The following is a 43835-nucleotide window of genomic DNA, read 5'->3' as shown; positions in this document are numbered from 1 at the left end:
GGAATTTGGTGGAGCTAAGCGGGATCGAACCGCTGACCTCTTGCATGCCATGCAAGCGCTCTCCCAGCTGAGCTATAGCCCCATCGCGTAAAGCGTGTCGTGTTGACGGGCGGCATAATATGAATTCCCTTGCCAGGTGTCAACGGCAAAATCGCGACGCATTATTCAATCGCTGAAAAAGCATGCAAATGAAAGACATTGCGAACGCCCTCGCAGCCAGTAGTTAAACATGTCACATTTTCCCGTAAAATGGTGCTATAACATAAGCCATTAATTACCCTTACAACAATTCGGGAAATTACATGCTCAAGGAACGAATGACGCCAGAAGAGTTGGCCAGCCTTACAGGATATAGCCGACAAACCATCAATAAATGGGTGCGCAAAGAAGGCTGGGTGACCTCACCAAAACCCGGCGTACAGGGAGGTAAAGCCCGTCTGGTCCATATAAATGAACAAGTCCGCGCATTTATTCGCAGCGCACAGCGTACTGAAGACCAACCCAAAGCCACGCTTACCGCCGGCGATACCTCACTTGAGGCGTTATTAATCCGGCTGGCAAAAGAGATGACCGACGCGGAGCAAAAACAACTCTCTTCACTTTTATTACGCGACGGCATTACCGGCTTGTTGCAACGTCTGGGGCTCCGCGATCAAAAATAATATGATGAAATTACCTAACAAAATGACCACCGAAGAATTAGCGGAGTTTCTCGGCGTCGCCAGACAAACGGTAAATCGCTGGATCCGCCAGCAAGGTTGGGAAACAGAACCGTTACCCGGTGTAAAAGGCGGTCGCGCCAGGCTGATTCACCTCACGAAAGAGGTGCGCAGTTTCATTATGAAAACGCCCTCTATGCGCCATCATAATTCTCCCTATTCTATTGCCGAACCCGCACCGGTTTACGCCAGTGGAAATAGCGCGCTGCATGAAATTATCAAAGTGCTGCAAAACATGACCGCTGAGGAACAAAAGCAGCTTTCAACGCTGCTGGCGCGCGAAGGTATTAGCGGGCTCTTAAGCCGTTTAGGCATTGAGAAAACGCTGGCAGAATAAAAAACGGCCTTATGCAGGCCGATTTTGTTATCTGTTTTCCATCAATGGGTATGCTGATGATTCTCCCGCCGGTACGCACCCGGCGGCAGATTAAAGGTGCGGGTAAAGATGCGCGTAAATGTCTGCTGCGAATCAAAACCGTACTTCAGGCAGATGTCGTAAACCTTCTGATCGGTATTACGTAAATCCCTCGCAGCGAGAGATAATTTTCGCGTGCGAATATAGCGCCCCAGACTCTCCCCTTTATAGTGCAAGAAAAGCCGTTGCAGATGCCATTTGGAATAGCCCGCATGCGCTGCAATATCATCAATACGTAATGGTTGATGGAGATTGTCGTCGATCCACTCGACGATGGTGTCGATAACCTGAGCGGAAATAGTCATACTGCGATCCCCCTCTGCTCTTCGATTAATAAACGGGTTTATTCCCACCAGGCGTGGAAAACTTGCGCAGTGTCAGCCGCAAGCACCGGTTCGCCCAGCCTCGGTGTCAATAAGCGATAGCTTTTGTCCCGGCTTGCTGCCGCCAGCCGTTTGTACGGATCGTCCCAGGTGTGTTTTGCCAACACAAAACGCCCCGCATGGCCCGGCAGAACCGCGCGAGCATTAAGTTCCTGCGCTGCCAGCGAAGTCTCTTCCGGCATCATATGAATGTACTTCCAGTCCTCGTCGTACTGGCCATTTTCCATAATCGCCAGATCAACCACGCCAAACTGTTCGCCAATCGCTTTGAAATGCGGGCCATAGCCGCTATCGCCGCTGTAATAAACGTTCTGCGTGGCGGTAGTGAACATAAAGCTGGCCCACAATGTCTGATTGCGTTTCAGACCGCGCCCGGAAAAGTGGCGCGCGGGTAAAACGTGCACGGCCAAATCGTCGCTCACTACCACTTTCTGCTGCCAGTCAGCTTCCTGAATGATTGCTGGATCCATTCCCCAGTAACGCAGATGCGAGCCCACACCGAGCGGCGTCACCACTTTTTTGATTTTCGGCATCAGCGCCTTGATGGTGGCGTAATCCAGGTGGTCATAGTGATCGTGCGAAATAATCAGCAGATCGATCTCCGGCATGTTTTGCGCCGTCCAGAGATCGTTACCGGCAAACGCCTTATTGAGAAATGAAAACGGCGCCGCGTAATTACTCAGAATCGGATCGATCAGAATCCGCTTGCCCGCCAGTTGCAAATACCAGGACGAATGCCCCATCCACACCAGCGTATCCTGCTCAAGCGGCAAGCTGGCGAGATCGGTGTGCACCGCCGGTAACGGCTGCTGCGGGCGCGCGTTCTCGCGTTTAGTGACCAGAAAATCCCACCATGCTGCCAGCATATTTTTCTTTCCGGTGAAACCCGGAGTCGGCAACTGGTTTTGAAACTTCCCGTCACGATAATGCGGTGATTTTTCGACTTCAGTAAGCTGTTCGCCCTGCGGGAGTTGGCCAAATCCGGCATTCAGAACAAAAGGTAAACTTGCGGCAGAGGCAACGAGCATAACAAGAACCACGCTGAAAATGAGACGTTTCATATCCTGACCCGACAAAATCGATCCATTCCGTAGATACGACGCTGGTTAAACTTGATTATGAGTGAGTAAGCACTCATTATAGAAAGCAACGCTCAACCGTCAAGATCATTTTTTTCTTTGACATTCGACGTTGCAGCGTTACAGAGGGCATGTTTCAATCGTGGTTTTTACAATGTGAGAGGAAAAGTGCAGTGGCTCGTCCAAAGAGTGAAGATAAAAAACTGGCGTTACTGGAAGCGGCTACCGAAGCCATTGCACAGTCGGGGATCGCTGCCTCCACCGCGTTAATCGCTCGCAATGCGGGTGTCGCGGAAGGAACACTGTTTCGCTACTTCGCCACCAAAGACGACCTGCTCAACGCGCTTTACCTGCATCTGAAAAGCGATCTGTGCGGCACGATGCTGGCGAATATCGATCTCTCGATCAACGATTCCAGGCACCACACGCAATGCATCTGGAACAGCTATATCGACTGGGGGATCCGCCACCCGAATGGTCACTGTGCCGTGCGCCAGATTGCCGTCAGCGACAAACTCACCGACGCCACCCGCCAGCAAGTCGCGGAAATTTTTCCGGAGCTACATGAGTTGTGCCATCGTTCGGTGCGGCCGGTGTTTCTGAGCGATGAATACTCCCCTTTTGGCGATGCGATTTTCCTCTCGATGGCGGACACCACGATCACCTTCGCCAGCCGGGATGCTTCTCGCATCACCGAGTTTAAGCGCCTTGGCTTCGAAGCCATGTGGCGTGCGCTGGCCGTTGAGGAACATCATGGACAGTAAAACCCTGCAAGCCAGCGCTCACCGTATTGCGCTCGAACTGCCCTTCACCGAACATTGCTGGCCGTTTGGTCCGGAACATGACGTGTTCAAAGTGTGCGGGAAGATTTTTATGATGACCATTACCGCGCACGGCAGGCCGATGGTGACGATGAAAGCCGAGCCGCAAAAATCACTGCTCAACCAGCAGATCTACCCCAGCATTGAGCCGGGGTATCATATGAACAAAAAACACTGGATTTCCGTATTCGCAGGCGACGACATCGATGAATCGCTGCTCGCGTTCCTGATTCAGGAATCATGGGATCGCGTGGTAGACGGCTTGCCACGCAAAGATCAAAAACGTCTGCGCCCTTAAGCGTTTTCCGCCAGCCAGCTCAACGCCTTTTCACTGGTTTCATCCACCGGCAGATACACCAGCAACCGCGAGCCGTTACGTGGTGCTGAGTACCAGTACATTTGCTGAAGTGAAAACTCGCCAATCTGCGGGTGATTAAAGATTTTTATCTTATTTTCCACGCCACGCACATCCAGATGCTTGCGCCACAACGTTTCAAATTCCGCCGATGCCGCACAAAACCGCGCCAGCTTCGCTTCCCACACCGCATCGCCCCGGTGCTCTGCCATGGCTGCGCGGAAATAGGCAACAAAGGTCTGTAATACGCTCTCATCATAGCCAAGCCGGGTACGCCATTGCGGATGGGTGAGATAGAGATAAATGCAGTTGCGATCGTCGTCGGGGATTTCGCTGAAATTAACCCCCATCAGGCGCTCAAAACCGACGTTCCACGCCACAATGTCAAAGTTGGTTTTCTGAATACTGGCCGGTTGCGGCAGCAGGCTGTCCAGCAAGCGGCGGGTGCCTTCACTGATGCCTTCACACTGCGGCGTATTCAGCGCTTCCGTTGGCGTTAGCCCGGCCAGTAGAAAGAGATGACGGGTTTCCGTTGGCGAACATTGCAAAGCAGCGGCAATCGCCTGCAACACGGTAGCGGAAGGATTGACGTCCCTGCCCTGTTCGAGCCAGGTGTACCAGGTGACGCCAACATCTGCCAGCAGTGCCACCTCTTCACGCCGCAGCCCCGGCGTGCGCCGACGCGTACTGCGCGGCAGCCCCAGCCGTTGCGGATCGAGGCTTTCCCGCCGCGCACGCAAAAATGCACCAAGCTGTTTACGGTTCTCATCCAGCACCGTCAGTTCCGGAAGTTTTTCGACCATCAGCGTCATAACAATCTCCAGCATGGTAGTGCCAGTACCAGTATAGGCAAGAACTGGTACCCGTTTTTCTGTTAAGCGATGCTACGTCCATCCGATGAATGACGCAATGGAGTTACCATGAAAACGTCTGCTGTTTCTCCGGGCCGGGCAGGCCTGATCCTTCTGCTGACCGGGCAGATGCTGCCATTGATTGACACCTCGATTACCAATGTCGCGCTCGATTCCATCACCCTCTCGCTGCATACCTCTGCCACGCAACTGGCGCTGATTGTTGCGCTGTACGGCGTGGCTTTCGCCGTCTGTCTGGCGATGGGCAGTAAACTGGGGGACAACTTCGGTCGCCGGCGGGTGTTCTTATGGGGCGTTGCCCTGTTTGGTATCGCTTCGCTGTTGTGCGGGCTGGCAAATTCGGTCTCCGCACTGCTTGGTGCGCGAACCCTGCAAGGCATGGGCGCGGCGCTGATTGTGCCGCAGATCCTCGCGACGTTGCATGTCACGCTAAAAGGCACTGCCCACGCGCGCGCCATCAGTCTCTACGGCGGTATTGGCGGCGTGGCGTTTATCATTGGGCAGATGGGCGGCGGCTGGCTGGTCTCGGCGGATATCGCTGGTCTTGGCTGGCGTAACGCCTTTTTTATCAATGTGCCCATTTGCCTGTTAGTGCTGGCACTCAGCCGCCGCTATGTGCCGGAAACCCGGAGCGAAACGCGCACGCGCATTGACTGGCAAGGCACTGTTGCGCTGGCGATGATCCTCTGCTGCCTGCTGTTCCCGCTGGCGCTTGGCCCGGAACTGCACTGGCCGTGGGAAACGAAAGCTGCGCTACTGGCGCTGATTCCGCTGGCATGGTGGATGCGGACAAGCGCATTAAAACAGCAGCAAGTGGGTTTGATGCCACTGCTACCGCCGCGCTTAATTAAACTGCACAGCATCCGTTTCGGGCTGCTGATTGCCCTGCTGTTCTTTAGCGCGTGGTCGGGTTTTATGTTCTGTATGGCGCTCACGTTGCAAGCCGGAATGGGCATGACGCCGTATCAGTCGGGCAACAGTTTTGTCGCGCTGGGTGTCGCCTATTTTGTCTCGGCCTGGTATGCACCAAAACTGATTGGTCGCTATAGCATGCGCACCATTTTGCTCACCGGGCTGATAATCCAGGTCAGTGGCCTGCTGGCATTGATTGCCACCTTGCAACTCTCCGGGCGGACGGTGGGTGCGCTGGCACTTGCGCCGTCTACCGCGCTGATTGGCTATGGCCAGGCGTTGATTGTGAATAGCTTTTACCGCATCGGCATGTGTGATATCACCACTCAGGATGCAGGCGCAGGTAGCGCACTGCTCAGCACGTTGCAACAAGCGACGCTCGGCCTCGGTCCGGCAGTACTCGGCGGGTTGTTTTTGCATCTTGTCGGCCAGTCGCAGGGCAACTACAGCACCGCGCTGAGTGGTTTTCTGGCAACAGAAGTGGTGATGACGCTGGTGCTGGCGGCAGCAGCGGTGAGCGCACGCCATCAACTGGCACCGCGCTCCCGGCAAACTCCTGATTAGCGCTACCTGCAGGCGTAAAAAGGCGATAATGTCATCTCCTTGTTAACAAAGGGAGCGCCGTAGTGGAACTTGATATTTACCAGGTGGACGCGTTCAGCACGCGTCCTTTTTCCGGTAACCCGGCAGCAGTATGCATTACACCGCAAGGGCTGGAAGCCGCGCTAATGCAGCAGATAGCTGAAGAGATGGCGGTATCCGAAACCGCGTTTTAACCCTTGCGGATAACAACCTGCGCTGGTTTACGCCACAGGCCGAAGTTGATTTATGCGGCCACGGCACGCTGGCGACCGCGCATATTCTGCGCCAGAACGGGCGGCTCGCTAAGGGTGATACCATCACCTTTCACACCCTTTCCGGCCCGCTGACGGCAACCGCCGGAGCGCAGTGCATTGAGCTTGATTTCCCGCTACTGACACCACACACGCAGCCCGAAGCGCCAGCGGAATTACTGGAGGCACTTGGGCTGGCGCATGAACAGGTGAGTGGTTACGGTGTATTCGGCGCGAAGCAACTGGTGGTGGTCGAGGATGCGCAGTTAGTTTACGCGCTCAAGCCTGATTTTGCGGCGCTTCGCGCCTTACCAGGCCGCGGCGTGGCAGTCACCGCGCCCGGTCAGGATGAGTATGATTGCGTGTCGCGCTACTTCGCCCCGTGGGTAGGAGTGAATGAAGATCCGGTGACCGGTTCCGCGCATTGTGCGCTGGCGGCCTACTGGTCGGCACGGCTGGGTAAGCACTCGCTTACCGCCTACCAGGCCTCACCGCGCGGCGGCGTTTTAGCGCTGGCGATCAGGGGAAATGGTCGCGTGCTGATCGGCGGCGGTGCGCATACGGTGCTGGCTGGCACGTTAAGGCTTTGACGGTAAACGCGCAATCATCCGCCAGCGGAACCAAATCTGCGCCAGCAGGATCAGTACACCGCCAAGGATTTTTTGTAGCGGTAAGCGCTCACCGTACCAAATCGAGGCGGCAATCACCGTCAGTAACGGTTCCAGTACCATAATGATGGCGGCGCTGGCGACGGCGGCATATTTTTGCCCTTGCAGCTGCAGGCCAAACCTGAGGCTTGTGGCAATTAAAATGCTCGCCGCCAGCCACATCGCTGTGGTGCTGGTAAAGGGTTGGGTCCAGGACTCAAACAGCGCAGAAATCACCAGCCCGGCAACGCCGGTGATCGCAAGCTGTACCGCCGTGAGCGGCAGCAGCGGTACTTCTCTGGCACAACGGCTGGTGTAGCAAAAATAGATCGACTGCACGAACGCCGTCAGCAAAAACCAGCCCTGGCTGGCATGAAACGTGATGGGTATGTGCAGGCTCAGCAGCGCTAATCCAACAATGGCGACCGGCAAACACTCCCAGTAGGCGCGCGCCGGGCGGGTTTTTAGCATCACCCAGGCCACCAGCGGCACGAACAGCATCGACAGGCTCATGATAAACGCCCCCTCGCCCAGCGATGGCGTGGTCGACACTGACCAGATCCACAGGCAGAGGTTGAGCGCCATCCATAATCCGCTTATCACTACCTGGCGCACTTTTTCCCGCGCAATGCGTTGCCCACGGCAAAACGGCAGCAGCACCAGCGCCGCACCAAAAAAGCGCAGCCCAAGAAAGGCGAAAACCGGCATCCCGCTAATGGCTTCGCGTGAGAAAATCCACCCGCAGGCGGCAATCAGCGTGGTCAGAACCAGAAATAAATCAGCTTGTCGTTGCCGGGTCATGGCAAGGCTCCCTGAGCAATAAAAAAGCCAGCGCGACGGCTGGCGAAATCTTGACACACATCATGCCTGAAATGTCAGGCGCTGGCGCGGGAAATATAACGCCAGTCCATGATTACGCTTTCTGGCGGGCTGTCCGGGTTATCAATGCGGTTCAGCAACAGCCGGACGGCTTCGCTCCCCATCGCCTGCGAAGGTTGCTCAATGGTGCTGAGCGGCGGAGTAACCATTTCGGCCAGTTCAGTGCCATCGAAACCGACCACTGCGATATCCTGCGGCATTGACAGCCCGGCTTCATGGATCGCCAGCAGCGCCCCGGCGGCCAGCGTATCGGAAACGGCAAACACCGCGTCCGGGCGTTCCGGCGTATTTAGCAGCTGCCGCATCGCGATTTTCCCGGCGCTGAAACTCAAATCGCGGGCGTACGCCACGTTTTCATAGCGCAGGTGTTTTGCCTGTAAACCGCTCCGGTAGCCACGTTCACGCAGCCGGGCATATTTATAACTCAGATCGTGGTTAATCATGGCAATGCGCTGGCAGCCGCGCTCTACTAAGCGGTCAATCACGCAGCGGGCAGCGTCGGCATCGTTAATGCCCACGCAGGAGACATCGCCGTTATCGGCGTACTCGGCACACTGCACCCAGGGCGCAGCGCCAATCATGGTGGCCAGTTCCGGCAATTTCGCACACGCATCCATGGTGATGATGCCGTCAACAATCTTGCCCGACAGTAATTTGAGCGCTGAACGCGAGCGCGCTATATCTGCACCGGAGTTACACAGCAGGATGCGGTAACCGTTTTTTTCCGCCTCTTCTTCAATGCCCTTCACCACTTCGGCGCAAAACGGGTTACCGATGTTAGAGACCAATACCAGAATCATTGAGCTGCGCGCGGTGCGCAACTGGCGGGCTAATAAGTTGGGTTGGTACTGGCATTCCTTGATGGCCTGCAATACGCGTTCGCGATTTTTCGGCTTCACTGATTCGCTGTTATTCAGCACCCGTGAGACCGTTGCAACGGAAACGCCTGCCATCCTGGCAATTTTCTGAATGGACATAACAACAATATATCCTGCGATTGGCCATAAGACCCGAGGCTATCACAGTTTAGACATAGACATCATCACCAGTCCGGCAAGCCGCAGCCCACCGGATCTGGTAGGGAATCGCGCGAGTTACCCGCGCTTCGGCGTACGGCGCAGCAGTTTGAAAGCGACAAACAGGAACACAATCCATACCGGCAGCAGCACCGCCGACAGGCGCATATCGTCCATGGTGCACATCAAAACCAGGATCATCAGCATGAAGCCAATGCACAGATAGTTGCCCGCCGGGAAGAGCAGCGCTTTAAACTGCGGATCGCGCCCTTTGCGGCGCATCGCTGCGCGGAATTTGAGGTGCGCCAGCGAAATCATGATCCAGTTAAGTAGCAGAGTCGCCACCACCAGCGCCATCAGCATGGAGAAGGCTTTTTGCGGCAGCAGATAGTTAACCAACACCACCAGCGAGGTGATAGCCCCTGAGAGGAACAGGGAATTCACCGGCACGCCACGACGGCTGACGCGCGTCAAAAAGGCCGGCGCGTTGCCCTGCACTGACAAACCAAACAGCATACGGCTATTGGAATAGACACCGCTGTTATACACCGACAGGGACGCCACCAGAATGACGAAATTGAGCGCTGATGCCACCAGGTTGCTGTCCAGTTCGTGGAAAATCATCACAAACGGGCTGCTGTTGGCTTTGACGTCAATCCACGGATAGAGCGCCAGCAGCACGACCAGTGAGCCGATATAGAAGAGTAAAATGCGGTACACCACCTGGTTCACCGCTTTCGGAATGGTGGTGTGCGGCTCGCTGGCTTCGGCGGCGGTAATACCGATCAGCTCCAGGCCGCCAAAAGAGAACATAATCACCGCCAGCGCGAGGATAAGCCCATGCCAGCCGGTGGCGAAAAAGCCGTTATAGCGCCAGAGGTTATCGAAGCTGGCGCGCTCACCGCCATGGCCGGTAAACAGCATCCACAAGCCAAAACCAATCATGCCGATAATTGCCAGCACTTTAATCAGCGCAAACCAGAACTCGGTTTCGCCATACAGGCGCACATTGACGAGGTTGACGGCGTTGATGATGACAAAGAAAGCGGCGGCCCAAATCCAGGTCGGCACGTCCGGGAACCAGTACTGCATATAAATACCGGCGGCGGTCAGTTCCGCCATTCCCACCAGCACAAACATCGCCCAGTAGTTCCAGCCAGAAAGAAAGCCCGCAAACGGCCCCCAGTATTTGTAGGCAAAATGGGAAAATGAACCAGAAACCGGCTCTTCAACCACCATTTCACCGAGCTGGCGCATAATCAGAAAAGCGATAACGCCAGCAATGCCGTAGCCCAGCAAAACGGCTGGCCCGGCCATCTGAATCGCGGGGCCAATGCCCAGAAAAAGCCCGGTGCCAATCGCGCCACCCAGCGCAATCAGCTGAATATGGCGGTTTTTTAAACCTCGTTGTAGTGTCGGCCCTGCTTCCGACGCGGCATCGGTGCTGCTTCCCGCTGCCTGTGACGCGTTTTTCACGTCCTTCCCCTTTGTGGTTTCATTTAAAGGGGCACCTTTTAACATCTCCGCTGTGGGCTGGCAAGAAATGAACCCTGAGCGGCAAAGCGCGAAACGCCCGGTTGCGTTTAAACCGTCAGGATCTCAATATTCTCTGCGCGAAAGGCCTGATGAAACGCTTTGTTGAGATCGATTTCGACCACCAGCACATCAATCTGCTGGCTGGCGGCAACGATGTAGCGGGCCACAGCGGGGATCTTATTCGCCGTTAATGCCACCACCACCTGGTTGCTTTGGGCGATCACCGCCTTTTTAAATTCGCAATCGGCGTAATCAAAGCCGGTCAGCCCCATTTCCGGCGACATCGCGCAGCCACCGATAAACGCCTGATCGAAAATGATCCCGTTAAGCTGGTTGATAGCCGGTGCGCCGACGCAACCGCCGGTGCTGCTCTGCACCAACCCACCCAGCATGATCACTTCGCAGCGCGGATGTTTACACGCAACAGCGGCGATTTCCGGTGAATTTGTCACTACCGTCAGGTTTAACTCTGGTGGCAGCACTTTTGCCAGTTCAAGGTTGGTGGTGCCGGTATCAATAAATACACAGGTGCCGGGCTTGAGCAGTGGCACGCAGCGCTGCGCGAGAAGGCTTTTTGTTGCTCGATCCTGCTCTTTTCTTTGCGTAAAGCTCCCGCCGGTCGCCAGTTGCAATACCGCACCGCCGTAGACCTTTTTGCAGATGCCCGCTTTACTCAGCTCCTGCAAATCCCGGCGGATAGTGTGCTCTGAAACCTGCAATTCAACGGCAAGATCCGCGCAGACTACCCGTCCCTGCGCCTGAAGACGCTGGCGGATCAGATCTTGTCGTTGATCCGGAAAAGCGGCATAATCGAGCATAAATCCTCTTTGTTAAATTCAAATCGAGCAATAATGAGCATGATCATGCAAATGTATCACGCTGTCAATTAACACCCCCTACGCCCTGGAGGTCACCTTGAACATTGCCCATGTCGCACTCTGGACACGCCATCTCGACGCGCAGCGCGCATTCTGGCGCGACTTTTTTTCCGCCACCAGCAATGAGAAATATGTCAGTCAAAACCGCGCCGGTTTTGCATCCTATTTTATGGCGCTGCACAACGGGCCAACCATTGAACTCATGACCGTGCCGGAGCTGGCCGATGCGCCGAACGCCGCAGAATTTGTTGGCTGGGCGCATATCGCTATCAATGTCGGCGATGTCGGAGCGGTGGATGAGATGGCTGAAAAAGCCCGTCAGCAGGGCCGGTTAGCCAGCGCCGCGCGATGGACGGGGGATGGTTTTTATGAAGCCGTGATTCTGGACCCGGATAATAACCGTATCGAACTGGTTGCCGGATAAGATAGGCAGAGAGCCTGTTGCCAGGCTCTCTGTTGAGGTTACGCTTCGAGGCGGAACTGATGCACCGTCTGCGCCAGTTGCTGCGCCTGATCTTCGAGTGAGGTTGCTGCCGCAGCCATTTGCTGCACCAGCGAGGCGTTTTGTTGCGTGACCCCGTCCATTTCATTGACGGCAATCGTCACCTGGCTAATACCTTTGGCCTGCTCATCCGAGGCGCTGACAATCTCATTGATGATGGTCTGCACGGAATTCACCGCCTGCGTCATCTCCTGCATGGTGTGACCGGCATCGTTCACCAGTTGCACCCCGGCTTCGACGCGTTTGCTGGACTCTTCAATCAACGCGCCGATATCTTTCACCGCGTCGGCGCTGCGCTGCGCCAGGTTGCGCACTTCAGACGCCACCACCGCAAAGCCACGCCCTTGTTCACCAGCACGCGCCGCCTCTACCGCGGCGTTCAACGCCAGGATATTGGTCTGGAAAGCGATGCTGTTGATGATCGCCGTGATATCGCCGATTTTCTTCGCGCTGTCGTCAATTTTCGCCATCGTTTCCACCACCTGACCGACCAGCGTTTCACCCCGGCTGGCAATCTGCGTGGCATTGGCGGTCAGCGCCGTCGCCTGGTGGGCGTTGGCGGCGTTATGTTTCACCGTGGCGCTAAACTGCTCCATACTGGCGGCGGTCTGTTCCAGCGCTGCGGCCTGCTGTTCAGTACGCGAAGAGAGGTTAATGTTGCCGCTGACAATCTCGCCGGCGCCCTGGCGCACCGAGTCACTGGCTTCTTTGATCTGCCCGACAATCTGCCGTAACTGCGCCTGCATGGTATGCAGGGCATAGAACAGGCTGCTACGATCGTTACCTTTCACCGGGATTGTGTTATCGAGTTTGCCATCCGCGACCGCCAGTGCGATATTCGCCCCTTCCAGCGGCTCGCCACCAATCGGTTTCAACACTTTACGACTAAAGATCAGGCCGAGCAGCGTACACACCAACAGGATGCTGATAACCCCCAGAACAATGGCGTACATCAGTTGACGGTTGGCCGCCGCCATCACCGAACTCACCGGCGCAACGACGCCGAGATACCAGTTATCGGTACTGTTGCCGATAGACACAGGTTGCCAGGTAATCAGCGCTTTTTCGCCGAGGATCGGATCATCTTGTTCCACCACATTACTGGTGAAACCATCCGTTTTACCAGGGTAAGGCTTGCTGGTCAGGTTTTTATCCGGGTAGGAAATCACCTTTCCCGCGGTCGAAAGTAGCACCGCATAGCCGCCCCCTTCCCACGGTTTGATCTGATTCACTTTCTGCTGCAATGAGGCCAGCGAGATATCCGATGTCACAACGGCATGCAGTTTGCCACCGCTGACAATCGGTGCCGCCACTGAGGTCAGCAGCGTCGGCACACCGTTATAGGCATAGCTGTAGGGCTCAATTAACGTATCTTTCTGGCTTTTTTGCGGCAGCAAATAGTAGTCGCCCTGGCCCGGCGTAAAGATCGACGTTAACGGGTGGAGCTTAAAATTACCGGATTGATCGTGATCGACAAAGAAGGCGTAGCGGCCTTTGGGTGCCTGATCGGGCTTATCCGCGAACTCTGCATCGCGACTGTCATAGGCGTTGTCTTCAAAAATAACCGAGATAGAGAGATAGTCAGGATTATCGCGCAGGGCGGAAATAAGCAGTTTATCTGCCACCTGGCGGTCGGTGATCCCGGCTTCTGGCAACGCAATCATGCTGTGACCGAGGTTATGCGCCACATCGCGCGCATAGTTCAGTTGCTGCTGGATAGTTAACGCCTGGCTCTGGGCAATTTTTTGCAGGTATTGTTCGGCGCGGTGTTTTTGTTCACTGCTGGACTGCCAGCTCAGTACCCCGATAGTTACCACAAAACCGAGGGTGATGGTGATGGCCCCCGTCAGCAACATTTGCGCGCGGGTGCTCATTTTTTTGGTCACAAATTCTCTGGCCATTACGGCTCTCCTGGAGTCAGCCTTTTACGTCATCTTCCTTTCAGCACGAACTCCCTGTGAGATCTCTATCGGCGATTATTTTTTGATCTTTAATTGTTGGTGAAAGTGTTATTGCGAGGTAAAAACGCTTTTTAAAGCGAGAAACAGCAGCCTGCATGGGCCAGGAAATGTAGTGACAGTTAACTTGTCGGTCATCGTGGCTTACCGCAGAGCTTTACGCTGAGGACGCGAGAGATCACGATTTCGATTAAGGCTCATCAGAGTAAGAGGCAGCCCCGGCAGCGCGCCAGGGCGGGAGGGATTAGCCGCGATCGTCTTTCGGGCCAAGGAAATAGAACCCAAAAGGCAGCGAACCAATGATGGTGAACATCAGACTGTAGATAGCAACCCATGCGCCCTGCATGATAAACATCGTTACCGTCCAGGATTCCATCGGCAAATTGTACTGATCTTCGACGCCCTCGAAGGTCACTTTCGAAATGACGCTCACGGCAACCAGGAATACAATCACCACCGCAATGATAAATTTTTTCCCCTCGCGGGTACGCAATTTTTCCAGCATATAAACCTCCTGTCATGTGGCTTTTCTGTGCCGCGAGTGTAACCGATCTGCTGCCTGGTTGTTGTGAAAAATCAGGAAAAAGGCCATTTGCGCGAAACCATGACAAGCCCTGGCGACACCCTGATATTGCTGCTTTAGCCATAAACACGGAGAAAACAATGAGTAAGGAAATCCCGATACGCTGCTTTTCGATAGCCCTGTTTGTGCTGTGCCACTCCGCAGCGGGCTGGCGCGTTCTGCTGCTTAAACGCAGCGGTAAAATGCTTAACGGCCAGTGGTGCCAGATTGCAGGCGGCATTGAACACGGTGAAACAGCCTGGCAAACTGCACTGCGCGAAGCGCGGGAAGAGACGGGCTTGCAGCTTAGCGAACTCTATTCCGCTGACTGCTGCGAGCAGTTTTACGAAGCGCACCGCGACGCCATCACCGTCGTGCCGGTGTTTGTTGCGTACGTCGATGAAGCCTGCGAGATAACGCTCAACCACGAGCACAGCGAATACCGCTGGGTCAGCTTTGCCGACGCCCACGAATTGCTTACTTTTCCTGGCCAGCGCAAAACACTCGACTGGGTAAAAATGCATTTCGCGGATAGCGCGCCCTCGCCGCTGCTAAAAATGCCTTCCACGCTTTAAGCGCGCCATTTTTATACTATTTTTATCGCCGCGTATTTCCTTTTTACGCGGCGTTTATATCAAAATAAAAAGCGCTCTTTTATGCTGAGTTCACCGCCAACAGGCCTCACAGAAAGAAAAATATGAACTCGCTGATGACTATTCCGCTACTGAAAAATATCCGTACCTTTTTTACCACCACACCATTTCCAACACCGTTACATTCGCGATCGGCATTGATGGTTGATCAGGAAATCAGGCTACTTCAGCAGAATTTTTCTCATGAAATCAAAGCGTATCTGAACGAACACCCGCAAACAAAACACGTTGATATTTATCTTAACGATACTCATGGCATATTCCGGGGGAAAAGAGTGGCCGTCGAAAACGTATTTTCCCTAAGCACGGGTTGTTATTTTCCGCAATCTGTTTACGCCATGGATCGCGAAGGGAAAATAATCACCTCTTCACCCGGCAGACTTATTAACGAAGAGCCCGATAATTTATGTTTACCCGTTTCCGGCACGTTACGCCCAAGCGCGCACGATCCGCGCCATAACGCGCAATTATTATTAACCATGCTCGACAGCGATAATATTCCCTGGCCGCTGGAGCCCAGAGTCATATTGCAAAATGTGCTGCGTCAGTTTCATCAACATGGCCTTTACCCGGTGGTGGCTGCGGAAATGGAGTTCTACCTTGTAGACCCCGCCGCACAACAGAACCGCCCGCAGGGCTGTTTTCATCTGGCCGTGCCGTCGGCCTACTCTGCGTTTATTGAGGAACTGGAAAACATGGCGGCAGCACAGCGTCTCCCCTTATCCGGCATCGTTAGCGAAGCCGAAGCCGGGCAGTTTGAACTGAATATGTGCCATTCATCCAATGTCGTGGAGAGTTGCGAGCAGGTGCTGGCACTACGCAAACTCACCGGTACCGTAGCTGAGAAATTTGGCTATCAGGCCAATTTTATGGCGAAGCCATTCTCAGAGCTGGCCGGTAATGGCCTGCATTTTCACGTCAGTCTTAATGACACGAATGGCGAAAATGTGTTTGCCAGCCCGGCGGAGGCACCCAATGAAATGGTGCGACTCTCCCTTGCCGGCATGCTGGAATTGATGCCCGCGTCGCTGGCGATCATGGCGCCGGGTGTTAATGGGTTCAGGCGGTTGCGTAAGAATCTGGATGAACCGCTTTTTCACTCCTGGGGTTACAACAAACGCAACGCCGCTCTGCGCATTCCCTGCTCTGATGCGCGCAACCGGCGGATCGAATATCGCCTGGCGGGCGCGGACGCCAACCCTTATCTGGTAATGGCGACGTTACTGACCGGCATTTTATATGGCCTGGAGCGTATTGATGATAACGCGCTGGCAAACTTTACCCACACCTCACCCGATCTGCCGTTATTCCAGCAACCCGCGCTGGAGGCGTTTCGCCAGTGCGATTACCTGGCAGACCATTTAGGCAGTGCGTTTTGCGAACAGTGGTATCACGGCAAGCTGGCAGAACTGAACGCGTTTGAGCGTATTGTGACGGCAGAAGAATAGTCTTTCAGCCACTCATTACCGTTGACTTACAGGAGGTTGTTGCGCGGAAGCGTCACATCCCCCTCCCCCAGCGGGCGCTGCATCAGAACGGTATCCAGCCAGCGCCCGTGCTTCATGCCGACACTTTTCAGCGTGCCGATAACCACAAAACCGGCGCGGCTGTGCAGGCGTAATGAACCTTCATTTTCGCTGTTGCCAACGTTGGCGATAAGCTGGCGGTAACCGTTTTGCTCCGCCCAGGCTACCGTGCGGGCGAGTAGCGCTTTGCCTGCGCCCTGCTGGCGGAAACTGTCATCAACATAGATAGAATCTTCCAGCGTGTACTGGTACGCCCGCCGCTCGCGATAGCGCGATAAATAGCAGTAACCCCGGACTTGCCCTTCATGCACGGCGACATACCAGGGCAAGCCGTTGCGGAGGGTTTTCGCCAGCCGCGTACGCATTTCCTCCACGTCCGGCGCTTCGGTTTCGAAGGTGGCATTACCGTGCGTCACGTGATAAGCATAAATCTGCACAATCGCGCTAAGATGATGTTCTTGCGCGTCAATAATTTCCATAAACTGTTCCCCGTTTGATGATATCTACAGGCTACCTGTAACGCCGCCCGCGCGGCACCAGGCTGCGCTTATCACCGCTATAAGGAAAACTTTGCCATGCCCCATTTCAGCTTTGACCAGTTAGCGACGTTTAAGCTGGTGCTTGCCCGGGGAAGTTTTACCGCCGCCGCAGAGGTGTTAGGCATTTCGCAACCCGCCGTCAGCCTGCAAATCCGCCAGCTAGAACAGTCACTGCACGTTCGCCTGATTGAACGTTCCGGGCGCGGTCTGCGCGCCACCGCCGCCGGAGAAACCTTTCTGGCGCATTGTGCGGAGATTGAAAATGCCGTCAGCGCCGCGGTGCAGTCGGTGGCGCAGCATCAGCACGCTATTAGCGGCAGCGTGACAATTGGCACCGGCGCGACGACCTGTATTCACCTGTTGCCGCCGCTGCTGCAAAAGTTGCATCGCGATTTCCCGCTACTGTCTGTCGGGGTGCGTACCGGCAACACCAGTGATATCGTGCGCGCGGTGGAAGAGAATCGTATCGATATCGGCCTTGTAACGCTGCCCGCCAACGGGCGCAATCTGGCGATTTCACCGTTATTTACCGAAGAATTTGTGGTGATCACTGCACAAGACGCTGATGGCGTTTCATTGCCGACGCCGGCAATGCTTGCGCCTCTGCCGCTGATTGTTTTCGAATCCGGCAGCAGCACGCGCCTGCTCATAGAACAGTGGTTTAGCGCAGGAGGTGTCGCCCTCGCGCCGGTAATGGAACTGGGCAGTATTGAAGCGATAAAACGCATGGTGCGCGCCGGGTTGGGTTACAGCATTGTGCCCGGCGTGGCGGTTCAGGCTGAAGAAGACCGCCAGGGTCTGCGCGTACAATCGGTGCGGCCGCCGCTCCAGCGCCAGTTAGCGCTGGTGATGCGTCAGGATAAAGTGGTGAGCCGGGGAATGCGGGAAGTGTTGAATGGCCTGCAACAGGCGGGCATCACGCCCGCCGGATAAAACAACGATCAGAAGTCGTAACTCATTGAGACTTTCACGGTGCGCGGATCGCCCTGGTAAATATAGGTGCCGTTGTCTTCAACGCTGGCCCAGTATTTCTCATTGGTGACGTTATCCACGCCCACGCGCCAGACCATCTCGTTTTTCTCCGCATTCAGTTGCATACGGTAGCGCAGGCCAAGATCGAGGGTGGTATAACTGTCGAGTTTGCGGGTATTGGCGGTGTTTACATATTGCGAGCCGGTATAGTTCACGCGTGCCGTGGCGGTCAGGCCATCGACCGGTTTGATGTCATACTCGGCCCCCATCACCCCGTAGAATTTCGCCACACCAATCGGTCGGTTACCCTGATTAATGCCATCTTTGGTTTTCGTTAGCTCCGCATCCAGCCAGGTCGCGCTGCCATTCAGGCGCAGACCGAGCACCGGCTCCCCAAACAGATTCAACTCCACGCCACGGTTACGCTGCTCACCGTCCAGCCCGTAAACATTCGTCGTACTGTTAAGAATGCCGGTCGGCTTTTTGATTTCAAACAACGCCAGCGTACCGCCAATGCGGCCAAAGTCCGTTTTCACGCCAATTTCGTTCTGTTTAGAATGTGCAATCCCCACGCTTTGATAGCGGTTTTCTGCCGTCTTCGGCGCCACGCCGCCCGGTTGCAACGCTTCGGTATGGTTGGCGTAGAAAGAGACGACATCCCACGGCTTATAGACCACACCGTACGTCGGCATCCAGCGATCCTGGGTATAACGCGCGGTGGTGGTTTCCGCACCGGTGGCATTGCTGTAGTTGCGCACCCACAATTTCTGGTGACGCGCGCCCACGGTAAACAGCAGGCGGTCGTCGAATACGCCGAGCGTGTCGCTCAGGGTATAACCCTGCGAGCGGTAGCGCGCGGTCGTCAGCGGGTCACTGTAGTTGCCGCTATGGGTTAAATTGTCCGGCAGCGGGATCGCCGAGGGATCATAAATATTCACCACCGGCAGATTTTTTTGATCGGATTGGGTCCAGGCCACGCGGTCACGCTTGATGTTCGCCGAATAACCCACGTTCACTTTATGGGAAACAAAACCGGTATCGAAGTTACCGCGCAACCCGGCCATGCCACTCCAGGAGTCAGAAATCCGCACCGTATCCATGCGGCTGAAGGTCGCGTCACCGTTTTTATTGAACAGTTTAGGCGCGCCGTACGTGCCGTCTTCATGAGCATGTTGGCCGCCAAACGCGCCGTAAGCTGTCCAGTCATCGGTTAGATCATATTCGGCGCGCGCCAGGCCAAATTCGTTCTCAATATCGCTGTGCGCCCAGCGCTGGCTGTAATTTTTACGGGTATCCGGCAGCGTTGGGATAAAGTCGACGGCGCTGATATTGACGCCCATTTCGCCGCCGTGAACCGTTTTGTTCTGGTAACCGAGATCCAGCGACGTGCGCAGGCGCTCGCCACGATAATCGAGACCAATTGACGCCGCCGTCGTGCGGCGACGATCGTCTTCTACTGCTGCATCCCCTTCGCGATGGAGCAAATTCATACGCACGCCGAACTGGTTGTTATCACCGTAGCGACGTCCCACATCCAGCGAACCACCGACTTGTGAGCGAGTGGTGTAATCGACGCCTACGCGGGTAAGCGGCGTGTCCTCGGCGTGTTTCGGTTCGAGGTTAATCATCCCGCCAACACCCGAACCCGCAGAACCGTTCATCAGCGCATTTGAACCTTTAAAAATCTCCACGCGCTCCAGCATCTGGGTATCGACAATCTGGCGCGGCACAATGCCCGCCAGACCGCCCATCAGCATGTCGTCGCCATCAAGCTGGAAGCCGCGAATACGGTACGTTTCGGCAAAGTTGCCGTAACCCTGGCCGACCTGCACACCCGCATCATTACTGACCACATCAGCGATGGTTTTCGCCTGTTGATCCTGCACCAGCTTCGAGGTGTAACCGATGACGTTAAACGGCACATCCATCGCTTTTTGCTCGCCCAGCACGCCAAGGCGGCCGCCGTGCGCCACTTGTCCGTCCAGAAACGCGGGAACCAGCTCACTGCCGCCGGGCCTGAAATCACTGCTGGCGGCGGACTGCACGACAATGGTTTCCTCATGCGTGGGTTTTACGCTGGCGTCAGCCGTCGCTGCCTGTGCGTTATGCGCGACCGCGCCAATGGCCAGCGCAAGCACGGTCTTGCGCAAAGGTATCGAATGTTTTTTGCGGTTATTCATCATTATTAACTATTGAAATAAAAAGAAATGGCCCGTTTCCAGGCCAGCGTCATTACTTGTTCAGATCGATCCTGACGACACTATCCGGGCCGTTGGTGGAGTGATCTTTGTTAAACGCCTGTTTGACCGTGACAAACAGCGTCTGGCCATCAGCAGAAAGCAGCAGGCTGTTCGGATGTGGCGGCAGCTCCCAGCGCTGTTTTACGGCATAGCTGGTTGCATCAAGGCTCAGCACTTTGCCGGACTCGCGCTGGGTAATATAGATTTCATGGCGTTTAGCGTTGAATTTCACCGCCAGCGCATCGCCCTCAAGCTGTTTCACGATTTTGCCGCTGTGAATATCCAGTACCAGCGTGGTTTTGGCTTTTGAATTATCGGTAACGAACAAGCGGCCGGTGGCCTCATCTTCAGCGATATTTAACAGCAGCGCCGGTTTGTCGCCCAACGGTTTCCAGCGTTGCTCGATACGGTTATTGCGCGGGTTGATCACCAGAATTTCGCCGCCGCCATTAGCCACGTACAAACGTTGCGTCTGCGCAGAGAAGTGCAGGCCGGTCACCCATTTGCCCGCGTTTTTGATACGCGCTTTGACCTTCAGGGTTTTCGCGTCAACCACCCACACCAGTGCCGGATCGGCAACGGCGCCGATATATAAATTGCCGTTATGCAGCACAATTTCACGCGCGCCGTAGGGCAGGCCTTTTTCGTTGCGTTCCGGGAACAGCGTGCGGGAAAGCACTTTGCCGTTGCTGGTGTCGATGGCGCTCACGCCGCCGTCCAGCGAATTGGTGACATACACGGTTTTGCCATCCGGAGAGAGAGCCATGCCAAAGTTTTTCAGGTCAGTGTGGGTCGCGCCGAGGGTTTGTAGCGTTTTCGGATCCAGTTTGTAAACCACCCCGCCCTGCACATCTTTAAAGCCTTCCGCGCTGGCAACATACAGCGCATCGCCCTGCGGGCTGAGTGCCATTTCATACAGGCCGCTGGCAAGAGAGCGTTTCACCACATTTTCAGGTAGCTGCGCCGCCGGAGGTGTTGCTGCTGATGCCGCAGGCTGCGCACTGGTGATGTTATGTGCGCTGCAACCAGCGAGCGCCATCGCCGCCAGCAGAGCCAGCACGGAGGTGTTCATCTTCATGGGAGATCCTTTACCGTTAATGTCATCAAGGCAGACGAGCTCCCACGCCGCACATTATGTGCGCGATCGTTTGATGAGGGCAGATTCGGCCCGGCGCAGCTCGTCACGGCTTTTCAGTGTTCCCTGTCAGCCTTTACGCTCACTGTTATTGCGGGGAAGATCCTTGCTGTACCCACAAACACTAAAGATAATGAGAACTATACGCATTCTTTACTTTCGAGCAAGAACTATCGTTTTACTTCGCTGTCGTGGGGATAAATTAAGCGGTAAAAAAGTGAAAAGCGCCGGATATGAAGACATCCGGCGTGAACAGCGGGAAAATTACAGACCGAGCGCTTTCTCGACGGCCGGTTGTGCAGGTTGCCCCTCGCGCGTGGTAACACCCTCGAGCCACGCTTTTAACAGTTCCGGGCGTTGTGCCAGCTCGGCTTTCGCCGCCGCGTGGACATCTTCTTGTTTATCCAGCACGCGGGTGATTACTGCGTTTTCAAGCGCGACATCAAACTTCAGCTGGCTATAAAAACGATTAAGGTTCGGGCAATCAGTGGCGAAATCTTTGCGTGTCACCGTGTTTACCGTCGCGCTACCGTAATTCGCACCAAAGTAGCTGTCGCCGCCGCTCAGGTAGGCCAGCTTAAAGCGCGTGTTCATGGCGTGCGGCTCCCAGCCTAAAAAAACGATCCACTCTTTGCGCTCCACCGCGCGGGTCACTTGCGCCAGCATGCCGCTCTCACTCGATTCCACCAGTTGCCAGTTTTTCAGGCCGAAATCATGTTTATCGAGCATCTTTTTCAGGTTTTGGTTGGCCGGCGCGCCCGGCGCAATACCATAAATCTTATGGTGAAATTTATCGGCGTACTTTTGCAGGTCGGCGAAATCTTTCACTCCGGCTGCGGCAACATAATCCGGCACCGCCAGCGTAAAACGCGCTGCAGGCAGGTTTGCGCCAATCACCTTAATTGCGCCGTCGGCGGTAAATTTACCGATCACCGGCTCCTGCGCAGGCATCCAGTTACCCAGAAAAACATCCACCTGGCCGGTTTTCAGCCCCTGAAAAGCCAGCGCCACAGAGAGGTTCTGCACTTTTTGCTGGTAACCCAGCGCGTTCAGCACCACGCCAGAAAGCGCATTGGTTGAGGCAATATCCGTCCAGCCCGGATCGGACTGGGTCACCGTCGCGCAGCGCTCAGCGTCGGCGGCGAAAGCGTTCAGTGAAACACTGCCAGCCAGCGCCAGCAGTAAAAGTTTGCTCACAGTGTGGTTCATTGTTATTTCCCGGCCGGTTGTTTTAAAGGATGTGGATAACGGGCAAAAGCTTCCTGTTCATCCAGCGTTTGGTGGTTACGAATGTAGCGCTGCGACGCATCCTGCTGCGGTTGGAAATCCCATTTTGGGATAGCATCGCGTCCGGCGATGCGGGTTAAAAAGAGCCGCCTCTTCTGGCTTGCCAGCACCTGCTCACGCAGTGCCGCCACATCCCAGTGCGCGTCCACTTCAGCGGCAAACGCATCTGCCACCGTCTGGTATTCGCTGTGTGTCGCCAGGTTTTCGCGCTCATGGGGATCGCGTTGCAAGTGGAATAACTGCGGCGCTTCGCTAAAAGAGTGAATGTATTTCCACGGGCCACGGCGGATCATCAGCATCGGTCCCAGCGCGCCTTCGGCAAGGTATTCGCTGTACGCCCCATCCGGGCCATTTTCGCCGCGCAAATGCGCCACCAGGCTGTTGCCATCGAGCGGGGCAATCGCCTGCGCTTTGCGGTCTTCTCCGCTTGCCAGTTCAACCAGCGTCGGTAGCAGATCCACCAGCGACACGCTTTGTGCGATACGCTTCGGCGTAAACCGCGCCGGGTTATGCACAATAAATGGAATGCGCACCGCATTCTCGAAGAAAGTCATTTTGTACCACAGGCCGCGTTCACCCAGCATTTCACCGTGATCGGCGATCACCAGCACCACGGTATTTTCCGCAAGCCCGGTGTCCTGCAAGGTTTTCACTACCTCGCCGAAACAATCATCCACATACGCCAGCGCACCATAATAGGCGTGACGCGCGCGGCGAATGTGGTCGTCGGTAAGCAGCCCTTCCTCCAGTTGATACATCGCTCGCAAGCGTGCCGAATGCGCGTCGTCTTCCACTTCTTCACGGCGTGTTTGCGGCAGATCGATATCCTCTTCGCGAAAACGATCGAGATAGCGACGCGGAATGGCGAACGGATCGTGCGGATGAGTCAGCGACAGCAGCAACATAAAAGGCTGTTCCGACGGGCGACGGGCGGCGTCATATAAACGCTGGCGTGCGAGAAATAGCGCTTCGTCATCAAAATCAAGCTGATTGGTGCGCACGCACTCCCCCGCTTCCAGCACCGAACTCATGTTGTGATACCAGTCAAGACGGCGCTCCGGGCGCTCCCAGTCCGGCGTCCAGCCGAAGTCTGCCGGGTAGATATCGGTGGTCAGGCGTTCGTCAAACCCGTGGAGCTGATCCGGACCGCAGAAATGCATTTTGCCGGAAAGCCAGGTACGGTAACCCTGCTCGCGCAGGTAGTGACAAAAGGTTGGTGAATCGGCATGAAACTCGGCGGCATTATCATAAACAGCGTTGCGTGAAATAAATTGCCCGGTCATTAATGCGGCGCGCGACGGCGCGCACAGCGGACTATTACAGTAGGCGGATTCAAATACCACCCCTTCGTTGGCTAATTTATCAATATTCGGTGTCAGACTAACCTTATTCCCATACGTTTTTAATGCGCTGGCCGTTAATTGGTCGGCCATAAGAATAACGATATTCGGTTTCTTTATAAGCATGCGACATCCAAAAATAAAATAGACGTAAAAAACGTGATACGTTTATCTCACGCGTATATTTCCCTGTGAAGGGGTTATTTCTTTATCATGAAATAAGGTGGAATTATGGCAGACAAATTACAACTTCCGCCTTTACAGGCGCTGGTGGTATTTGAGGCGGCGGCAAGATTAGGTAATTTCACCGCCGCCGGAAATGAGCTGGGGCTTTCCCAGCCAGCGGTGAGCCAGCGCATTCAAATGCTGGAAAACCGGCTTGATGCCCCGTTATTTGAGCGGCGGCATCGCGGCGTACAGTTAACCGAGTCCGGCCATAGTCTGTACCTGATTGTACGCAGCAGCCTGAGCGACATCAGCGAGCAACTGGAGCGCACCCGGCGCAAGCGCAACGTGCTGCGCATCGACACCGATATGGGTTTTGCCAGCTACTGGCTGCTGCCGCGAATGGAGCGTTTGCAGGCGCTGATCCCCGGCGTGGAAGTGCAGGTTACCACCTCGCCTAATGACTACAATTTTCGCGACAGCAATGCCGATCTGGCTACCTATTTTGGTCAGGGAAACTGGCCGGGAACGCAGACCCAGCGCCTGTTTCCGGAAATTGTGTTCCCGGTCTGCGCACCGGAAATAAAGAAAAAAATAGGGGAAAACATGCAGACGGAAGCGCTGCTAAGTTATCCGCTGTTAAAGCTGCCGGAAACCCGCCCGCAGCGCTGGATGACCTGGGAGGACTGGTTCCGCTACCATCAGATTTTCGGCCAGAGCCATAGCGCCTCGCGTACGTTTAATGCTTACTCGCTGGTTATCCAGGCGGCGCTGGAAGGCCAGGGTATTGCCCTTGGCTGGCAACCGTTAATTGCGCCATTTATTACTCATCAGCAGTTAGCGCAGTGCGGCCCGGCGGTGCGAACCGAGCGCGGTTATTATCTTATTTCTGCCAGCCATAAACCGATTTCCGCCCAGCAGGAAAAAGTCAAATCATGGTTATTAGATGAAGCCTGGGGCTTTCATGAAAACACAACGTCAATTGCCGGTTTTTAAATAAGCTCATGCAGAAAAAGCATATCAGTAAAGTTAAAATAAATACTCCAGCCAATTCTTTTACGTTAGTGTGAACGCAAAACCCAAAAATAAAGCAAACATTATGTCGCAACCTTTATTTGAGTTACGCGCAGTGGATAAAGACTATTATTCCACACGTCGAAAAAGTATTTTCTCACGTCGGGAAAAAAGCGTACCGGTAAAAGCCCTGCAAGATATTCATTTGCAGATTTTTGCCGGTGAGATTTTTGTCATTGTGGGCTTATCCGGCTCGGGCAAATCGACCCTGCTGCGCACCTTAAATCATCTGATCCCGGCCACTTCTGGCGACGTCACTTTTCAGGGGCGCGCGCTGGCAACGTTGTCTGAGCATGAGTTGATTGCGCTGCGCCGCCAGCATATGAGTATGGTGTTTCAGTCTTTTGCGCTATTTGATGAGCGCACGGTGCTGGAAAACGTCGCCTTCGGTCTTGAAGTTGCCGGTATTCCGCGTGAAGCGCGGGAAGCCAGGGCGCTGACCATGCTGGAGAAAGTGGGCCTTGCACAGGTTGCTGAGCAGTATCCGCACCAGCTTTCTGGCGGCATGCAGCAGCGCGTTGGGCTGGCTCGGGCGCTGGTGGTGGAGCCGACGGTGCTATTAATGGATGAAGCGTTTTCCGCACTGGATCCGATTATCCGCCGCGAAATGCAAAGCCTGCTGCTGATGCTACAGACGGGCTCGCAACGCACCATCGTCTTTGTCACTCACGACATGGAAGAGGCGCTACGGCTGGGTTCGCGCATCGCGATAATGGAAAAAGGCAAACTGGTGCAGGTAGGTAAACCGGAAGTGCTGATAAACACCCCTGCTACACCTTATGTGCGCCACTTCTTCTCCGGGGTGGACGTTTCCCGCTGGCAACTGGCGGAAAACTACGCCGATATCTGGGGCACTCGTTAAGGAATACCATGGCTTACCCATTAGATTTTAGTCGGCAGATTGATGATGCTGTCCACGCGTTGCTGGCAAATGCGGGCGGGCTTTTCGACGGCATCGCGAGCGTTATTGATCTGTTTGCCGGTGGACTTGAACAGTTGATTAGCGCGTTCTCGCCGTGGGGGTTGGTGGTGCTGGCGGTCGGGCTTGGCGCATGGCGCATCGGCAAGGGCTTTGCGCTGTTTGCGCTACTGGCAACTCTGTACATCATCTATAGCGGCTACAGTGAACATGCTGCAATTACGCTGGCGCTGACACTCTCCTCCACCTTTTTTAGCCTGCTGCTCGGTATTCCGCTTGGGATCTGGAGCGCGCGGCGGGCAACGGTGGGCAGCATCGTGCGTACCCTGCTTGATTTTATGCAGACCATGCCTGCGTTTGTTTACCTGATCCCGGCCACCATTTTGTTTGGCCTTGGTCGCCCGCCGGGTATTTTCGCCACGATCCTGTTTTCGATGCCGCCGGTAGTGCGCTTAACCGACTTAGGGATCCGCCAGGTTAACACTGCACGGCTGGAAGCGGGGATCGCCTTTGGTTGTACGCCGTGGCAACTGTTATGGAAGGTGCAACTTCCGGCCGCGCAGCCGTCAATTATGGCGGGTATCAATCAGACCATCATGATGGCAATGTCGATGGTCATTATCGCCTCAATGGTCGGCGCTGGCGGGCTGGGCAACGATATTCTCAGCAGCATTCAACAACTGGAAATCGGGCTTGGGTTGCAAAGCGGTATTGTGGTGATACTGATGGCGATTTTGCTGGACCGGTTATCCGCCAGCTTTGCCCGCCGCCCTGCCCATCAATAACCGCGTAGTTTTGAACGTTGCCAGGCACCGTCGACCAGCTCGGCGGCGGCCTGCACCTGATCGCGAAATGGCGCGCCAAAGGTTTCCATCAGTGCGGCGTGTCGGGTGAGAAAATGCATCCCTTCGTCGTTGCCGGCAATGCTTTCCAGAAACCAGTCTGGCACCTCTTTTTTCATGCACAGCTCGCACAACGAGGCGGTGAATTGCGCACGCTGCGCGACATTATTTATCCAGGAAGGTTGCTGGTTATCCATCTCGCTGGCCACGGTCGCTTCCAGAGCGCGCTGCGAGCGGCGGTAATATTCGCGGATCTTCGCCGAACTCCACGCTTTGCCAAAGAACAACAGCAATATTGGTACTACACACCAGAAGAGGATCATCACTTGCTCGTTATCTGTTTTTTCGCGCAGAGATAGTACTGACAAAACCTGACAAATGCAGTAACAGGGATCACTGTTTAACCAGCAGCATTGGCAAAGAAGAGGAGACACAAGGCTTTTATACCGGGCTTATCCATGCCGCCAGCAGGCAGGTATTTATATTGATGATGTGAGCTGGCGCGAATTTCTTGAACTCGAGGCATTAAATCAGTGAAGTCGCACAAAAGTTGGGGTTGACCGCAAAGATGATAAAGATTATCTTTCGCATTACCGAATAGTTGAGCAAATCACTCAAGTATTCGGTACGACATTGCTCACATTGCTTCCAGTATTATTTGCCCGCCTGACAAGTGCGGGCTTTTTTTTTACCCCCTCTCCTCTCGCCGCCGCAGATATGACTGTGGTTTTGCTTAGGGAGCAATAATCTCCCGTTATTCATTGACTTACTTAATTGAAATCAAACCGTCACAAACCCGCCTTAACCTAAGATTATTCTTATATCGGGATGCTGTTTGAACCATGGATATACCGCTCTCTTCGCGACAGCTTAATGCTGGTATCTTGCGCCTTGCCGTCCCGCACGTGACACCGGATGCCAATAATGTGCAGGTCATGTCGCTGTTCAATGAACACAAATCATTGATTGGCCTGCCGGTGCTGGAAAATAACCGTCCTATTGGCATGATTAACCGGCATATTTTTCTGTCGCAGATGAGCCGTCCGTTTTTTCATGAACTGTATGATCAGAAAAGCTGCATCGCGTTTATGGATAAAAACCCGCTGATTGTCGATGCCGATTCCGGTCTCGAATACCTGTCCGAGCGGGTGATCGAAACCGGCGACAAAGCTGTCACCGAAGGGTTTATCCTCACCCAGCAGGGGCAATACATCGGTATTGGCCTGGGCATTGACCTTATCCGCACGGTCTCAGATTTACAGGCCAAACAGCATCTGCAAATTATGCAAAGTCTTGAATACGCGCGCATTATTCAGGAATCGATGCTCAGCCGCTCGCGCAATACCATTGAAAAAACGCTGGATGACTGGTGCCTGCACTGGCACCCGCGCGACTGCGTTGGCGGCGATATCTATGCTTTTCAGCGCGTGGAAAATGGCTGGTTGATGGTGCTGGCGGATTGCACCGGGCACGGCGTTCCCGGCGCGTTTATGACCTTTATTTTCTCCTCGGCGCTGGAAAAAGCGCTCAGCCTCGCCCCTGCGAACGCGCCGGAACAACTGCTCAGCCTGATTAACCAACATATCAAACAGACGCTCAGCCAGGTGCATCCGTCAGCCGATCGCAGCCAGTCCAACGATGGTTGTGACGCCATTGTTCTGTTTGTTGATACGCAAAACGAGCAAGTCAGTTGGGCGAGCGCCCGGATGCACGCTTTTGTACTCAGCCAGGACGCTGAGAGCACAGCAGCGCTTGAAAGCTGCCGCAAAGGTGTCGGCTACACCGACACACCGGTGGATTACCAGTGGCAGCGCTACCAGGCTCCATTGCGCCGTGGCGACACATTCTTAATTGTTTCTGATGGCGCGACCGACCAGCCAGGCGGCCCGCGCAAGGTAATGTTTGGCAAAAAACGTATTCAGTCACTGTTAGCGCAAAACCGCACGCTGCCGATGCCTGCACTTTCCGACGCCCTGCTCGCGGCGCTGAAAGCCTGGCAGGGGCAGCAGGCGTCGCGCGATGACATGACGTGGTTTGGTTTTCGCTGGTGAATAACATGCAAATAAACGACCTGCAGGTCAAAGAAGCCGTTCTGTTACCCCTTTTTACGCTGCAACGGCAAAACGCCGTTGAGCTTTTTTATACGGGCTATTTTTCCCAGCAACATATTGTTTCGCTGGGCGAAGTCATTCGCACATGGCTGGATAAACATGAATCCTCAGCGATAACACGCAGAAAGTTGTTCTCAGCTTTTATCGAGATGGGGCAAAACATTGTGCGCTACTCCTCAGACGACAGGTATTTATCGACTGAACAGCAAGAGCTGCGCTTCGGTTCGGTCTGTTTTCATATGGATCAAACCCACTATTACCTCGAAACCGCAAACCTGGTGGGGCCGGAAGCGTCCTCGTTATTGCAGACAAATCTCGATGTGTTGCGCGGTATGTCGCAGGCGGAGATCCGCGATGCCTGGAAACAGGGGCTACGCAGTGAAGCCCCGGCGACCAGTAAAGGCGCGAACATCGGTTTGTTGACCATGGCGCGGGATACCAGCCTGCCGCTGGAATATCGCATTCACCCTCTGGCGGCGAGTTCTCTGTCCGCCTTTCACTTAAAGGCAACGTTCTGCCATGACTGATATGACACTGACGCCGGCTATTGAATTGCCCGCCACCGCCGCGACGCCGGAGGTGAAATTTGATTTTGCCGCCCAACGCCTGATGCTGAAAGGCGAAGCCTACCCGGAAAATGCCGCCGCGTTTTTCCGCCCGTTGATGGATACGCTGGAAGGCTGGCTGCAGAGTGGCCAGCAGACGGACGCGCCGCTCCAGTTGCATGTGGCACTGAGCTACTTCAACAGCTCCAGTACCAAACTGCTATTTACGCTGTTCGAAAGCTTGAATGATTACGCCAGAGGCGGCGCGGCGTGTGAGCTGTACTGGTACTATGACGCCGAAGACGATATCTCCGAGGAGTTTGGCCAGGAGCTGCGCATCGATTTCCCGTCGCTGGCCGTTTTTCTTATCCCGGACATTAACGCATGTTAGATATCAATGAGCTATTCAAGGAGGATTATTCCGTTCTCGAAGATGCCCGCCTGGCCGCTGCTGACGACAGGCTGACGGCCGATGTCTGCCGCGAAAAATTGTGGGCGGTGGCAAAAAACTACCAGCGGCTGATCCGCGAATCGTATCGCCTGATTTCACGCAGTGATCGCGCCGAGCGCGAGCTGAATCGCATGAATGAGCAGTTGCAACAGCTGGCGGCGCGCCTTGAATATGAGGCGACGCACGACCCGCTGACCGCCGTGTTTAACCGCAGCGCGATCATTAATCACATTAACCAGGGGCTGACGACCGGCCATGTGGCGCTGATCCTGCTCGATATTGATCATTTCAAACGCATTAATGATGAATATGGCCATCCGATGGGCGACCGCGTGATTTGTGCGCTGGTGGCGCGTATTCGCCGCGCCGTGCCGCAAAGCGCGGCGATTGGTCGCGTCGGCGGCGAGGAATTCACCATTGTGCTGCCAAACGTACGTGTCGAAGAGGCGATGATCACTGCCAGTTATATTCACTCATCGCTGAACGCTTCACCGCTCGAGGTTCTCCCCCAGCAACTGGTGACCGCTAGTTTTGGTGTCAGTTTGGGGTATAAAGACAGCGATTTTGAGACGCTGTATAGCACGGCCGATACCGCGCTGTATCACGCCAAAAAGCGCGGGCGTAACCAGGTGGCGCTGCATGAGGATTTTTTTCGCCCGCAGGTGAAAATGGGGCTGTCGTCGGAAAGTGTTCAGCATTGAGGGAGTGGGCGTTTCGGCGGTGTCTGGTGGAATGGTTTGGCATTGTGGAATAGTTCCGTTCACCAAACGTTTGGCAGACACCTGAGCATCACCGCACGTGAACGGGAAAAGGGGAGCTTGCCGCGCCCCCCTTTTCAATCCCCGCGACCCCGCGGGAAATCGGTGCTTCGCACTACGCTCACCTCCCGCATCTCCGACTTCGGCCGGCTCGACTCAAGATTACTCGTCCCATCCCTGGGACTCGCCCCTTCGGGGCCAGCGCTAGCGCTGTTCAAAATTGCTCCCGGCAATTTTGTCCTGTCTCGTTTCGCCTCTGGTCGCCATCCCTGGCGCCCAGACCTTGTCGTCGGTGCTCCGGCTCGCCGATTTCAGCGGGGACACAACCCCGCCGCTGAGAGAGCGTGGTTTATAAAAATCCAGAATTGCTGTAAGAACTAAGCCAGGAGAGATAGTACGCAAGTACTCTTCGCTTTCTCACTAAAATACAAAAGTTTTGCGAAGCTGCTTCCAGGAATGGTAATCCCTTCATCAGGTTAGCTATAATCCCTTGCCGCTTGTACGTGTTAGTCATATGTTCTCTCCGCGCCTGCAAAATCAGGCGTCGGGTTTAGCATCCTGATTAACCTTATCGGCGACATTTTCTGTCGTGTGCTCTGCCACATCTCAATGGTGGGCTGAGCGGGGGCACCGCAAGGTGCGCCGGTTTCCGATAAGGCCGGTAATGCTAACTCCGTTCAGCCCGCCACCCACGAAATTAGCATTTCCGGTGGCGGTGTTTTTATCACTTATCGGAGGCTGCCTTATGGCTACTACCCCAACCCTGACTCAGGCGTTATTGACTTCGCCGTTCACTCACTCAACCGATTTCACCGAGCTTGCTGATAACTGCGAGCGTTTTGCGGAAGTGCTGGCGGAGTGCGATGATCCGCGATTAAAAATGGCGCTTTGCGGCAGACTTTCCGCCTGTCTTGCGCTGTTGCAACCGACGCTTCTCGAACCTGTTCCGCAAGCGTTGAAAGCCTGCCTGACCGTGGAAAGTATTCCCGCGCATGTTCCCTCATTTGAACCCGAATCCGACCAGTTGTGTCGATATTGCCAGGCGCTAACGCAATTACTGATGAGCAACACGCTTGCGCCTGCATCCGAAAGCGTACTGCGGGATTTGCTCTATATGCTGGTGGCGTTTTTCGCCGATACGCTAAAAGCACCGCGCTGGTTCAAACAAGGGGATGACGTTATCGCGCTTTAATACCAGGCCCGGTGGGGTGATGCTTACCGGGCCATCTTCATGTTAAATCGGATAGTAAGAACAGCGGTACAAATGCCGTCAAAAACAAGAAGATTGCTGGTGACTTGCCACGCGGTCGGACTGATTTCCATTGACAACGCCATGTCGTGCGGTAAAAAAGCGGAGCCTGAGCGCCGCCTGTCAAAAAGTTGTCTGTCAGAAACCGTCGAACTCATCGATTTTTTTCATAGAAAACTCCCTGAACGCGTTACCCTGACAATGAGTGAAATTTCACTTAGGTGGTAATTTTATAACCGCTACAGCCGCTTCGTAATGGCAAGTCCAATGCAATCCTGCCAGATATTTCAACGTGCGGCACTGCTCGAAAAATACCGATTAGCGGTCTGTTTTTTCGGTTCTGAACCCCTGCCCTCAGCGACTGGATTGCAAAAACTTCCTCACCCTGTCCGAATCCGGATTGGTGAAAAATTTCTCCGGTGTTGCTTTCTCAATCAGTAGCCCTTTTTCCAGAAACACCACTTCATCCGACACCTGGCGGGCGAAATCCATCTCGTGCGTCACCACCACCATGGTGTAACCCTCTGCGGCGAGATCTTTCATCACGCCCAGCACTTCGTTAACCAGTTCCGGATCCAGCGCTGAGGTCGGTTCATCAAATAAAATCACCTCCGGCGACATCGCCAGCGAACGGGCAATCGCCACGCGCTGCTTCTGACCGCCGGAAAGCGTTATCGGGTAGACATCGGCTTTATGGTTCATGCCGACCTTTTCCAGTTGCCGGTGAGCAATCTCATTCGCCTGTTCACGCTTCATCCCCTTCACATGCACCAGCGCTTCGCTGACGTTGTGCAACACAGATAAATGCGGCCACAGGTTAAAACTCTGGAACACCATGCCGACACGTTCGCGAATATGTGAGAGATCTTTATGCGACATCGCTTTGCCGGTTTTCTCATCCACACCGATGCGCTGCCCACTGATGCGCACTTCACCGCGATCCGGCTGTTCCAGCCAGTTCATACAGCGCAGCAGCGTCGATTTCCCCGAACCGGACGAACCCAGAATACTGACCACCGTGCCCTTCTTTACTGTCAGATTGATATCGCGCAATACCTCAACGTTATCAAACTGTTTGGACAGATTTTTGATGCTTACCGCGCTTGCTTCAGGCATGGGTCATTCCTCTTTTCGCTCCATAATGGCTCAACCGTTTAATCAGCAACTCCAGCAGAATGCTGATGCCCCAGTACAGCGCAATGGCGACAATAAAGGCGTTAAACGGAATAAAGTACGTGGACTGCACACTGTTCGCGGCGGCGGTGATCTCCTGCACGGTAATAATGCACAAAAACGCGGTGTCCTTCAGACAAATAATCAGCTGGTTGCCCATTAAGGGCAGCGCGGAAGAGACAATATTCGGCAAAATAATACGCGCGAAGAACTTATAACGGGAAAAGCCTTGCGATACGGCAGCTTCAATATAGCCGGAAGAGAATATTCTTCGCTGGCTACGCAATATTTCGAAAAAATAGGCCCCGTGATAAATCACCAGCGCTAACAACCCTGCAGTCCAGGCATCCATGCTAATACCTAACTGCGGCAAACCGTAATAAAGCAAATACGCCAGAATCAAAAATGGTATCGCTCGCATCAGGCTCACGAAAGCAATTATCAGGCGATGAACAACACGGTTTTGATATTCCATCAGGTAGCAAAACAGCACGCCAATCAATAACCCGACCACGGCGGCAATAATAAATAGCTCTAACGTTGCCAGCAGCCCGTTGAAAAAACTCTCACGCGCGGCCCAAATAATTCCCCACTGATTCATACATCCTCCGCCTTTTATCGCGCCAGGCGCTTCGCTTTGCGTTCAGCTACGCCCTGCAACTTCAGCAGCAGGCCGATAATAATTACGTATAACAGCGCCGCGGCGAGGATCGGCGACAGCGGTTCATAGGTCACCGATGAGATCCGGTTAGTGACGCGCGTTAAATCCACCACGCCAATCACCGCAATCGCCGGGCTGCCTTTGATCAAAAACGACATCTCGTTGACCAGCGCCGGCAGGCTTTCGATCCACATTTGCGGCAACATAATGTGGCGAAAATAGGTCCAACGCCGCATCCCTACCGATTCCGCCGCTTCCCGCTGTTCACGGGGAAAATTACGAAACGCGTTGCGCCAGATTTCCGCGTTAAACGCCGAGGTGTTCAGCGTCAGCGCGACAATCGCCGCCAGCGTTTTATCCAGGTTAATACCGAGCGTCGGCAGGGATAAAAACAGAAACAGCACCAGCGTTACCAGTGGCGTGGCACGCGCCAGGCTGATGTAAACCACCAGAAACTGGTCAATAAACGGGATCTTCATCATGCGGATAAAGGCGATAACCAGGCCGATGACCACCCCGAACGCAATCGCCACGCCTGAGATCCAGAGGGTCGTCCATGCGCCTTCAATCAATAACTGCCATGAGATTAAGTCCATGTTCCCTCCTGTTAAAACGTGCGGCGGTTGCCCGCCGCAGATGACTTACAAACCGGCTAACTTGTGGAACTGATCGGCGCTGGTGATCGGCTCTTTCGGCAGTTCATAGGTTTCACCAAACCACTTCTTCTGCAGCTCAGTGAGCTTGCCGGTTTCAGTCATATGATTCATAAAACCGGTCATAAATTTCAGTAGTTCCGGTGAGTTTTTCGGGATCGGCCACGCCATATAACCCGGACCGGAAACGGCCAGGCCTTTAGCAAAGACCTTCGGTTTGGCTTTCACCAGATCGTTGACGGAAATCACCACGTTAATCACGTAATCAACGCGCTTGTTCGCCAGATCGGCATAGGCTTCCGGGTAGGATTGGTACTCCACTACCGGCCCGAGTTTTCCGCCCACTTTCTCCAGCATCGCTTTCAGCTCCGGCAAACGCGCCAGCAGTGCGCTGCCCGCCTGTACGCCCACTTTTTTACCGCTGAGATCGGCGATGGTATTTAAGGTTTTATCGTCGGCGCGTTTGACAAAATAGTGCTGCGCAGAGGCCCACGGCGGGGTGAAATTAAAGACATTGAGGCGTTCATCGGTAATTACCGCACCAGTGAGTGCCATATCGTATTGGCCGGTGGAAACCGCAGCGAGTAATCCCGTCCACGGTAAGATACTTTGGTTAATATTGAATTTTGCGTACTTGCGTAATTCCTCAAGCATATCCTTGTTAAAACCATCCGTCTGGCCATTATTCATAAAGTTGAATGGCGCGTAATCGTCCTCGGTCGCCACTTTCATGGTGCCAGATTTTTCTATTTCGGGTAAATCCGCTGCGACTGCGTGTAAGGAAAACGCCAAAGAGATCATGGCTGCAAGACAATATTTGCCGAATACGTTTTTCATCTCTCCACCCTTATTTAATGTGCCAGACCGGTATATCCCAGGTGTGCCGGAAGCGTTGCAAGATATATGCCGAAACACGACATCGTGTGTTTTTCATGACTGCGTTTTTACAATAGGGAGGCTTGCGCTTTTGTGAATAGAGCCAGTTCTGGCGAATGAGTGTGTCAGTTAACAGGAAGCTGGTATGGAATTTGCTCCATTGCATAACGTGATATATCCGAAGGAGCGCAGCATGATTCGTCACCTGTTGAATGTGAATTTTGACGGCCAACGCGGGTTGCAAGAGCAAGTCCGCGAATGTTTGATCAACGCCATTCTGAGCGGGATTTTTCCGGCGGATACCGCGCTGCCCTCCTGCCGTCAGCTTGCCAGCCAGCTTAACGTTTCGCGCAATACCACCGCGCTGGTGTTTGAAGGCCTGGTCAACGAAGGTTATCTGGTGAGTCGCCCGCGCAGCGGTTATTACCTGCACCCGGATTACTACCACTGCGGGCAAAACCCGACGCCACCTGCACCTGAATGCGAAAGCGCTGCACCACGCTGGGGCAACCGCCTGAAAATCACCCCCAGCCAGCAGGAATCCATCCTTAAACCAGCAGGCTGGATGCACTACCGCTACCCGTTTATCTACGGGCAGCCCTACACGCAGCAGTTCCCGCTTGCCAGCTGGCGCGCGGCGGCAAACTGGCTGCACGGCGGCGTGCGCGATCCGGCGTGGGTTATCGATCATATTGACCAGGATGTGCCGATGCTGATTGAGCAGATCCGCACCCGCGTGTTGCCAAAACGCGGCATCGTTGCCGCGCCGGATGAGATCCTGATTACGCTCGGCTCGCAAAACGCGCTCTATCTGCTGACGCGCCTGTTAATGTCACCCGCAACCCGCGTGGCAGTGGAGAACCCAGGGTTTCGCGAAGCCATTAACACCTTCTTATTAAGCGAGCCGCAAATCGTGCCGCACGACGTGGACAGCGAAGGGCTGGTGCTCAACGAAACCCCTTGCGACTACTACTATGTGACACCGGGCCACCAGGTACCGACTGGCGTGACGATGAGCAAAGCGCGGCGCACACAATTACTTGATTACGCGGCCCGCCATGATGCAGTGGTGATTGAGGACGATTACGACTCGGAAAGTAATTTTATGCAAAATCCGCTGCCCGCGCTGAAAGCCAGCGATCGCAGCGGGCGCGTGATTTATGTCAGCAGTTTGTCCAAAGCACTGTCGCCGGGCTTACGGCTGGGGTATATGGTCGCCGCGCCGGAAATCATTGATGAAGCACGGGCGCTGCGCCGCCTGGTGTACCGCCATCCACCCACCAATATCCAATACCAGATGGCGCATTTTCTGGCGCAGGGGCATTACGAAACCCATTTGCGCCGCTACCATGAAGACTCCGCCCGCCGCTGGGATTGCCTGCACAACGCGCTGCACACCTTTTTGCCGGAGTGCCAGTTGATGCAGGGTAGCGAACATGCCAACGCCTTCTGGCTGCGCACACCAGAACAGATCAACACCCAGCAACTGACCTGGCGCGCCGCCCACGCTGGCGTGTTGATTGAGCCTGGCGCGCGGCATTTTCTTGATGCTGCGCCGCCGGATAACTTCTTTCGGATGGGATTTCACGCGATCAATCCGGATGCAATTGCACCTGGCGTGGAGGTGTTGCGCGGCCAACTGGCGCAGTTGTGTTGATATTTTGAGCGGTTGCCGCCGCCTCGCAGGAAGGAATGCGTAATCGCTTCCATAATGAAGCAAACCCTTTTATCGCGAGAACGCTATGCCACTGCCGGATTTTCATGTTTCTGAACCGTTTACGCTCGGCATTGAACTGGAGTTACAGGTCGTTAACCCGCCGGGTTACGATTTGAGCCAGGACTCTTCACGCCTGATTGAAGCGGTAAAACACCAGATAAGTGCCGGTGAGGTCAAACATGACATCACCGAAAGCATGCTGGAGATTGCCACCGGCGTGTGCCGGGATATCAACCAGGCGGCGCACCAATTTTCCGCCATGCAGCATGTGATTTTACAGGCCGCATCCGAGCACCATGTGCAGATATGCGGCGGCGGTACTCACCCTTTTCAGAAGTGGCAACGCCAGGAGATCTGCAATGATGAGCGTTATAGCCGTACGCTGGAGACGTTTGGTTATCTGATGCAACAAGCGACGGTGTTTGGCCAGCATGTGCATGTTGGCTGCACCAACGGTGACGACGCGATCTATTTACTGCATGGTCTTTCCCGTTTTGTGCCGCACTTTATTGCGCTCAGCGCCGCCTCGCCCTATATCCAGGGCACCGACACCCGCTATGCGTCGTCGCGCCTGAACATTTTCTCTTCCTTTCCGGATAATGGCCCGATGCCGTGGGTGGCGAACTGGCAGGAGTTTGAAGGGCTGTTTCGCCGCCTGAGCTACACCTCGATGATTGAAAGCATTAAAGATTTGCACTGGGACATTCGTCCCAGCCCGCATTTCGGCACCGTTGAAGTGCGGGTTATGGACACGCCGCTAACGCTTTCGCACGCCATTAATGTTGCCGGGTTTATCCAGGCGTTGTCGCACTGGCTGCTGGCCGAGCGGCCGTTTAAACATCAGCCGCAGGATTATTTACTGTATAAATTCAACCGCTTCCAGGCCTGCCGTTACGGGCTGGAGGGCTTGATTACCGATGTACACACCGGTGAGCGGTACACCATCGCTGACGATCTCACTCGCCTGCTGGATAAGCTTGCACCGTCGGCAGATAAACTCAATGCGGGTAGCGCACTGGATGAACTGGCAAACGTGGTGAAACGCGGGAAAAGTGAGGCACAGATGATGCGTGAGTTTATCGCCGATGGTGGCTCACTAATTGGATTAATGCAAAAACATGCTGAGATTTGGGCGGCAGGCTAAAGAGTTAATTTTTTAGGTATTATTCTTAACCACAACTTAAATAACCTGCGAATCAGCAGGTTATTTTTTTCTTATTACTCAAGATAATAACCACTAAGTGGTAGATGAATTCAACAGAATTGATAAATATCAACAAGATCTGCGTTAGAAATAAAGCCCCCGCGCCCTACTCCGATAACGAATTAAAGCAAACGAGAAATGAGGCATTTGTATGAGATGGATTTACCGTTTATCAATGAAATTTAAATTATTACTAGCTTTACTGCCTTTATTGTTTGCCCTCATATGGTTAGCAACCAGCGGCATCCTGGCGCGCGTGGAAACAGGCCAGCAGATGCGCACCATCATGTCATTAACGGATCTGGCGAAAAATGCCGGCGGCGTTATTCATGAATTACAAAAAGAACGTGGCATGAGTGCAGGATATATCGGCAGTAAAGGTCAGCAATTTAACGCTGAGTTAACTGCACAATATATTCTCTCTGATAAAGCACTGAGCCAATTAGCTGAAGCGTTAAAAGAATTTCCGCTTCAGCGGGCGAATAATGATATTCGTCATGCACTCGATCAATTCCGCCAGCATCAACAAGGCATAACAGATTTTCGCCAACAAATTCATACCCTCAGCGTAAGCGGTACGGAATCGCTGACCTGGTACAGCACCATTATTAGCGATTTACTTAATGTGGTAGGCGGTATTAGTCAGTTGACGGATAACGGCGAAATTGTCAATCAACTGGCGGCATATTACAGCGTGCTGAATGCCAAAGAGCAAACCGGCGTTGAACGTGCGCTGATGTCCAACGTGTTTTCCGCTGACCGGTTTACCGACGGGCAGTTCCGTCAGTTAAACGAAGTGGTTGGCAAGCAACTTTCCTGGCTGGCGGCGACGCGCGCGTTCAGCACTGCGTCAGTCAATGAACGACTGACGGCGCAACTGCAAACTCCGGAAGTGACGCGTGCGCTTGAGATGCGCCAGCAGGCAATTGATCATGTGGCGACCGGCGGTTTTGGCATCGCGCCGACAGACTGGTTTAACGCCCAGACTGCGCGCATCAATACGCTGAAATCTGTGGAAGATGCCGCGGCAAATACCCTGCTGCTGACGGCCAAAGGTCTGGCGGATAACGCCTGGCGCGATGTGATCGTTTTTGCGGTGATAAGCGTTGCAGCCCTGGCGATCGCGCTGTTCTTCGCCCTGCTGGTGGCCAGCAGTATCCATCGCCAGTTGCACCATTCACTGGCAACGATTGAAGGGATGGATGGCGATCTCACCCAGCGGCTGGATGTGCCGGGAAGCGATGAGTTGTCGTTGCTGAACCGCGCTTACAACCAGGCCATCGAGAATATTCAGCATATTGTGAGCGAGATAAAACACGGCGCGGGCGTGCTGCGCGGCGCCAGTTCCGAGATCGCCAGCGGGAACCAGGATCTGGCCTCACGAACGGATGAACAAGCTGCCTCGCTGGTGGAAACCGCAGCCAGCATGGAGCAGATCGCCACGGCGGTAAACCAGACGGCGGATAACGCCAACGAAGCCAAACGGCTGACGCAAGAGATGGAGCAACAGGTGCAGGAAGCAAGCCGGGTGGCGGGTGAAGCCAGCCAGAGCATGATTGCCATTCGCGGCTCCAGCGAGCAGATCTCAAATATTGTTAGTTCAATTGACGAAATCTCCTTCCAGACCAACCTGCTGGCACTGAATGCGGCAGTGGAAGCCGCACGCGCCGGTGAGCTGGGTAAAGGTTTCGCCGTGGTGGCGAGCGAAGTGCGTAACCTTTCACAACGGTGCGCCAATGACGCGCACCAGATCCGCGAACTGGTGAGCAAAAACATGGAGCAGATCCAGCAAGGCGTCACGCTGGTGCAGGCTTCTGACCGCGCGCTGCAATCGGCAAAAGCCCATACCGGGCAGATGCTGGCGTTTGTCAGCGATATTGCGCGTGCAGCGAGTGAGCAGTCGCTGGGTGTGTCGCAGGTACATCAAGCCCTGAACCAGCTCGAGCAGGTCACCCAGCAAAATGCCGGGCTGGTCGCCAGCGCGGCGACCGCCAGTCAGATGCTGGATCAACAATCGGAAACCATGGCGACGTTGGTTGACCGCTTCGTCGTAGCGTAAAAGCCTGTCGGGGAACGTTGCGCAGCGCGCCGCTTTCCCCGACAATGCGGCTTTTCACCATTGATTAACGCTTATGAAACACTCGCTCGAACCGCTGCTTACGCTGGCAGGTATTCTGCTGATGGCCTTTCTCTCCGTGCTGCTGCTTCCCGCGCCTGCGCTTGGGTTGCAACTGGCGCAAAGCCTGGTGCAGCGCTTTCATCTGCTCGATCTAACCCAGCTTTACATCATTCTTTACTGCCTGTGGTTTTTGTTGCTCGGTACGGTGGAGTTTTTTGTGATGCGCTTTATCTGGAAACGCTGGCTCGCCGTCTGAAAACGCACTATTTCCCCTCCCTGCGCGTGTACGGTGGGGAATCTCCCCGCCTTTTACCCTCGATAACTATTCAAAAGTCATTCTAATTTTTTGAATACTACGCGCAAATAGTTCAGCTTTTTCTTTCCACGTCATCGGCCTATCATTCGTTTCATCAGGGCAAAACAGCCCATTACAAACGGAACTGGCCCGCAGGTTGGCCGTAAAATTAATCAAAACTTTCGTTGCAGGCCAGATTAACCATGAACCCATTACAGAAACTTTTTAGCGCTTTGTTTCCACAATCCGCAGGTAACAACGTCGCGGACGTGCAGCCAACTTCAGGAGTGACTATGTCAGACAATTTTCTCGCTTTAGCAAAACAACGCCGCACCATTTACGCCCTGGGTAAAGATCTGCCGGTGGCAGAAGATGTCATCATTGAAACCATCAAAGAAGCGATTCGTCAGGCGCCTTCGGCGTTTAACTCACAGAGTTCCCGCGCGCTGATCCTGTTAGGTAAAGAACATGTGCAGTTCTGGGAGCTGACTCGCGAGCAACTGAGAAAAATCGTGCCGGAAGAGAGCTTTAAAGCCACTTCCGACAAGCTGGACGGCTTTGCCGCAGCGGCGGGTTCCGTGCTGTTCTTTGAAGATCAGGATGTGGTGAAAGGCTTGCAGGAGCAGTTCGCCGCTTACGCCGATAACTTCCCGGTATGGTCTGAACACAGCACCGGTATCGCACAGTACGCCGTCTGGCTGGCGCTGGCCGAGAAAGGCATCGGCGCGAATCTGCAACACTATAACCCGCTGGTTGACGCCGATGTGCAGCGCACCTGGGGTATTCCGGCGAACTGGAAATTGCGCGGTCATATGAACTTCGGTTCGATCGTGGCACCCGCTGGCGATAAAGCCTTTATGGATGACGCTAAGCGCTTTGTGGTTGCTCGTTAATCGACTAGATTATCGCTGCGCGCAGTTAGCTGACAGCCATAAAAAAGCCGCCTTCAGTGAAGGCGGCTTTTTATTATATAGAGCAGGCAAAAATTATTGCTGGCTTTCGCGCTCAGCAATAAAACCCAGCGCTTTATTGATCCGCGCGATGCTGCGCGCTTGGCCAATGGCGTGAACGGTGACATCCAGCGCCGGAGACTGACCCGCGCCGGTCACGGCAACGCGCAGCGGCATACCGACTTTGCCCATACCTACTTCCAGCTCATCGGCAGTCGCCTGAATAGCGTGGTGGACGTTTTCTGCCGTCCAGTCGGTGATGGCTGCCAGTTTGTCACGCACCACTTCCAGCGGCTGACGCGCAACCGGACGCAGGTGTTTTTTCGCTGCATCTGCGTCGAATTCGTCAAATTCTTCATAGAAATAACGGCAGCTTGCCGCCATCTCTTTCAGCGTTTTGCAACGCTCGCCGAGCAGCTTCACTAACTCAAACAGCTGCGGGCCGGTATGGGTGTCGATGTTTTCCTGCTCAATGTGCCACTGCAGGTGCGTCGCCACATACTCGGGATCCAGCGTATTGATGTAGTGATGGTTCAGCCACAGCAGCTTGTCAGTGTTGAACGCGCTCGCCGATTTGCTCACCGCGCCGAGAGAGAACAACTTGATCATCTCTTCGCGGGTGAAGATCTCCTGATCGCCGCTCGACCAGCCCAGACGCACCAGGTAGTTAAGCAGCGCTTCCGGCAGGTAACCGTCGTCGCGATACTGCATTACGCTGACCGCGCCATGGCGTTTGGAGAGTTTTTTACCGTCGTCGCCGTTAATCATCGACACGTGCGCGTAAACCGGAACCGGCGCGTTCAGCGCTTTCAGGATGTTGATCTGACGCGGCGTATTGTTGATATGGTCTTCACCACGGATAACGTGGGTGATTTCCATATCCCAGTCATCAACCACAACGCAGAAGTTATAGGTCGGTGAACCATCAGTACGGCGAATGATCAGGTCGTCGAGTTCGAGGTTGCTGAACTCAATCGGGCCGCGAATCTGGTCGTCAAAAATAACTGAACCATCCTGCGGGTTGGCAAAACGCACGACACACGGCTCGTCATCAGCATGGTGCGAATGATCGTGACGGCAGCGGCCGTCATAACGCGGTTTTTCATTGTTTGCCATCTGCGTTTCGCGCAGTTGCTCAAGGCGTTCTTTGGAGCAGTAACATTTATAGGCGGTACCGGCTTTGAGCATTTCATCGATGACCGCGTTGTAGCGATCAAAGCGTTTGGTCTGGAAGTACGGGCCTTCGTCCCACTCCAGGTTCAGCCAGTTCATGCCATCCATGATGGCTTCAATTGCTTCCGGAGTGGAGCGCTCGAGATCGGTGTCTTCAATACGCAGCACAAACTCACCGCCGTGATTACGTGCAAATAGCCAGGAGTAAAGAGCAGTGCGCGCGCCGCCAACGTGCAGATAGCCGGTGGGGCTTGGCGCGAAGCGAGTTTTGATTTTCATGAAATGGCCTTACGTTTATAAAGATGCCGACCGTCGGCAATAGCGAAAATGAAAGTGGGCGATATTCTATCACTGTGGGCTGATTCCTCAATGTTGTTGCCGCAATGAGGGGGTTATCTGGCTATTTTGTTTAGAAATCATGCTCTCGCGACGCTTTACGCAGCGGTTTGTCTAATTTTACGACGAACGAACAATTTCTTTTGAAAATGCGTTGACTCATTTTCAACTCTCCCTATAATGCGACTCCACACAGCGGGGGTGATTAGCTCAGCTGGGAGAGCACCTCCCTTACAAGGAGGGGGTCGGCGGTTCGATCCCGTCATCACCCACCACGATTTTTGTGGCTTCCGCAGTGTAGATAAGAATGAGAAGTGGGTGATTAGCTCAGCTGGGAGAGCACCTCCCTTACAAGGAGGGGGTCGGCGGTTCGATCCCGTCATCACCCACCACTTTCTCGCCAGCGAATTCTTATCAGTTGAAGTACCGAAGTGGGTGATTAGCTCAGCTGGGAGAGCACCTCCCTTACAAGGAGGGGGTCGGCGGTTCGATCCCGTCATCACCC

At 54.4% G+C, this 43835-nt stretch carries 44 protein-coding genes, 4 tRNA genes and 1 pseudogene; 28 read left to right on the top strand and 21 right to left on the bottom strand.

Annotated features, from left to right (window positions below; all coding sequences use genetic code 11):
* Positions 1-6: 6 nt before the first annotated feature.
* Positions 7-82: transfer RNA gene (locus ACFX4U_RS12220), tRNA-Ala, on the bottom strand.
* Positions 83-302: 220 nt separating this feature from the next.
* Between ACFX4U_RS12220 and ACFX4U_RS12215 the strand changes: the two genes are divergently transcribed.
* A complete protein-coding gene (locus ACFX4U_RS12215; protein WP_200550272.1) occupies positions 303-662 on the top strand; it encodes a YfeC-like transcriptional regulator in 360 nt (119 codons plus the stop codon).
* A gap of 1 nt (position 663) precedes the next feature.
* On the top strand, positions 664-1056 hold the full coding sequence (locus ACFX4U_RS12210; RefSeq protein ID WP_200550271.1) for a YfeC-like transcriptional regulator: 393 nt from the start codon (positions 664-666) through the stop codon (positions 1054-1056).
* Between the two features lie 41 nt (positions 1057-1097).
* Here the strand turns inward: ACFX4U_RS12210 and ACFX4U_RS12205 are convergent, their stop codons facing one another.
* The gene (locus tag ACFX4U_RS12205) at positions 1098-1439 is read right to left on the bottom strand and encodes a RamA family antibiotic efflux transcriptional regulator (protein WP_045513916.1); all 342 of its coding nucleotides are present in this window, start codon (positions 1437-1439) and stop codon (positions 1098-1100) included.
* 38 nt (positions 1440-1477) lie between these two features.
* Positions 1478-2593: an MBL fold metallo-hydrolase gene (locus tag ACFX4U_RS12200; RefSeq protein WP_313509399.1), complete on the bottom strand. Its 1116-nt coding sequence runs from the start codon at positions 2591-2593 to the stop codon at positions 1478-1480.
* 176 nt (positions 2594-2769) lie between these two features.
* Between ACFX4U_RS12200 and ACFX4U_RS12195 the strand changes: the two genes are divergently transcribed.
* A complete protein-coding gene (locus tag ACFX4U_RS12195; protein WP_313509397.1) occupies positions 2770-3360 on the top strand; it encodes a TetR/AcrR family transcriptional regulator in 591 nt (196 codons plus the stop codon).
* Complete coding sequence (locus ACFX4U_RS12190; RefSeq protein ID WP_380218711.1) at positions 3350-3715, top strand: MmcQ/YjbR family DNA-binding protein; 366 nt, start codon at positions 3350-3352, stop codon at positions 3713-3715. Before ACFX4U_RS12195 ends, ACFX4U_RS12190 begins: the two co-directional genes overlap by 11 nt.
* Here ACFX4U_RS12190 and ACFX4U_RS12185 read toward each other — a convergent pair.
* On the bottom strand, positions 3712-4584 hold the full coding sequence (locus ACFX4U_RS12185) for a helix-turn-helix transcriptional regulator (protein ID WP_313509405.1): 873 nt from the start codon (positions 4582-4584) through the stop codon (positions 3712-3714). The genes ACFX4U_RS12190 and ACFX4U_RS12185 overlap by 4 nt on opposite strands.
* Positions 4585-4692: 108 nt before the next feature.
* Between ACFX4U_RS12185 and ACFX4U_RS12180 the strand changes: the two genes are divergently transcribed.
* The 3 genes from ACFX4U_RS12180 to ACFX4U_RS12170 all read left to right on the top strand — a co-directional run bounded on the left by ACFX4U_RS12180 (position 4693) and on the right by ACFX4U_RS12170 (position 6979).
* Positions 4693-6120, top strand: coding sequence for an MFS transporter (locus ACFX4U_RS12180; protein ID WP_313509395.1), 1428 nt, complete (start codon positions 4693-4695; stop codon positions 6118-6120).
* A 62-nt stretch (positions 6121-6182) separates the two neighbouring features.
* Entirely contained in the window at positions 6183-6332 is a 150-nt protein-coding gene (locus ACFX4U_RS12175; RefSeq protein ID WP_313509393.1) for a PhzF family phenazine biosynthesis protein, read from the top strand.
* Complete coding sequence (locus ACFX4U_RS12170) at positions 6314-6979, top strand: PhzF family phenazine biosynthesis protein (RefSeq protein WP_313509403.1); 666 nt, start codon at positions 6314-6316, stop codon at positions 6977-6979. Before ACFX4U_RS12175 ends, ACFX4U_RS12170 begins: the two co-directional genes overlap by 19 nt.
* Here ACFX4U_RS12170 and ACFX4U_RS12165 read toward each other — a convergent pair.
* From ACFX4U_RS12165 to ACFX4U_RS12150, 4 genes are all read right to left on the bottom strand, one after another.
* On the bottom strand, positions 6968-7837 hold the full coding sequence (locus tag ACFX4U_RS12165; protein ID WP_200550265.1) for a DMT family transporter: 870 nt from the start codon (positions 7835-7837) through the stop codon (positions 6968-6970). The genes ACFX4U_RS12170 and ACFX4U_RS12165 overlap by 12 nt on opposite strands.
* A 74-nt stretch (positions 7838-7911) precedes the next feature.
* On the bottom strand, positions 7912-8892 hold the full coding sequence (locus ACFX4U_RS12160; RefSeq protein ID WP_313509389.1) for a LacI family DNA-binding transcriptional regulator: 981 nt from the start codon (positions 8890-8892) through the stop codon (positions 7912-7914).
* A 117-nt stretch (positions 8893-9009) separates the two neighbouring features.
* The gene (gene pheP, locus ACFX4U_RS12155) at positions 9010-10407 is read right to left on the bottom strand and encodes a phenylalanine transporter (protein ID WP_313509387.1); all 1398 of its coding nucleotides are present in this window, start codon (positions 10405-10407) and stop codon (positions 9010-9012) included.
* Positions 10408-10514: 107 nt separating this feature from the next.
* On the bottom strand, positions 10515-11285 hold the full coding sequence (locus ACFX4U_RS12150; RefSeq protein ID WP_313509385.1) for a DeoR/GlpR family DNA-binding transcription regulator: 771 nt from the start codon (positions 11283-11285) through the stop codon (positions 10515-10517).
* Between the two features lie 97 nt (positions 11286-11382).
* Between ACFX4U_RS12150 and ACFX4U_RS12145 the strand changes: the two genes are divergently transcribed.
* Entirely contained in the window at positions 11383-11769 is a 387-nt protein-coding gene (locus ACFX4U_RS12145) for a VOC family protein (protein ID WP_313509383.1), read from the top strand.
* A 38-nt stretch (positions 11770-11807) separates the two neighbouring features.
* On the opposite strand, the gene ACFX4U_RS12140 is transcribed toward ACFX4U_RS12145, so the two are convergent.
* Together ACFX4U_RS12140 and ACFX4U_RS12135 are read right to left on the bottom strand one after the other, a co-directional pair.
* Positions 11808-13748, bottom strand: a complete 1941-nt coding sequence (locus ACFX4U_RS12140; RefSeq protein WP_313509380.1) for a methyl-accepting chemotaxis protein — start codon at positions 13746-13748, stop codon at positions 11808-11810.
* Between the two features lie 301 nt (positions 13749-14049).
* Complete coding sequence (locus tag ACFX4U_RS12135) at positions 14050-14310, bottom strand: DUF2534 family protein (RefSeq protein WP_017458690.1); 261 nt, start codon at positions 14308-14310, stop codon at positions 14050-14052.
* A 158-nt stretch (positions 14311-14468) separates the two neighbouring features.
* Here ACFX4U_RS12135 and ACFX4U_RS12130 point away from each other — a divergent pair, with 158 nt between their 5' ends.
* Positions 14469-14942 carry an NUDIX domain-containing protein gene (locus ACFX4U_RS12130; RefSeq protein WP_313509376.1) on the top strand — a complete coding sequence of 158 codons (474 nt, stop codon included), beginning with the start codon at positions 14469-14471 and terminating at the stop codon, positions 14940-14942.
* A gap of 122 nt (positions 14943-15064) precedes the next feature.
* A complete protein-coding gene (locus tag ACFX4U_RS12125) occupies positions 15065-16468 on the top strand; it encodes a glutamine synthetase family protein (RefSeq protein WP_313509375.1) in 1404 nt (467 codons plus the stop codon).
* Between the two features lie 26 nt (positions 16469-16494).
* Here ACFX4U_RS12125 and ACFX4U_RS12120 read toward each other — a convergent pair whose 3' ends face one another.
* On the bottom strand, positions 16495-17025 hold the full coding sequence (locus ACFX4U_RS12120; protein ID WP_313509372.1) for an N-acetyltransferase family protein: 531 nt from the start codon (positions 17023-17025) through the stop codon (positions 16495-16497).
* Positions 17026-17121: 96 nt separating this feature from the next.
* On the opposite strand from ACFX4U_RS12120, the gene ACFX4U_RS12115 reads away from it, so the two are divergent.
* Positions 17122-18018 carry a LysR family transcriptional regulator gene (locus ACFX4U_RS12115; RefSeq protein ID WP_313509370.1) on the top strand — a complete coding sequence of 299 codons (897 nt, stop codon included), beginning with the start codon at positions 17122-17124 and terminating at the stop codon, positions 18016-18018.
* Positions 18019-18026: 8 nt separating this feature from the next.
* Here the strand turns inward: ACFX4U_RS12115 and ACFX4U_RS12110 are convergent, their stop codons facing one another.
* From ACFX4U_RS12110 to betC, 4 genes are all read right to left on the bottom strand, one after another.
* Positions 18027-20240 (bottom strand): TonB-dependent siderophore receptor, encoded by a 2214-nt coding sequence (locus ACFX4U_RS12110; protein WP_313509369.1) that lies wholly within the window; start codon positions 20238-20240, stop codon positions 18027-18029.
* Positions 20241-20289: 49 nt separating this feature from the next.
* Positions 20290-21375, bottom strand: a complete 1086-nt coding sequence (locus ACFX4U_RS12105) for a YncE family protein (protein WP_305735396.1) — start codon at positions 21373-21375, stop codon at positions 20290-20292.
* 321 nt (positions 21376-21696) lie between these two features.
* Positions 21697-22641: a choline ABC transporter substrate-binding protein gene (gene choX / locus ACFX4U_RS12100; RefSeq protein WP_313509368.1), complete on the bottom strand. Its 945-nt coding sequence runs from the start codon at positions 22639-22641 to the stop codon at positions 21697-21699.
* Positions 22642-22643: 2 nt separating this feature from the next.
* The gene (betC, locus tag ACFX4U_RS12095) at positions 22644-24185 is read right to left on the bottom strand and encodes a choline-sulfatase (RefSeq protein WP_313509367.1); all 1542 of its coding nucleotides are present in this window, start codon (positions 24183-24185) and stop codon (positions 22644-22646) included.
* Between the two features lie 105 nt (positions 24186-24290).
* Here betC and ACFX4U_RS12090 point away from each other — a divergent pair, with 105 nt between their 5' ends.
* The 3 genes from ACFX4U_RS12090 (at position 24291) to ACFX4U_RS12080 (ending at position 27002) form a co-directional block, all read left to right on the top strand.
* Positions 24291-25220, top strand: coding sequence for a LysR substrate-binding domain-containing protein (locus tag ACFX4U_RS12090; RefSeq protein WP_313509365.1), 930 nt, complete (start codon positions 24291-24293; stop codon positions 25218-25220).
* A 103-nt stretch (positions 25221-25323) separates the two neighbouring features.
* Entirely contained in the window at positions 25324-26160 is an 837-nt protein-coding gene (locus ACFX4U_RS12085) for an ATP-binding cassette domain-containing protein (RefSeq protein ID WP_313509362.1), read from the top strand.
* Positions 26161-26168: 8 nt separating this feature from the next.
* Positions 26169-27002 carry an ABC transporter permease subunit gene (locus tag ACFX4U_RS12080; protein ID WP_313509360.1) on the top strand — a complete coding sequence of 278 codons (834 nt, stop codon included), beginning with the start codon at positions 26169-26171 and terminating at the stop codon, positions 27000-27002.
* Here ACFX4U_RS12080 and ACFX4U_RS12075 read toward each other — a convergent pair.
* The gene (locus ACFX4U_RS12075) at positions 26996-27427 is read right to left on the bottom strand and encodes a hypothetical protein (RefSeq protein WP_313509358.1); all 432 of its coding nucleotides are present in this window, start codon (positions 27425-27427) and stop codon (positions 26996-26998) included. The genes ACFX4U_RS12080 and ACFX4U_RS12075 overlap by 7 nt on opposite strands.
* A 474-nt stretch (positions 27428-27901) precedes the next feature.
* Here ACFX4U_RS12075 and ACFX4U_RS12070 point away from each other — a divergent pair, with 474 nt between their 5' ends.
* From ACFX4U_RS12070 to ACFX4U_RS12045, 6 genes and pseudogenes are all read left to right on the top strand, one after another.
* The gene (locus ACFX4U_RS12070; protein WP_313509356.1) at positions 27902-29110 is read left to right on the top strand and encodes a SpoIIE family protein phosphatase; all 1209 of its coding nucleotides are present in this window, start codon (positions 27902-27904) and stop codon (positions 29108-29110) included.
* 5 nt (positions 29111-29115) lie between these two features.
* Positions 29116-29697 carry a SiaB family protein kinase gene (locus ACFX4U_RS12065; protein WP_313509355.1) on the top strand — a complete coding sequence of 194 codons (582 nt, stop codon included), beginning with the start codon at positions 29116-29118 and terminating at the stop codon, positions 29695-29697.
* Complete coding sequence (locus ACFX4U_RS12060; RefSeq protein WP_313509352.1) at positions 29690-30106, top strand: DUF1987 domain-containing protein; 417 nt, start codon at positions 29690-29692, stop codon at positions 30104-30106. Before ACFX4U_RS12065 ends, ACFX4U_RS12060 begins: the two co-directional genes overlap by 8 nt.
* Entirely contained in the window at positions 30100-30867 is a 768-nt protein-coding gene (locus tag ACFX4U_RS12055; RefSeq protein ID WP_313509350.1) for a GGDEF domain-containing protein, read from the top strand. The genes ACFX4U_RS12060 and ACFX4U_RS12055 overlap by 7 nt, the downstream gene beginning before the upstream one ends.
* A 729-nt stretch (positions 30868-31596) precedes the next feature.
* Positions 31597-31749 (top strand): annotated as a pseudogene (locus ACFX4U_RS12050) (hypothetical protein); the annotation flags it as partial.
* A complete protein-coding gene (locus tag ACFX4U_RS12045; RefSeq protein WP_380218713.1) occupies positions 31703-32116 on the top strand; it encodes a hypothetical protein in 414 nt (137 codons plus the stop codon). The pseudogene ACFX4U_RS12050 and the gene ACFX4U_RS12045, both read left to right, overlap by 47 nt.
* Before the next feature lie 411 nt (positions 32117-32527).
* Here the strand turns inward: ACFX4U_RS12045 and ACFX4U_RS12040 are convergent, their stop codons facing one another.
* Genes ACFX4U_RS12040 through ACFX4U_RS12025 form a run of 4 tightly spaced genes read right to left on the bottom strand, consistent with a single transcriptional unit; the run spans position 32528 to position 35497 of the window.
* A complete protein-coding gene (locus tag ACFX4U_RS12040; RefSeq protein WP_313509344.1) occupies positions 32528-33289 on the bottom strand; it encodes an amino acid ABC transporter ATP-binding protein in 762 nt (253 codons plus the stop codon).
* Positions 33282-33947 (bottom strand): amino acid ABC transporter permease, encoded by a 666-nt coding sequence (locus ACFX4U_RS12035; protein ID WP_380218709.1) that lies wholly within the window; start codon positions 33945-33947, stop codon positions 33282-33284. Before ACFX4U_RS12035 ends, ACFX4U_RS12040 begins: the two co-directional genes overlap by 8 nt.
* Positions 33948-33961: 14 nt before the next feature.
* Positions 33962-34603, bottom strand: coding sequence for an amino acid ABC transporter permease (locus ACFX4U_RS12030; RefSeq protein ID WP_045513856.1), 642 nt, complete (start codon positions 34601-34603; stop codon positions 33962-33964).
* Positions 34604-34648: 45 nt separating this feature from the next.
* Positions 34649-35497: a transporter substrate-binding domain-containing protein gene (locus ACFX4U_RS12025; protein WP_020454636.1), complete on the bottom strand. Its 849-nt coding sequence runs from the start codon at positions 35495-35497 to the stop codon at positions 34649-34651.
* Positions 35498-35729: 232 nt separating this feature from the next.
* On the opposite strand from ACFX4U_RS12025, the gene ACFX4U_RS12020 reads away from it, so the two are divergent.
* The 5 genes from ACFX4U_RS12020 (at position 35730) to ACFX4U_RS12000 (ending at position 41764) form a co-directional block, all read left to right on the top strand.
* On the top strand, positions 35730-37193 hold the full coding sequence (locus ACFX4U_RS12020; RefSeq protein WP_313509334.1) for a PLP-dependent aminotransferase family protein: 1464 nt from the start codon (positions 35730-35732) through the stop codon (positions 37191-37193).
* A gap of 85 nt (positions 37194-37278) precedes the next feature.
* Positions 37279-38397 carry a YbdK family carboxylate-amine ligase gene (locus ACFX4U_RS12015; protein ID WP_313509332.1) on the top strand — a complete coding sequence of 373 codons (1119 nt, stop codon included), beginning with the start codon at positions 37279-37281 and terminating at the stop codon, positions 38395-38397.
* A gap of 211 nt (positions 38398-38608) precedes the next feature.
* Positions 38609-40516 (top strand): methyl-accepting chemotaxis protein, encoded by a 1908-nt coding sequence (locus ACFX4U_RS12010; RefSeq protein WP_305735381.1) that lies wholly within the window; start codon positions 38609-38611, stop codon positions 40514-40516.
* A gap of 73 nt (positions 40517-40589) precedes the next feature.
* Positions 40590-40832, top strand: a complete 243-nt coding sequence (locus ACFX4U_RS12005; protein ID WP_305735380.1) for a DUF1158 family protein — start codon at positions 40590-40592, stop codon at positions 40830-40832.
* Between the two features lie 332 nt (positions 40833-41164).
* Positions 41165-41764: a nitroreductase family protein gene (locus ACFX4U_RS12000; RefSeq protein ID WP_313509327.1), complete on the top strand. Its 600-nt coding sequence runs from the start codon at positions 41165-41167 to the stop codon at positions 41762-41764.
* A gap of 93 nt (positions 41765-41857) precedes the next feature.
* On the opposite strand, the gene gltX is transcribed toward ACFX4U_RS12000, so the two are convergent.
* The gene (gltX, locus tag ACFX4U_RS11995; protein ID WP_200550231.1) at positions 41858-43273 is read right to left on the bottom strand and encodes a glutamate--tRNA ligase; all 1416 of its coding nucleotides are present in this window, start codon (positions 43271-43273) and stop codon (positions 41858-41860) included.
* Between the two features lie 256 nt (positions 43274-43529).
* On the opposite strand from gltX, the gene ACFX4U_RS11990 reads away from it, so the two are divergent.
* The 3 genes from ACFX4U_RS11990 to ACFX4U_RS11980 all read left to right on the top strand — a co-directional run bounded on the left by ACFX4U_RS11990 (position 43530) and on the right by ACFX4U_RS11980 (position 43835).
* Positions 43530-43605: transfer RNA gene (locus ACFX4U_RS11990), tRNA-Val, on the top strand.
* Positions 43606-43646: 41 nt separating this feature from the next.
* Positions 43647-43722: transfer RNA gene (locus ACFX4U_RS11985), tRNA-Val, on the top strand.
* Between the two features lie 41 nt (positions 43723-43763).
* Positions 43764-43835, top strand: a tRNA-Val gene (locus ACFX4U_RS11980).

This window comes from Kosakonia sp. YIM B13588 (genome assembly GCF_042788165.1).
GTDB lineage: Bacteria > Pseudomonadota > Gammaproteobacteria > Enterobacterales > Enterobacteriaceae > Kosakonia > Kosakonia sacchari.
Note: the sequence above shows the minus strand (reverse complement) of the source record. Positions and strands in the feature narration are given on the sequence as shown.

Excerpts from the sequence above, each read along its gene's own strand:
- ACFX4U_RS12010 (WP_305735381.1), top strand. The coding sequence starts at position 38,609 with ATGAGATGGATTTACCGTTTATCAATGAAATTTAAATTATTACTAGCT.
- ACFX4U_RS12115 (WP_313509370.1), top strand. The coding sequence starts at position 17,122 with ATGCCCCATTTCAGCTTTGACCAGTTAGCGACGTTTAAGCTGGTGCTT.
- ACFX4U_RS12215 (WP_200550272.1), top strand. The coding sequence starts at position 303 with ATGCTCAAGGAACGAATGACGCCAGAAGAGTTGGCCAGCCTTACAGGA.
- ACFX4U_RS12015 (WP_313509332.1), top strand. The coding sequence starts at position 37,279 with ATGCCACTGCCGGATTTTCATGTTTCTGAACCGTTTACGCTCGGCATT.
- ACFX4U_RS12080 (WP_313509360.1), top strand. The coding sequence starts at position 26,169 with ATGGCTTACCCATTAGATTTTAGTCGGCAGATTGATGATGCTGTCCAC.
- ACFX4U_RS12160 (WP_313509389.1), bottom strand. The coding sequence starts at position 8,892 with ATGTCCATTCAGAAAATTGCCAGGATGGCAGGCGTTTCCGTTGCAACG.
- ACFX4U_RS12120 (WP_313509372.1), bottom strand. The coding sequence starts at position 17,025 with ATGGAAATTATTGACGCGCAAGAACATCATCTTAGCGCGATTGTGCAG.
- ACFX4U_RS12165 (WP_200550265.1), bottom strand. The coding sequence starts at position 7,837 with ATGACCCGGCAACGACAAGCTGATTTATTTCTGGTTCTGACCACGCTG.
- ACFX4U_RS12205 (WP_045513916.1), bottom strand. The coding sequence starts at position 1,439 with ATGACTATTTCCGCTCAGGTTATCGACACCATCGTCGAGTGGATCGAC.
- ACFX4U_RS12025 (WP_020454636.1), bottom strand. The coding sequence starts at position 35,497 with ATGAAAAACGTATTCGGCAAATATTGTCTTGCAGCCATGATCTCTTTG.
- ACFX4U_RS12085 (WP_313509362.1), top strand. The coding sequence starts at position 25,324 with ATGTCGCAACCTTTATTTGAGTTACGCGCAGTGGATAAAGACTATTAT.
- ACFX4U_RS12035 (WP_380218709.1), bottom strand. The coding sequence starts at position 33,947 with ATGAATCAGTGGGGAATTATTTGGGCCGCGCGTGAGAGTTTTTTCAAC.
- ACFX4U_RS12055 (WP_313509350.1), top strand. The coding sequence starts at position 30,100 with ATGTTAGATATCAATGAGCTATTCAAGGAGGATTATTCCGTTCTCGAA.
- ACFX4U_RS12070 (WP_313509356.1), top strand. The coding sequence starts at position 27,902 with ATGGATATACCGCTCTCTTCGCGACAGCTTAATGCTGGTATCTTGCGC.
- ACFX4U_RS12180 (WP_313509395.1), top strand. The coding sequence starts at position 4,693 with ATGAAAACGTCTGCTGTTTCTCCGGGCCGGGCAGGCCTGATCCTTCTG.
- ACFX4U_RS12020 (WP_313509334.1), top strand. The coding sequence starts at position 35,730 with ATGATTCGTCACCTGTTGAATGTGAATTTTGACGGCCAACGCGGGTTG.
- ACFX4U_RS12140 (WP_313509380.1), bottom strand. The coding sequence starts at position 13,748 with ATGGCCAGAGAATTTGTGACCAAAAAAATGAGCACCCGCGCGCAAATG.
- ACFX4U_RS12060 (WP_313509352.1), top strand. The coding sequence starts at position 29,690 with ATGACTGATATGACACTGACGCCGGCTATTGAATTGCCCGCCACCGCC.
- ACFX4U_RS12210 (WP_200550271.1), top strand. The coding sequence starts at position 664 with ATGATGAAATTACCTAACAAAATGACCACCGAAGAATTAGCGGAGTTT.
- ACFX4U_RS12030 (WP_045513856.1), bottom strand. The coding sequence starts at position 34,603 with ATGGACTTAATCTCATGGCAGTTATTGATTGAAGGCGCATGGACGACC.
- betC (WP_313509367.1), bottom strand. The coding sequence starts at position 24,185 with ATGCTTATAAAGAAACCGAATATCGTTATTCTTATGGCCGACCAATTA.
- ACFX4U_RS12130 (WP_313509376.1), top strand. The coding sequence starts at position 14,469 with ATGAGTAAGGAAATCCCGATACGCTGCTTTTCGATAGCCCTGTTTGTG.
- ACFX4U_RS12150 (WP_313509385.1), bottom strand. The coding sequence starts at position 11,285 with ATGCTCGATTATGCCGCTTTTCCGGATCAACGACAAGATCTGATCCGC.
- ACFX4U_RS12040 (WP_313509344.1), bottom strand. The coding sequence starts at position 33,289 with ATGCCTGAAGCAAGCGCGGTAAGCATCAAAAATCTGTCCAAACAGTTT.
- ACFX4U_RS12190 (WP_380218711.1), top strand. The coding sequence starts at position 3,350 with ATGGACAGTAAAACCCTGCAAGCCAGCGCTCACCGTATTGCGCTCGAA.
- gltX (WP_200550231.1), bottom strand. The coding sequence starts at position 43,273 with ATGAAAATCAAAACTCGCTTCGCGCCAAGCCCCACCGGCTATCTGCAC.
- ACFX4U_RS12185 (WP_313509405.1), bottom strand. The coding sequence starts at position 4,584 with ATGACGCTGATGGTCGAAAAACTTCCGGAACTGACGGTGCTGGATGAG.
- choX (WP_313509368.1), bottom strand. The coding sequence starts at position 22,641 with ATGAACCACACTGTGAGCAAACTTTTACTGCTGGCGCTGGCTGGCAGT.
- ACFX4U_RS12125 (WP_313509375.1), top strand. The coding sequence starts at position 15,065 with ATGAACTCGCTGATGACTATTCCGCTACTGAAAAATATCCGTACCTTT.
- ACFX4U_RS12090 (WP_313509365.1), top strand. The coding sequence starts at position 24,291 with ATGGCAGACAAATTACAACTTCCGCCTTTACAGGCGCTGGTGGTATTT.
- ACFX4U_RS12135 (WP_017458690.1), bottom strand. The coding sequence starts at position 14,310 with ATGCTGGAAAAATTGCGTACCCGCGAGGGGAAAAAATTTATCATTGCG.
- ACFX4U_RS12110 (WP_313509369.1), bottom strand. The coding sequence starts at position 20,240 with ATGATGAATAACCGCAAAAAACATTCGATACCTTTGCGCAAGACCGTG.
- ACFX4U_RS12005 (WP_305735380.1), top strand. The coding sequence starts at position 40,590 with ATGAAACACTCGCTCGAACCGCTGCTTACGCTGGCAGGTATTCTGCTG.
- ACFX4U_RS12105 (WP_305735396.1), bottom strand. The coding sequence starts at position 21,375 with ATGAAGATGAACACCTCCGTGCTGGCTCTGCTGGCGGCGATGGCGCTC.
- ACFX4U_RS12065 (WP_313509355.1), top strand. The coding sequence starts at position 29,116 with ATGCAAATAAACGACCTGCAGGTCAAAGAAGCCGTTCTGTTACCCCTT.
- ACFX4U_RS12000 (WP_313509327.1), top strand. The coding sequence starts at position 41,165 with ATGTCAGACAATTTTCTCGCTTTAGCAAAACAACGCCGCACCATTTAC.